Annotated in this window: 52 protein-coding genes (1 of these 52 running past the window's edge); 18 read left to right on the plus strand and 34 right to left on the minus strand. The window is 58.2% G+C overall.

Annotated features, from left to right (window positions below):
* Positions 1-205 precede the first annotated feature (205 nt).
* Positions 206-655, minus strand: coding sequence for a methyltransferase family protein (locus AC2FIB_RS04215; RefSeq protein ID WP_058274366.1), 450 nt, complete (start codon positions 653-655; stop codon positions 206-208).
* A 217-nt stretch (positions 656-872) separates the two neighbouring features.
* On the opposite strand from AC2FIB_RS04215, the gene kynU reads away from it, so the two are divergent.
* Positions 873-2,066 carry a kynureninase gene (gene kynU / locus AC2FIB_RS04220; RefSeq protein WP_496734206.1) on the plus strand — a complete coding sequence of 398 codons (1,194 nt, stop codon included), beginning with the start codon at positions 873-875 and terminating at the stop codon, positions 2,064-2,066.
* Here kynU and AC2FIB_RS04225 read toward each other — a convergent pair.
* Positions 2,059-2,637 (minus strand): TetR/AcrR family transcriptional regulator, encoded by a 579-nt coding sequence (locus AC2FIB_RS04225; protein WP_109313080.1) that lies wholly within the window; start codon positions 2,635-2,637, stop codon positions 2,059-2,061. The two genes, kynU and AC2FIB_RS04225, sit on opposite strands and share 8 nt — an antisense overlap.
* A gap of 99 nt (positions 2,638-2,736) precedes the next feature.
* Between AC2FIB_RS04225 and AC2FIB_RS04230 the strand changes: the two genes are divergently transcribed.
* Together AC2FIB_RS04230 and AC2FIB_RS04235 are read left to right on the plus strand one after the other, a co-directional pair.
* The gene (locus tag AC2FIB_RS04230; RefSeq protein WP_282168808.1) at positions 2,737-3,201 is read left to right on the plus strand and encodes a (2Fe-2S)-binding protein; all 465 of its coding nucleotides are present in this window, start codon (positions 2,737-2,739) and stop codon (positions 3,199-3,201) included.
* Between the two features lie 3 nt (positions 3,202-3,204).
* The gene (locus AC2FIB_RS04235) at positions 3,205-5,445 is read left to right on the plus strand and encodes a xanthine dehydrogenase family protein molybdopterin-binding subunit (RefSeq protein ID WP_496841776.1); all 2,241 of its coding nucleotides are present in this window, start codon (positions 3,205-3,207) and stop codon (positions 5,443-5,445) included.
* Between the two features lie 46 nt (positions 5,446-5,491).
* On the opposite strand, the gene AC2FIB_RS04240 is transcribed toward AC2FIB_RS04235, so the two are convergent.
* From AC2FIB_RS04240 to AC2FIB_RS04250, 3 genes are all read right to left on the minus strand, one after another.
* Positions 5,492-6,271 (minus strand): gamma-glutamyl-gamma-aminobutyrate hydrolase family protein, encoded by a 780-nt coding sequence (locus AC2FIB_RS04240; protein ID WP_496734203.1) that lies wholly within the window; start codon positions 6,269-6,271, stop codon positions 5,492-5,494.
* A gap of 225 nt (positions 6,272-6,496) precedes the next feature.
* Positions 6,497-6,922 carry a GlcG/HbpS family heme-binding protein gene (locus AC2FIB_RS04245; RefSeq protein WP_282119153.1) on the minus strand — a complete coding sequence of 142 codons (426 nt, stop codon included), beginning with the start codon at positions 6,920-6,922 and terminating at the stop codon, positions 6,497-6,499.
* A gap of 25 nt (positions 6,923-6,947) precedes the next feature.
* The gene (locus AC2FIB_RS04250; RefSeq protein WP_496734201.1) at positions 6,948-9,080 is read right to left on the minus strand and encodes a malate synthase G; all 2,133 of its coding nucleotides are present in this window, start codon (positions 9,078-9,080) and stop codon (positions 6,948-6,950) included.
* A gap of 206 nt (positions 9,081-9,286) precedes the next feature.
* Here AC2FIB_RS04250 and pepN point away from each other — a divergent pair, with 206 nt between their 5' ends.
* From pepN to AC2FIB_RS04275, 5 genes are all read left to right on the plus strand, one after another.
* The gene (gene pepN / locus AC2FIB_RS04255) at positions 9,287-11,839 is read left to right on the plus strand and encodes an aminopeptidase N (RefSeq protein WP_496841777.1); all 2,553 of its coding nucleotides are present in this window, start codon (positions 9,287-9,289) and stop codon (positions 11,837-11,839) included.
* Complete coding sequence (locus AC2FIB_RS04260; protein WP_496734197.1) at positions 11,836-12,264, plus strand: hypothetical protein; 429 nt, start codon at positions 11,836-11,838, stop codon at positions 12,262-12,264. Before pepN ends, AC2FIB_RS04260 begins: the two co-directional genes overlap by 4 nt.
* A 130-nt stretch (positions 12,265-12,394) precedes the next feature.
* Positions 12,395-13,657: a hypothetical protein gene (locus AC2FIB_RS04265; RefSeq protein WP_496734195.1), complete on the plus strand. Its 1,263-nt coding sequence runs from the start codon at positions 12,395-12,397 to the stop codon at positions 13,655-13,657.
* 70 nt (positions 13,658-13,727) lie between these two features.
* Positions 13,728-15,239: an Asp-tRNA(Asn)/Glu-tRNA(Gln) amidotransferase subunit GatB gene (gene gatB / locus AC2FIB_RS04270; RefSeq protein WP_496734193.1), complete on the plus strand. Its 1,512-nt coding sequence runs from the start codon at positions 13,728-13,730 to the stop codon at positions 15,237-15,239.
* A 172-nt stretch (positions 15,240-15,411) separates the two neighbouring features.
* The gene (locus tag AC2FIB_RS04275) at positions 15,412-15,822 is read left to right on the plus strand and encodes a DUF4177 domain-containing protein (RefSeq protein ID WP_496734191.1); all 411 of its coding nucleotides are present in this window, start codon (positions 15,412-15,414) and stop codon (positions 15,820-15,822) included.
* Positions 15,823-15,858: 36 nt separating this feature from the next.
* On the opposite strand, the gene AC2FIB_RS04280 is transcribed toward AC2FIB_RS04275, so the two are convergent.
* The gene (locus AC2FIB_RS04280) at positions 15,859-16,248 is read right to left on the minus strand and encodes a VOC family protein (protein WP_058274355.1); all 390 of its coding nucleotides are present in this window, start codon (positions 16,246-16,248) and stop codon (positions 15,859-15,861) included.
* A gap of 40 nt (positions 16,249-16,288) precedes the next feature.
* Here AC2FIB_RS04280 and AC2FIB_RS04285 point away from each other — a divergent pair, with 40 nt between their 5' ends.
* Positions 16,289-16,825, plus strand: coding sequence for a winged helix-turn-helix transcriptional regulator (locus AC2FIB_RS04285; protein ID WP_496734189.1), 537 nt, complete (start codon positions 16,289-16,291; stop codon positions 16,823-16,825).
* Between the two features lie 20 nt (positions 16,826-16,845).
* Here the strand turns inward: AC2FIB_RS04285 and AC2FIB_RS04290 are convergent, their stop codons facing one another.
* Positions 16,846-17,100 carry a BolA family protein gene (locus tag AC2FIB_RS04290; RefSeq protein WP_496734188.1) on the minus strand — a complete coding sequence of 85 codons (255 nt, stop codon included), beginning with the start codon at positions 17,098-17,100 and terminating at the stop codon, positions 16,846-16,848.
* Between the two features lie 108 nt (positions 17,101-17,208).
* On the opposite strand from AC2FIB_RS04290, the gene AC2FIB_RS04295 reads away from it, so the two are divergent.
* Positions 17,209-17,835 carry a J domain-containing protein gene (locus tag AC2FIB_RS04295; RefSeq protein WP_058274352.1) on the plus strand — a complete coding sequence of 209 codons (627 nt, stop codon included), beginning with the start codon at positions 17,209-17,211 and terminating at the stop codon, positions 17,833-17,835.
* A 5-nt stretch (positions 17,836-17,840) separates the two neighbouring features.
* Here AC2FIB_RS04295 and AC2FIB_RS04300 read toward each other — a convergent pair whose 3' ends face one another.
* The gene (locus AC2FIB_RS04300; RefSeq protein ID WP_496734186.1) at positions 17,841-18,575 is read right to left on the minus strand and encodes a Hint domain-containing protein; all 735 of its coding nucleotides are present in this window, start codon (positions 18,573-18,575) and stop codon (positions 17,841-17,843) included.
* A 493-nt stretch (positions 18,576-19,068) separates the two neighbouring features.
* Between AC2FIB_RS04300 and cobS the strand changes: the two genes are divergently transcribed.
* From cobS to AC2FIB_RS04325, 5 genes are all read left to right on the plus strand, one after another.
* Entirely contained in the window at positions 19,069-20,055 is a 987-nt protein-coding gene (gene cobS / locus AC2FIB_RS04305) for a cobaltochelatase subunit CobS (protein WP_058274350.1), read from the plus strand.
* Positions 20,056-20,235: 180 nt separating this feature from the next.
* Positions 20,236-22,113 (plus strand): cobaltochelatase subunit CobT, encoded by a 1,878-nt coding sequence (gene cobT / locus AC2FIB_RS04310; protein ID WP_496734184.1) that lies wholly within the window; start codon positions 20,236-20,238, stop codon positions 22,111-22,113.
* Positions 22,114-22,185: 72 nt separating this feature from the next.
* On the plus strand, positions 22,186-23,976 hold the full coding sequence (locus tag AC2FIB_RS04315) for an aminopeptidase P family protein (protein WP_496734183.1): 1,791 nt from the start codon (positions 22,186-22,188) through the stop codon (positions 23,974-23,976).
* Positions 23,977-24,041: 65 nt separating this feature from the next.
* Positions 24,042-24,383, plus strand: coding sequence for a DUF427 domain-containing protein (locus tag AC2FIB_RS04320; protein ID WP_496724420.1), 342 nt, complete (start codon positions 24,042-24,044; stop codon positions 24,381-24,383).
* 396 nt (positions 24,384-24,779) lie between these two features.
* On the plus strand, positions 24,780-26,147 hold the full coding sequence (locus AC2FIB_RS04325; RefSeq protein ID WP_496734182.1) for a DUF3179 domain-containing protein: 1,368 nt from the start codon (positions 24,780-24,782) through the stop codon (positions 26,145-26,147).
* Here the strand turns inward: AC2FIB_RS04325 and AC2FIB_RS04330 are convergent.
* The 16 genes from AC2FIB_RS04330 to AC2FIB_RS04405 form a co-directional block, all read right to left on the minus strand.
* The gene (locus AC2FIB_RS04330) at positions 26,144-27,829 is read right to left on the minus strand and encodes a chloride channel protein (RefSeq protein ID WP_496734181.1); all 1,686 of its coding nucleotides are present in this window, start codon (positions 27,827-27,829) and stop codon (positions 26,144-26,146) included. The two genes, AC2FIB_RS04325 and AC2FIB_RS04330, sit on opposite strands and share 4 nt — an antisense overlap.
* Positions 27,830-27,929: 100 nt before the next feature.
* Positions 27,930-29,579, minus strand: coding sequence for a DNA repair protein RecN (recN, locus tag AC2FIB_RS04335; RefSeq protein WP_496734179.1), 1,650 nt, complete (start codon positions 29,577-29,579; stop codon positions 27,930-27,932).
* Positions 29,580-29,614: 35 nt separating this feature from the next.
* Positions 29,615-30,457, minus strand: coding sequence for an outer membrane protein assembly factor BamD (locus tag AC2FIB_RS04340; RefSeq protein ID WP_109313100.1), 843 nt, complete (start codon positions 30,455-30,457; stop codon positions 29,615-29,617).
* A gap of 127 nt (positions 30,458-30,584) precedes the next feature.
* Positions 30,585-31,505 carry a UDP-3-O-acyl-N-acetylglucosamine deacetylase gene (gene lpxC / locus AC2FIB_RS04345; protein WP_496734178.1) on the minus strand — a complete coding sequence of 307 codons (921 nt, stop codon included), beginning with the start codon at positions 31,503-31,505 and terminating at the stop codon, positions 30,585-30,587.
* A gap of 213 nt (positions 31,506-31,718) precedes the next feature.
* Positions 31,719-33,338 (minus strand): cell division protein FtsZ, encoded by a 1,620-nt coding sequence (ftsZ, locus tag AC2FIB_RS04350; protein ID WP_496734177.1) that lies wholly within the window; start codon positions 33,336-33,338, stop codon positions 31,719-31,721.
* 349 nt (positions 33,339-33,687) lie between these two features.
* Positions 33,688-34,101: a hypothetical protein gene (locus AC2FIB_RS04355; protein ID WP_496734175.1), complete on the minus strand. Its 414-nt coding sequence runs from the start codon at positions 34,099-34,101 to the stop codon at positions 33,688-33,690.
* On the minus strand, positions 34,088-35,422 hold the full coding sequence (gene ftsA, locus AC2FIB_RS04360) for a cell division protein FtsA (protein WP_496734211.1): 1,335 nt from the start codon (positions 35,420-35,422) through the stop codon (positions 34,088-34,090). The genes AC2FIB_RS04355 and ftsA overlap by 14 nt, the downstream gene beginning before the upstream one ends.
* An 8-nt stretch (positions 35,423-35,430) precedes the next feature.
* Positions 35,431-36,426, minus strand: coding sequence for a cell division protein FtsQ/DivIB (locus AC2FIB_RS04365; RefSeq protein WP_496841778.1), 996 nt, complete (start codon positions 36,424-36,426; stop codon positions 35,431-35,433).
* On the minus strand, positions 36,414-37,337 hold the full coding sequence (locus AC2FIB_RS04370) for a D-alanine--D-alanine ligase (protein WP_496734171.1): 924 nt from the start codon (positions 37,335-37,337) through the stop codon (positions 36,414-36,416). The genes AC2FIB_RS04365 and AC2FIB_RS04370 overlap by 13 nt, the downstream gene beginning before the upstream one ends.
* A gap of 102 nt (positions 37,338-37,439) precedes the next feature.
* Positions 37,440-38,366 (minus strand): UDP-N-acetylmuramate dehydrogenase, encoded by a 927-nt coding sequence (gene murB, locus AC2FIB_RS04375; protein ID WP_496734170.1) that lies wholly within the window; start codon positions 38,364-38,366, stop codon positions 37,440-37,442.
* Between the two features lie 45 nt (positions 38,367-38,411).
* Positions 38,412-38,666: a DUF2484 family protein gene (locus tag AC2FIB_RS04380; RefSeq protein WP_496734168.1), complete on the minus strand. Its 255-nt coding sequence runs from the start codon at positions 38,664-38,666 to the stop codon at positions 38,412-38,414.
* Entirely contained in the window at positions 38,663-38,899 is a 237-nt protein-coding gene (locus tag AC2FIB_RS04385) for a DUF2484 family protein (RefSeq protein WP_496778168.1), read from the minus strand. The genes AC2FIB_RS04380 and AC2FIB_RS04385 overlap by 4 nt, the downstream gene beginning before the upstream one ends.
* A gap of 88 nt (positions 38,900-38,987) precedes the next feature.
* Positions 38,988-40,397: a UDP-N-acetylmuramate--L-alanine ligase gene (gene murC, locus AC2FIB_RS04390; RefSeq protein ID WP_496724396.1), complete on the minus strand. Its 1,410-nt coding sequence runs from the start codon at positions 40,395-40,397 to the stop codon at positions 38,988-38,990.
* Positions 40,394-41,491 (minus strand): UDP-N-acetylglucosamine--N-acetylmuramyl-(pentapeptide) pyrophosphoryl-undecaprenol N-acetylglucosamine transferase, encoded by a 1,098-nt coding sequence (locus AC2FIB_RS04395; RefSeq protein WP_496767964.1) that lies wholly within the window; start codon positions 41,489-41,491, stop codon positions 40,394-40,396. The genes murC and AC2FIB_RS04395 overlap by 4 nt, the downstream gene beginning before the upstream one ends.
* Complete coding sequence (gene ftsW, locus AC2FIB_RS04400) at positions 41,491-42,654, minus strand: putative lipid II flippase FtsW (protein ID WP_496734162.1); 1,164 nt, start codon at positions 42,652-42,654, stop codon at positions 41,491-41,493. The genes AC2FIB_RS04395 and ftsW overlap by 1 nt, the downstream gene beginning before the upstream one ends.
* A gap of 169 nt (positions 42,655-42,823) precedes the next feature.
* Positions 42,824-43,117, minus strand: coding sequence for an antibiotic biosynthesis monooxygenase family protein (locus tag AC2FIB_RS04405; RefSeq protein ID WP_496724392.1), 294 nt, complete (start codon positions 43,115-43,117; stop codon positions 42,824-42,826).
* Between the two features lie 218 nt (positions 43,118-43,335).
* Between AC2FIB_RS04405 and AC2FIB_RS04410 the strand changes: the two genes are divergently transcribed.
* Positions 43,336-44,517, plus strand: coding sequence for a BaiN/RdsA family NAD(P)/FAD-dependent oxidoreductase (locus tag AC2FIB_RS04410; RefSeq protein ID WP_496734160.1), 1,182 nt, complete (start codon positions 43,336-43,338; stop codon positions 44,515-44,517).
* On the opposite strand, the gene AC2FIB_RS04415 is transcribed toward AC2FIB_RS04410, so the two are convergent.
* The 9 genes from AC2FIB_RS04415 to mraZ form a co-directional block, all read right to left on the minus strand.
* A complete protein-coding gene (locus tag AC2FIB_RS04415; protein ID WP_233493524.1) occupies positions 44,514-44,888 on the minus strand; it encodes a glycine zipper family protein in 375 nt (124 codons plus the stop codon). The genes AC2FIB_RS04410 and AC2FIB_RS04415 overlap by 4 nt on opposite strands.
* A gap of 105 nt (positions 44,889-44,993) precedes the next feature.
* Positions 44,994-46,394 (minus strand): UDP-N-acetylmuramoyl-L-alanine--D-glutamate ligase, encoded by a 1,401-nt coding sequence (murD, locus tag AC2FIB_RS04420; RefSeq protein WP_496841779.1) that lies wholly within the window; start codon positions 46,392-46,394, stop codon positions 44,994-44,996.
* A 150-nt stretch (positions 46,395-46,544) separates the two neighbouring features.
* Positions 46,545-47,627: a phospho-N-acetylmuramoyl-pentapeptide-transferase gene (gene mraY / locus AC2FIB_RS04425; protein WP_058274330.1), complete on the minus strand. Its 1,083-nt coding sequence runs from the start codon at positions 47,625-47,627 to the stop codon at positions 46,545-46,547.
* 39 nt (positions 47,628-47,666) lie between these two features.
* Complete coding sequence (locus AC2FIB_RS04430; protein WP_496734157.1) at positions 47,667-49,058, minus strand: UDP-N-acetylmuramoyl-tripeptide--D-alanyl-D-alanine ligase; 1,392 nt, start codon at positions 49,056-49,058, stop codon at positions 47,667-47,669.
* Positions 49,055-50,536 (minus strand): UDP-N-acetylmuramoyl-L-alanyl-D-glutamate--2,6-diaminopimelate ligase, encoded by a 1,482-nt coding sequence (locus AC2FIB_RS04435; protein ID WP_496734155.1) that lies wholly within the window; start codon positions 50,534-50,536, stop codon positions 49,055-49,057. The genes AC2FIB_RS04430 and AC2FIB_RS04435 overlap by 4 nt, the downstream gene beginning before the upstream one ends.
* Before the next feature lie 21 nt (positions 50,537-50,557).
* The gene (locus tag AC2FIB_RS04440; RefSeq protein ID WP_496734153.1) at positions 50,558-52,345 is read right to left on the minus strand and encodes a peptidoglycan D,D-transpeptidase FtsI family protein; all 1,788 of its coding nucleotides are present in this window, start codon (positions 52,343-52,345) and stop codon (positions 50,558-50,560) included.
* The gene (gene ftsL, locus AC2FIB_RS04445; RefSeq protein ID WP_058274326.1) at positions 52,342-52,710 is read right to left on the minus strand and encodes a cell division protein FtsL; all 369 of its coding nucleotides are present in this window, start codon (positions 52,708-52,710) and stop codon (positions 52,342-52,344) included. The genes AC2FIB_RS04440 and ftsL overlap by 4 nt, the downstream gene beginning before the upstream one ends.
* A complete protein-coding gene (gene rsmH, locus AC2FIB_RS04450; protein WP_496734151.1) occupies positions 52,707-53,699 on the minus strand; it encodes a 16S rRNA (cytosine(1402)-N(4))-methyltransferase RsmH in 993 nt (330 codons plus the stop codon). Before rsmH ends, ftsL begins: the two co-directional genes overlap by 4 nt.
* A 4-nt stretch (positions 53,700-53,703) precedes the next feature.
* On the minus strand, positions 53,704-54,207 hold the full coding sequence (gene mraZ, locus AC2FIB_RS04455; RefSeq protein WP_082637227.1) for a division/cell wall cluster transcriptional repressor MraZ: 504 nt from the start codon (positions 54,205-54,207) through the stop codon (positions 53,704-53,706).
* Positions 54,208-55,114: 907 nt separating this feature from the next.
* Here mraZ and AC2FIB_RS04460 point away from each other — a divergent pair.
* Both AC2FIB_RS04460 and AC2FIB_RS04465 read left to right on the plus strand, forming a co-directional pair.
* A complete protein-coding gene (locus AC2FIB_RS04460) occupies positions 55,115-55,339 on the plus strand; it encodes a DUF1127 domain-containing protein (RefSeq protein ID WP_496734150.1) in 225 nt (74 codons plus the stop codon).
* Between the two features lie 374 nt (positions 55,340-55,713).
* Entirely contained in the window at positions 55,714-56,004 is a 291-nt protein-coding gene (locus AC2FIB_RS04465; protein ID WP_496734148.1) for a DUF1330 domain-containing protein, read from the plus strand.
* 3 nt (positions 56,005-56,007) lie between these two features.
* Here the strand turns inward: AC2FIB_RS04465 and AC2FIB_RS04470 are convergent, their stop codons facing one another.
* Positions 56,008-57,671, minus strand: partial view of an ATP-dependent helicase gene (locus AC2FIB_RS04470; protein ID WP_496734146.1) — the 3' portion only. The gene runs 733 nt beyond the window's last position; 1,664 of the gene's 2,397 nt are visible here — the last part of the coding sequence; its start codon lies beyond the right edge, outside the window — the gene reads right to left on this strand; the stop codon is at positions 56,008-56,010.

Consider the following 57,671-nt stretch of genomic DNA (forward strand, 5'->3'; position numbering starts at 1 on the left):
AAGCTGCAACGCTGACTCTGGCGTCATCGCAACACGGTTTTCACCGTCATAAGTCTCTCTCGGTGTGCCTATCTTCACTGGCAGTCCCCCTAATTTTCACTCTGACCGAGCGGGTGGTCGGTATTGTTTGTTAAGCAAAGGTGTATCCTGCGCAACATTATTTCGCAAGCGCAGCATTATTACGTTGTGTCATTACCACATCACCTCATATCCATCGGCGGGTTTGGCGTTCATATCGGGCAAAGTCGGCGCGAAAGGTTCTGCGCATTCTGTCCTCTTCTGGCACGATGAAACGACGTTCCAGAAGCCATACGAATATTGGAATCAGAACCAATGACGCTATGGCATCAAACCGCAGGATCAGGCCCGACAGGATGAGCACATCGCCCACGTATATGGGGTTTCGGCTACGTTTAAAGATCCCTGACTGCACCAGCGATGTAGGCGTTTCATGCGGGATAATCGTGGTGCGATGACGGCGAAATTCGGCTGCGGCCAGAACGATCATGATGACACCGCCACCGATCAGAACACCGCTGAGCAAATCAACAAACCCGTTGTCGAGCGACAGCCCCATCGGCATATGCCGCGCCTGCAGCCATGCAACCACAGCAAAGCCCAGCAGCCACACCGGTGGGATGTCGATTTTTTGCATGTCGGGCAGTCTTTCGTATTCGGGCAGGGCAAAGTGTCGCTTTTGCCCGATGACCTACCGCTTTTCGCTGGAAATAGCAAAATCACAGTTGGTCGCAGCCGCGCAATCGACGCGGGTCCTGACATGGATGCAGAGAGGGTCTTCGATGATGGACAGTTACTTTTGGATCAGATAGCCATTTTACATCAACAATTGCCCGCATAATGAAGAGAAAACGATGACCGACTTTGCCGCGACAAAAGCCATGTTCAACCTTCCCCAAGGCGTCGTTTATCTGGACGGAAACTCGCTTGGACCGCTGCCGCGCGCTGCCGGAGATCGGGTCAGTGACATGATGGTTCAGGAATGGGGGCAGATGCTGATCACCGGCTGGAACAAGGCAGGCTGGATGGCGATGCCGACCGGTTTGGGTGATCGCATCGGACGGCTGATTGGCGCAGAACCTGGTAGTATCGTCACCGGTGACACCCTGTCGATTAAGGTTTACCAGGCCGTTGCTTCAGCGCTGGAATTGTGCCCGGACCGCAAGGTCGTACTTTCGGACAACGGCAACTTTCCTTCCGACCTCTACATGGTGGATGGCCTGCTTCGCTCACTCGGGCCGGAATATGAACTGCGCGTCGTCGCACCGGAAGACGTAGCGGACAATGTGACCGAGGATGTAGCCGTTTTGATGCTGACCGAGGTGGATTACCGCTCGGGCCGGATCCACGACATGAGAGCTTTGACAGAACTTGCCCATGCAAACGGTACAGTGACAGTCTGGGACCTAGCCCATTCAGCTGGCGCGATTCCCGTCAACTTGGCGGCATGCAATGCAGATTTCGCGGTTGGTTGCACCTATAAATACCTGAACGGCGGGCCGGGTGCGCCCGCATTCATCTATGTCGCCCCGCGTCTGACGGAACAGGTGCGCCCCGCTTTGTCCGGGTGGTTGGGCCACGAGTCGCCTTTTGCCTTTGATCTGGACTATCGCGCCGGCAACGGGATCGAAAGAATGCGTGTCGGTACGCCTCCGATCCTTCAGATGGTCGCCCTATCCGCTGCGATGGACATATGGGACATGGCTGACATGCAGGACGTACGGACCAAATCCATTGAATTGACCGAGTTGTTCATCAAACGTGTCGAATCCGCCTGCCCCTATTTGCAACTGGCAAGCCCGCGTGATCCTGCCCAGCGCGGTAGTCAGGTGTCTTTCCGATTTGCCAACGGCTATGCCGCCATGCAGGCCCTGATTGCCCACGGTGTGATCGGAGACTTTCGCGCGCCTGACATCATGCGGTTTGGCTTCACGCCGCTGTACATTGATGAGCAGGATGTTGAAAATGCAGTCGGAATCTTGGCGGACATCATGCAGAACCGCCTGTGGGACGCACCAGAATTCAAGGTGCGTCAGCGCGTTACCTGACTTCTAGCCCCGCTCCTATCAGAGCGGCAAACTGGGCAACACGGGTTTCATATTCTTCCGCGCCAATAGCGCTGGCTTTCAGCCCTTTCAGAGTGGCCGTTATCGTTTTGGCCGTCTCGTCTGCCTCCACCTGCAACCTGACTCGCCCGGCCTGATCTTCGCGCTTCAGCCACTCGGCATATAGACGCGCAAGCTTAGCCTCGCCTTGCGATATGATTTCTGACGACATGGATTTGGTCGTATCCAACATTTCAAGCCCATGTGGGGACGCTAGGATGGTGGCCATCCCTTCGGTTTGAGCGTGAACCGCGCCCTTGAAAATGTCCGAAACTGAGCCCGGTTTGGTCAGCGCCGCAGCCACTGCAACGCTTTTCGCTGCATAGTAGAGTTCGGTTAGCTTAGTGACGATCGCCTCTTTATTTTTGAAATGCAGATACACTGCCGGACGGGACATCCCTGCGCCCTGCGCTATGTCATCCATCGAGGTCTTGCGGAATCCATACGTCGCAAAGGCCCGAAACGCCGAGTCCAGGATCGCCTGTTGCCTTGAATCTTCAGTTACATCTGCCATCCCCGAACTCGTGACACTTTTTGTTCATTTTGTCAATTGACATGCTGACACTTTTCACCAATTATGTCAGAAACCAGCCACAGCTACGAGAGGTGCGCCATGGCGACCGCCCTTAAGATCAACGGAACGCAACATCAGGTTGACCTGCCCGATGACGTCCCCCTGCTTTGGGTTCTACGGGATGAGGTCGGCTTGACTGGCACCAAATTCGGCTGCGGCGTAGCCGCTTGCGGGGCGTGTACCGTGCACATTGACGGCGAGGCTGTGCGTTCGTGCCAAGTGGCGCTGTCGGATGTCTGGGGCGATGTGACCACGATTGAAGGCATTGGCACCCCGGACGCGATGGCCGCGATTCAGCAGGCCTGGGTCGATCATCAGGTGGCGCAATGCGGCTACTGCCAGTCGGGCCAGATCATGCAGGCCGCAGCGCTGCTGGCCGAGAACCCTGCGCCTTCGGATACCGATATCGACGATGCCATGCAGGGCAATTTGTGCCGCTGCGGCACCTACCCCCGCATCCGCGCTGCAATCCACGACGCGGCATCCAAGCTGAAAGAGGCATAAACGATGGCATCCGTTGGAAAAATCCTCCGTCGTACGTTCCTGATCGGCTCGGCCGCGATTGTCGGCGGCGTGGCCTTTGGCGCCTATTACGTCAGCCGTCCGGCCGCCAATCCGCTCATACCTGCTAAGGGCGAAACCGCGCTCAGCCCCTTTGTTCTGATTGATCAGCAAGGCGTCACCCTGTTCGCCCCTCGCGCCGAGATGGGGCAAGGCGTCAGGACCACTTGGGCAGCCTTGATCGCCGAAGAACTGGATGTGGAACTAGACCAGATCCGCGTTCTGCACGGCCCCGCGGCAGCGGCCTATTACAACTCGGCCCTGGTTGGTGAGGGATTGCCGAACAAGGGTTATGACATCTCGGACTTCCAGCACAATCTGGGGGAAACGCTGGGTGTGTTAGGTCGAACGCTGGGCCTGCAAGTTACCGGTGGCTCGACCTCGATGAAGGACGGGTTCGAGCGCATGCGCGAGGCGGGTGCGACCGCGCGCGAAACGCTGAAACAGGCCGCTGCCGACCGTCTGGGCGTGGATCGTGCGCAACTGAAAACCGAGAATGGTGCTGTAATCGCGCCGGATGGGACGCGCATTCCGTATACTGAGCTTGCCGAGGCTGCCGGTCAGATTGAACCGCCGGAAGTCGAACTGCGCGACCCGTCCAACTGGCGCTTGCTGGGGCGGAGCTTGCCGCGTGTGGATGTGGTCGGCAAATCCACCGGAACGGCTGAGTTCGGGATCGATGTGCGCCCCGAGGGTCTGAAATTTGCCTCGGTCCGGATCAATCCCAAGCTGGGCGGCGAGATGAAGGGTTTTGATGCCAGCGCAGCCGAGCAGATGCCGGGCGTGGAAAAGGTGGTTGATCTGGGCAATGGCGTGGCTGTGATTGCCACCAACACATGGCTGGCCATTCAGGCGGTCGAGGCGATTGACGTAGATTGGGGCGACGCCCCCTACCCGCCGGAAACCGACGCCATTTTCACCGAAATCGCGAAATCCTTCGACGCGTCCCCCAATTCGACCATGCGCGATGACGGGGATGTTGACACTCTGCCCGACGGCGCCACCGAAATCACGGCCGAATATACGGTGCCCTATCTGGCCCATTCTACAATGGAGCCGATGAACGCCACCGCGCTGTTCACGGGATCGGCGCTGGAACTGTGGTGCGGCAATCAGGCCCCGACTCTTGTCCAGATACGCGCGGCCAACACGGCCAACCTGGACAAAGAGGCCGTCCAAATCCACACCACCTATCTGGGCGGAGGGTTTGGCCGCCGGGGTGAGCTGGACTTTGGCGAGATCGCCACAAAGGTCGCGATGGCCATGCCCGGCGTTCCTGTCCAGACCACCTGGAGCCGCGAAGAAGACATGCGCCACGACTACTATCGCCCCGGCGCAATGGCTCGGATGCGCGGTGCTGTCAAAGACGGCCAAGCCGTTCTGATTGACGGCAAGGTCGCAGCGCAATCCTGCACGCAACAAGCGGTTCAGCGCTATACTGGCCTGCCGGCTGGCGGCCCTGACAAAGTGCTGGTCGAAGGATTTTTTAACCAACCCTACGCGGTGCCCAACTATCGCATGAGCGGGCACATCGCCGATCTGGATATTCCCGTCGGCTTCTGGCGTTCAGTCGGGAACAGCCACAATGGATTCTTCCACGAGACATTCATGGACGAGATGGCCCATGCCGCAGGTCGTGACCCGCTGGAGTTCGGATTGGAATTGGCCAAGGCCGAGCACGCACCATCGGCAGGCTGCCTACTGGCCGTGAAAGAGATGTCCGGCTGGACCGGAGAAACCCCTGAAGGTGTCGGGCGCGGTGTGGCGATGACCTATAGCTTTGGCACGCCGGTCGCTCAGGTCATCGAAGTCATCGACGAAGATGGCACCATCCGTATAGCCAAGGCATGGATCGCCTGTGACGTCGGTCTGGCCCTGGACCCTGGCACAGTCGAGGCGCAGATGTTCGGTGGTATGATCTATGGCTTGTCAGCAGCCGTGATGGGTGAGATCACATTTTCGGACGGTGAGGTCGAACAGTACAACTTCCCCGACTACGACGCTCTGCGGATGCACAATGCTCCGGTGACACAGGTGAAAATTCTGGAAACGAACCACCACATGGGTGGCGTTGGCGAACCGGGGACACCCCCGTCCATGCCGGCCCTTGGCAATGCCCTTTTTGACCTGACGGGTGAGCGCGCCCGCACCCTGCCTTTGATCAATCAGTTCAATCTGCTGGTTTGATCGTGCTGCGCCGGTCCGATCCCTCTCTCTCGGATCGGCGCAGGACTTACGCGGATTGTTGGACCAATGCCCTATCCGAACCGGTTGCCCATGCATGTACAGCAGCACCGAACGCCTTGAATAAAGGGCGGGACACGGGATCATTTTCAGCATCCCATTCCGGGTGCCATTGCACTGACAACGTGAATCCGGGCGCGTCCTGAATGTATATCGCCTCGGGCGTTCCATCGGGGGCTTGACCATCAATCACAACCCGACGCCCAACCGATTTGATCCCCTGTCCGTGCAACGTGTTCGTCATCACTTCGGTCGCGCCCATCAGGCGGTGGAATACACCGCCCTCGTTTAGCGCAACGACATGACGCAGGGCAAATTTCTCTTCCAGAGTCCCATCGGGCGGCATGCGGTGGTTCATCCGACCCGGCAGTTCGCGGATTTCCGGGTACAGTGTCCCGCCCATCGCCACGTTGACTTCTTGGAACCCTCGGCAGATGCCAAAGAAGGGCTGGCCACGCTCCACACAGTCGCGCACCAGCGGCAATGTGATCGCGTCGCGCGCCCGGTCAAATTCACCATGGGCCTCAGTTGCGGGCTCGCCGTATTCTTCAGGGTGAACGTTCGGGCGCCCGCCGGTCAGCAGAAATCCGTCACAGACCTCTAGCAGCTCATCAACCGAGACATAGCGCGGATCGGCTGGGATCAGCAGCGGCAGACAGTCCGACACATTGGCAACCGCGTCCGAGTTCATCGTGCCACCGGCATGGGTCGGATATTGATCATTCATCAAATACGAGTTGCCGATGATACCGACGACGGGTCGAGACATGCTGCGTTCCTGCGTTTTCTGTTTGCTTTCCAAAAACTATCGACAGCAAGAACAGCGCGCAATAGCACAGGCCCTGCGTGTCAGCGCAAGCTCTTGTTCAACTGTGCACATGATGGAATATGAACGCGCTTTGTCTGGTACCTTGGCCATTGCCCGTTTTTATGGCTTTGCACGAACACCGCATTGGGTCAGAGAGCCCAAATGGCTCTCCGACAGTCATCAGGTTCAGATCTCGCCAATCAGGCCGGCAGTTTCGATCCCGGCCAATGCCGCTGCGGCATCATTGTCAGACGTATCGCCGGTCACGCCGACGGCACCGATCACCGCGCCCTTTTTGTCGCGCAGCAACACACCACCCGGAACCGGCACGACCTGCCCGCCATAGACGCCATTCACAGCTGCCATGAAATAGGCCTGCGCTTCGGCCCGCTGCATCTGCGCGGTACCAGCCATGCCCAGCATCACTGCGCCATAGGCCTTGCCATGCGCAATCGCGAACCGACCCGGGGCCGCGTCGTCTTCGCGTTCGAAAGCAATCACGTGACCGCCTGCATCAAGAACGACGACGGAAAGGGGTTTCAGCTCCATTTCGTGCCCCTTCTCAAGGGTCTTTCGGATGATGGTGCGGGCTTTGCGGAGGGAAACTCCCATGTCGTGTCCTATCGTTCCTGTTGGTTTAAAGGCTGGCTTTCAGTTCCAACCGGCGGGCATGCAGGACCGGCTCGGTATAGCCCGAGGGTTGCACACGCCCCTTGAAGACCAGATCACAGGCCGCTTGGAAAGCAATTCCGTCGAAACCGGGTGCCAACGGGCGATAGTCTGCGTCATTTTCGTTCTGGCGATCCACCACTGCGGCCATTTTTTGCATAGCAGCCATGACCTGCCCTTCCGAGACAACTTCATGGTGCAACCAGTTAGCCAGCGCCTGAGATGAAATCCGGCATGTCGCGCGATCCTCCATCAGGCCGACATCGTTGATATCCGGCACCTTCGAACAGCCAACACCCTGATCAACCCAACGCACCACGTATCCAAGAATGCCCTGCGCGTTGTTCTCGATCTCGCGGGTGATCTCGTTCTCACTGAGGTTTCGACCGCCCAGCAACGGAATGGTCAGCAAATCCCCCAGCGTCCCCCGCGCGCCACCGGCAGCCAGTTCATCCTGGCGGGCCAACACGTCAACCTTGTGATAATGCGTCGCGTGCAATGTCGCAGCTGTCGGCGACGGCACCCAGGCGCATGTCGCGCCGGATTTCGGGTGGCCGATCTTCTGCTCCAGCATATCACCCATCCGGTCGGGCATAGCCCACATGCCCTTACCAATCTGCGCCTTACCCTTCAGGCCGCAGGCCAAACCAATATCTACGTTGCGATCTTCGTAAGACGCAATCCACGGCGTGTTCTTGATGTCGCCCTTAGGCAGCATTGGCCCGGCTTCGATCGAGGTGTGAATCTCATCCCCGGTCCGATCAAGAAAACCGGTGTTGATGAAGGCCACCCGCGATTTCGCAGCGCGGATGCATTCCTTGAGGTTGACCGACGTGCGGCGTTCTTCATCCATGATGCCCAGCTTCACGGTATTGCGCGGCAGGCCAAGGATGTCTTCGACCATGTCAAAAATCTCGACCGAGAACGCGACTTCTGCCGGTCCGTGCATCTTGGGCTTGACCACATAGACCGAGCCTTGGACCGAATTTCCGCCGTCTCGCTTGAGATCGTGCATGGCGATTAGCGTGGTGCAGAGTGCATCCATCAAACCTTCGCCGATCTCATTGCCCTGTTCATCCAACACAGCAGGGTTTGTCATCAAATGCCCGACATTGCGGATCAGCATCAGCGAACGACCCTTCAAGCTGCCTGTCTCACCGGATGCCGTTGTAAAGCTCAGGTCCTTGGCAAGTTTGCGGGTGAAAGTCGTGTTGCCTTTGTTCACCTCTTCGGTCAGGTCACCCTTCATCAACCCAAGCCAGTTGCCATATGCCACCACCTTGTCAGCGGCATCGACGCAAGCGACCGAATCCTCGCAATCCATGATGGTCGACAAGGCCGATTCCAGACGCATATCGGCAATACGCGCCGGATCAGTGGCCCCGATAGCGCTGTGTCCGTCGATCCTGATCTTAATGTGCAGCCCGTTGTTGCAGAGCAGTACCGCATCCGGTTTGCCCGGATCTCCGTCGTAACCTACAAATTGTTTAGGATTGGCCAGAGTTGGCATCAGCGCGCCGTCCTGTACGCTCAGATCTGAGACATCAGCCCATGACCCGAAAGCCAGCGGCACTGCGTCATCCAAGAACCCTTTGGCCCATGCAATCACCCGCGCGCCCCGCGCTGCGTCGTAGCCGCCAGCCGCGGGCAGATCACCCATCGCATCCGTTCCGTAAAGCGCATCGTAAAGGCTGCCCCAACGTGCATTGGCTGCGTTCAGTGCAAATCGCGCATTGGTAATCGGAACAACTAGCTGCGGTCCGGGGATCGAGGCGATCTCGGGGTCGACATTGGCGGTTTCAATCTGGAAATCCGCACCTTCCTCAACCAGATAGCCGATCTCGTGCAGGAAGGCCTGATAGGCCTCGGCGTCGTGGTCCTGCCCTTGGCGCTCGAGATGCCATGCATCGACCTTGCCCTGAATGTCCTGCCGCTTGGCCAGAAAGGCGCGGTTCTTGGGGCCAAGCTCGGCGATCATGCGCGCAAGACCATCCCAGAAGGCATCTGCTGTGACACCGGTTCCCGGCAGGGCTTGGCCTTCGATGAACTCGGCCAGAACCGTATCCACCTGCAATCCGCTGCGCGCCTGTCTGCTGCTCATTTTGTTTCTCCCGGGAATGTGCACGACTGTATGCCGTCAGCATTTAGGACGAAAGTTTCCGATAGGCAACGTGCGCCGCAGCGTCGCGGTCAAAAAGACTTACCAAAATCAATTTTCGGGACATTCCGACGCGCGGATCGCACCGCTTGCAGCCAACCGCCACAGCCCATACGTTCGCGCAAACACAAAATCACGCGAGGCCCCTGATGCGCGACGCTGCCCCAACGACGATCTATCTGAAAGACTACACACCCTTTGGTTATCTGGTGGACAGCGTGCACCTGACGTTCGACCTCGCCGCCCACGCAACCCGCGTCACCTCTCGCATTGCATTTCGCCCGAACCCAGAGGCCAGCGACAAGACGTTCTTCCTGCACGGCGAAGACCTCAAGCTGATCCGCGCATCCATCGACGGCGCGGATATCACCCCCGAGATTACCGACAAGGGCATGACCGTTGTTACCCCCGACGCGCCGTTTATCTGGGAGGCCGAGGTTGAGATCGATCCCGGCAATAACACGGCGCTCGAAGGGCTATATATGTCGAACGGCATGTACTGCACTCAGTGCGAGGCCGAAGGTTTCCGCAAGATCACCTTCTACCCTGACCGCCCTGATGTGATGTCCACCTTCACTGTGCGCATCAATGGTGATCTGCCTGTTTTGCTGTCCAACGGCAACCCTTCGGGCAAAGGCGAAGGTTGGGCAGAATGGACCGACCCGTGGCCCAAACCCGCTTACCTGTTCGCGCTGGTCGCGGGCGAGTTGATCGCCCATCCCGGCCAGTTCACCACCATGTCGGGTCGCGATGTGGAGCTGAGCCTCTGGGTCCGTCCCGGCGATGAAGGTAAATGCGATTTCGGTATGGAAGCCCTGAGGACGTCCATGAAATGGGACGAAGACGTCTATGGTCGGGAATACGATCTGGACGTTTTCAACATCGTTGCCGTGGACGATTTCAACATGGGCGCGATGGAGAACAAGGGGTTGAATATCTTCAACTCATCCGCTGTTCTGGCCAGCCCCGAAACCTCGACCGATGCCAATTTTGAACGGATCGAAGCGATCATCGCGCATGAGTATTTCCACAATTGGACCGGCAACCGGATCACCTGCCGCGACTGGTTCCAACTGTGCCTGAAAGAAGGGCTGACCGTTTTCCGGGATGCGCAGTTTACCTCGGACATTCGCTCGGCCCCGGTAAAGCGGATTGAGGACGCCATCGACCTGCGCGCGCGGCAATTCCCCGAAGATAACGGGCCCTTGTCGCATCCAGTCCGGCCTGAGAGTTTTCAGGAAATCAACAACTTCTACACCGCGACCGTCTACGAAAAAGGTGCCGAGATCATCGGTATGCTGAAACGTCTGGTTGGTGATGAGGCCTACTCAAAGGCCTTGGATCTGTATTTCCTCCGCCATGACGGACAGGCCTGCACCATTGAAGACTGGATCAAGGTGTTTGAGGACACCACCGACCGCGATCTGAGCCAGTTCAAGCGCTGGTACAGCCAATCTGGCACGCCGCGCGTGACAGTGAGCGAAGATTGGAATGACGGCACATATACGCTGACATTGGCGCAGCACACCGAAGAAACACCTGGCCAGTCCGAAAAGCTGCCGCAAGTGATTCCCGTCGCTGTAGGTCTGCTTGGCCAAAACGGGGACGAGGTGCGCGCAACCGAGGTTCTGGAACTGACCGAAGCGCAACAAAGCTTCCAATTCACCGGGCTGGCGGCAAAACCTGTGGCCTCGATCCTGCGAGATTTCTCGGCCCCTGTGATCCTTGAGCACGATCACACCGACGCCGAACGCGCCTTCCTTCTGGCCCACGACACCGATCCTTTCAATCGGTGGCAGGCGGGACGGTCTTTGGCGCAGGACACGCTGTTGCGCATGATCCTGGAAGACGCAACGCCGGGTGCGGATTACCTGGACGGGGTGCTGGCCGTTCTGCGCGATGGCGATCTGGACCCGGCGTATCGCGCCCTGATGCTGGGTCTGCCTTCGCAATCCGAGCTGGCGGCCGCGTTGTCCGACCGGGGTGAAACACCTGACCCTATGGCGATCTGGACAGCGGTCGAGACGCTGCGGCAGGCAACAGCCCAGCACGTTCAGGACCTGCTACCGCGCTTGCACAGCGAAACCTTGATCGAGGCACCATACAGTCCCGATGCAGACCAAGCCGGCAAACGTTCGCTTGGCAATGCCGCACTGGCCCTGACGTCACGGCTTGATGGTGCGGCAATGGCAGCCGAGCAATACGCGGCGGCTGGCAACATGACACAGCAACTGAGCGCCCTGTCCTGCCTGCTGCGCGCAAGCAAGGGTGAGGCCGAGCTTTCTGCGTTCTACGAACAATGGCAGCACGACCGCCTGGTGATGGACAAATGGTTTGCCCTTCAGGTCGGAATGGCCTCGCCAGCGGCCACAGCAGACATCGCCCGCACCCTGTCCGAGCACGCCGATTTCAACTGGAAAAACCCCAATCGTTTCCGGGCGGTGATGGGTGCGCTGGCGATGAACCATGCCGGTTTCCACCGCGCAGATGGTGCGGGTTATGCGTTGCTGGCCGACTGGCTGATCAAACTGGACCCGGTCAACCCGCAGACCACGGCGCGGATGTGTTCGGCCTTCCAGACCTGGAAACGCTATGACGCAGACCGTCAGGACCTGATCCGTGCAAAGCTGACCCGCATCGCAGAAACGCCTGACCTGTCACGCGACACGACAGAAATGGTCTCGCGCATTCTCAACGCATGACGGAATTCACGTTTACACGTCAGAACCGGGCACCGCGCACTGTTGGTGTTCTGATCTGCGTCTATGCGGCCTTGTTGGCACTTGTGATCCTGTTCGACGCAGCGTGGTGGCTGGTGGTGCTGTTGGCGTTGCCTACGTTACCGGCCATTTGGGATATTGCTCAGAACACCAGCGCAGGGCTGGTTCTTGATCAAAACAAACTGCGCTGGTTTACCGGCACTCGTGAGGCCGAAATTGATCGTTCGGACGTTGATTATGTTCGCTTTGACACGCGTTGGGATTTCTCGGTGCGCGTTTCTCTGGTTCTGACATCCGGCAAGCGGATTCGGCTACCTGATGAGTCGTCTCCGCACCACAAGGAGTTCGAACAGGTCCTGCAACAGGCTGGTTTTCGAATTGAGCGTCATCACTTCGTCACATTTTGAAACAATAGGCTCATTTTTGAAGGATTAGAGGCAAATGCTAACCAGTCCCCTTCAAAGACCTTGAATTTGACACCGATTACGGCAAAGCTCTTACCCTCAAGTTTCTGGTTTGTTTGTTTCGAGTGCCGCCATGTTCTGGTTTTTTAGGGACCGTTCGTCCCGTTCCCGATCTTCTATTGCTCATCCCGCTGCATCCGGCGCGTATTTCGCTGACCCGGCTGTTTCGCCCGTGTTGCCAGACCAAGGGCAATTGAACATCCCATTGGCTGATGTTCAGGCCCAGGATGAGATTGGGCGCAGCTCGATAGAAAAAGGCCGCTTCCTGGCCAGACAGGATCGCTGGGCAGAATTGTCCGACCTGATGCACAAAGCAGACGAGGCACGGGAAACTGCACCCGACGGAATGCCTGTCGCGGAATTGCTGGCGTTTGGGGCGCGGGCCGATGTGGTTCTGGCGGCAGAACATGCGCTGTCCGATGCCAAAGCGCTATCAGAGTTTGACGTCCTGAGCGGCATTTCCGAATTGGAAGACGAGATGCGCGCGCATTCGGGTGACCCGATGATCGCCTTGGTTGTCGCTTTGGCCCACATTGATATGGCATGGGCATGGCGCGGTACGACGAACGAAGCAACCCTGCCGTCGCTGCACCAATCCCGCTGCGCCGCGCACTTCGATCGGGCAGCTGCAATCCTACCCAATTGTCGCGAGGCCGCAGCGGACAGCCCCATTGTCGCCTCGGCTGGCTGCGCAATTTTGGCGGGTCAGCGTAGAGCTAACACACGGGTGGCGGATGAGTACGAGCGGTTGATTAAGCTCGACCCGTTGAATCATCGGCACATGCGCGCGATGGGGACCCACCTGCTGCCGCGCTGGTTCGGAAGCTATGGCGAGCTTGAGGTCCAGGCACTGCGCATGGCGGCCCAAACCCAGGATATCTGGGGCGCCGGAGGATATACTTGGGTTCAGTTCGACGCGATCGCCCAGGACGAAGAGGCCTGCGCGCGTCTGGATGTCGATTTCTTCCTGGAAGGCATGCACGATATTCTGCGTCGGCGTCCGGACCAGCAAACCGTCAACATGCTGTCGGCTTACTGTGCCATCACGATCCAGAACGGCGTTGGCCAGTGCGACAAGGCTGATCTGGTGCGCAGCCAAATACACCAGGCGGCAAACTGGCTGATCCGCGATCACCTGACAGAACTGCACCCGTTGATTTGGGCCCATGCAGCAAATGGGTTCAACAACAGTGTTCGGATCAATTCACCCGAACGGTTCGCGGCCCGCGGGCAGCGCGATGCCCTGCGTGCAATTGGCGATCTGTTCCGTGATGAGCTGCGCAGCGGATTGGATGTGACGTTTACTCCGACGGGTTTGCGCCTGTCCGGGCACTGATTCCCCCTTGCCCCTAGGCCGAGCCGGGCCTAATACGCAGGCTTAGACTTCTGCGGAAATGAGGCGCGCCATGCTCGACCTGACATACGAAATGCCCAAACCCAAAACCATTGCCGGGGCCAAGCACGATTGGGAACTGGTCATCGGGATGGAGGTGCATGCGCAGGTCTCGTCCAATGCCAAGCTGTTCTCGGGCGCATCGACCCAATTCGGGGCCGAGCCGAACTCGAACGTGGCATTCGTGGACGCCGCGATGCCGGGAATGCTGCCGGTGATCAACGAATACTGCGTTGAACAGGCGGTACGAACCGGTCTGGGCCTGAAGGCGGATATCAACCTTGTATCGGCCTTTGACCGCAAGAACTATTTCTATCCCGACCTGCCACAGGGCTATCAGATTTCCCAGCTGTACCAGCCTATCGTGGGCGAAGGTGAAGTGCTGGTGGAAATGGGCGACGGCACTGCGCGCATGGTGCGAATTGAACGCATCCACATGGAACAGGACGCCGGCAAATCGATCCATGACATGGACCCGCATATGTCCTTTGTCGATCTGAACCGGACCGGTGTTTGCCTGATGGAGATCGTCAGCCGCCCCGATATTCGCGGCCCTGAAGAAGCAGCAGCCTACATCGCCAAGATGCGCCAGATTCTTCGTTATCTGGGTACCTGCGATGGCAACATGCAAAACGGCAACTTGCGGGCGGACGTCAATGTTTCGATCTGCCTGCCCGGTGCTTATGAAAAGTATCAGGAAACGCAGGACTTCTCGCATCTGGGTACGCGTTGCGAGATCAAGAACATGAACTCGATGCGCTTTATCCAGCAAGCGATCGAGGTCGAGGCCCGGCGTCAGATTGCCATCGTCGAAGGTGGCGGCACTGTCGATCAGGAAACCCGCCTGTATGATCCGGACAAAGGTGAGACACGCTCGATGCGGTCAAAGGAAGAAGCGCATGATTACCGCTATTTCCCCGACCCTGACCTGCTGCCCCTGGAAATTGAACAGGCGTGGGTTGATGACATCGCAGCCAGGCTTCCGGAACTACCGGATGCCAAAAAGGCGCGTTTTATTGGCACCTTCGGTCTGACGGATTACGATGCGTCGGTTCTGACGGCCGAAGTAGAGTCGGCTGCCTATTTCGAAGAGGTCGCCAAAGGCCGCAACGGTAAACTGGCAGCGAACTGGGTCATCAACGAACTGTTTGGCCGCCTGAAGAAAGAAGACCACGACATCACCGCCTCGCCGGTCTCGCCTGCGCAGCTGGGTGGGATCATCGACCTGATCGCCTCAGACGCCATTTCTGGCAAGATCGCTAAGGATTTGTTCGAGATTGTCTACACCGAAGGCGGCGACCCGGCGCAGATCGTTGAAGAACGCGGCATGAAACAAGTTACCGACACCGGTGCCATCGAAACTACGCTGGACGAAATCATCGCGGCCAACCCATCGCAGGTCGAAAAGGCCAAGGTGAACCCGAAACTGGCAGGCTGGTTTGTTGGTCAGGTCATGAAAGCAACCGGCGGCAAGGCGAACCCCAAAGCCGTCAATGAGTTGGTCAGCAAAAAGCTGAGCTCGTAAGCCTTTCAGTCCAAGAAACTGCTACGGCAGGGTCCGTGCGTCTGGCCCGGACCTTTCCGGTCCCGCGCGCGGAGCGCAACAGACAAAACAGAATTTGCCCAACGGGCAATGATGACTGTTCGAAACCCGACAACATGTTAGATTGCCAGGGATCGGCAACCAGGAAAATCTGATGCAGCGCTACGAATACAAAGTTGTCCCCGCCCCGCAAAAAGGCACCAAGGCCAAGGGCGTCAAAACTGCCGAAGGGCGGTTTGCAGTGTCGATCGAACAGATTCTGAACCAGATGGGGCAGGATGGCTGGGAATACCAACGGGCGGAACTTCTGCCAAGCGAGGAACGCTCAGGGCTGACCAGTTCCACCGTGAACTGGCGCAATGTCCTGGTGTTTCGGCGTGAGATTGCAGCTGAGTTTTCTGCGGAGCGCGAGTCGGTTGAAGACAGCGATGATGCACCCGTGGCTCAGCCGGTGCCCGGACCAGAAGAAGTGCAGGCGCCTGCACCGATTTCAGAAGAGGTCAAAGACCCGCCATTGACCCTGAAGCCCACGGATCTGTCCGAAAAGGACAAAGAGCAGACCTAAGCGGTCTGCTCCACGTTTTCACAGCCTGCAGCTGAATTACTCGGCAGCGCTTGCCGCTTGGCTAAGATCCTGCGCCAGCATCAGCGCATTGCCGTCCGGGTCGTAGAACGTTGCGGTGCTGACCATGCCCTCGATCGTTTCCGTCGCCCCATCAAACCTGACGCCCGAGGATTCGAGCGCCTGACGCGCCGTCGCAATATCGGACACCCCGAAAACCGGCACCGTATTGCCCGGCGCAGGCTCGGCCTGCTCACCCAGGCCCAAGGTCACACCGTCGGTTTTGGTTTTCATCTCACTCCAACCGGCCTCGTCAATATGGTGGATCAGTTCGAACCCCAGCTTGGCCTGATACCATTCGGCACTGACATGCCTGTCTTGCACGGACATGGCCAGCGTGATCGTGTTTTCCAGTGAAACAAGTGGCATTGAACTATCCTTTTGGCGAAAATTAAAGTAACTATACTTTATGGACATAACGATTCTTGTCAAGCTTACGTCCCGCGCCTGGTCCCTGAACATTCTGGCGTTAATGCATAAAGGCATGCCGGGACGACAGGCACCGCTACTGGCTGCGACAAGCGCCGGCAGAACGGCATTTGCCCAAAGCCTTGACCACCTGATTCAATTGGGTTTTCTGGAACGAAATCCCGGCCATGGTCATCCACTGCGCCCCGAATTTCGATTGACCCGAGCGGGTGTATCTGCGGCCGAAATCGCTAACCGGATTATGAATGTCGTGCCAGATGACGCTGATTTCGCGCTACTCAGACGAAGCTGGTCAGCACCTATTCTGGCGCTGACCGACAGGCCCCAACGATTCTCGACTCTCAAATCCGGGCTGATCACCATTTCCGACCGCGCACTTTCGACGTCGCTTCTGCGCCTGGAAGAGCAAGCGTGGATACGGCGAGACATTGATGCGACGCACCGGCTGCCTTTTCCCACCTATCGCGCGGTGAATCAGGGAATCGCGGTTAACAGGGCCATTTCTCTGGTCGCCTAGGCACCGACCAAAGGGCCTGTTCAGGTATCAATATCCAGCGCCAGCGCATGAATGCGGGGCACGATGTCACCCAGTGCCTTATGTACGGCCCGGTGGCGGGCGACGCGGGATTGACCCTGAAAAGCGCTGGCACGAATACGGACGTTGAAATGGCTTTCGCCGCCCTCTTGAAACCCTGAGTGTCCGCGGTGGCTTTCGCTGTCATCCACGACTTCCAGCTCACGCGGTTCAAAGGCTGCCATCAGGCAGGTTCGGATCTCGTCGGTAACAGTCATTTTTTTGCTCACGGGCGAAAATTTTACCGCCCCCCCTCTTCTACTTTCGGCTGCTTAGACTAAACTGCTGCCTCCGAGTCGAAAAGATGCGTTCTTAAGGATGAGCACATGGTGAAGTCAGACCCCTTCGGATTTGATATGTCCGTATCCACGTCGAAGAAAAAGAACCCGCGCGGGCGTCGCGGAATGTCGGGCGCGTCTGAAACCTCGACGCGTATCTGCGATCACGAAGGTTGCGAAGAACCGGGCAAGTTCCGTGCACCCAAGGCCCCGGATGTACTGGACGACTTTTTCTGGTTCTGCCAGCAGCACGTTCGCGAATACAACAACAAGTGGAACTTCTTTGACGGCACCACCGAGGCCGAGCTGAACGCCCAGCGGTCCAAGGACAAAGTGTGGGAGCGCGAGACCAAGCCGATGGGTGACCCCGAAGCGCGCGCATGGGCCCGTCTGGGAATTGAGGACCCGCATCAGGTACTTGGCGCAAACAGCACCCAAAACAAAGGACGCACGTCAGGTGGTGGCGGTCGTCGCCTGCCCCCCACGGAACGCCGCGCGATCGAAATTCTGGAAGCCAACGACAGCTGGACCAAGGCCGAGGTGCGCAAAGCGTACAAAAAGCTGATCAAGGTATTGCACCCCGACATGAACGGCGGCGACCGTTCTCAGGAAGAGCAGTTGCAAGAGGTTGTCTGGGCGTGGGATCAGATCAAGGACAGCCGGAATTTTAGGTAGTGGGTTCAGTGCGCGAACGTATCGCGTAACGCAGCAGCTTCGGGGCGTTTTAGGCAACGTACGCGCGTTTGCTTCAAGGCGGATGCCGCGTTTCGCAGTTCGGGAAATAGTACACGGAGTTCCTCGGCATCTTCCCGATCGAAGGACATCACCGCCATTTCACCTAAAAACAAACTTTCAGTTGGCAAACCATTCGACAACAGTATCGCGTGGCGACAGCAAGCAATGTGGTAGTATGTAACGGGATCATAAGTATTTACCTGGCGAATTGTTTGATCGTTGACGAGATGAACTGCCGCGGCGAAAACTTTTGGCTCTCCAAACAGCAATTCTGCTCGCCAACCCTCCACGACAATCCTGTGTTGTGGAGAAACGTACAAATCTCGGTCAGGCAGTCCTTTTCCGAATGCACCTTTCTGAATGCAAACCGGACGTAACTGGGGATTTCGCTTCAAAGCTTCTGCCTGCAGGGTCTTTTCTCCAATCCACTCGATGCGTAACAGTTCACCACTGGAAGCACGCACTTTGTCACCAACAGCGAGTTCCTCAACAGCGCGACAGCCACTTTCAGTTTCAATCAATGTCCCTTTCACGAAACACGGCACCGTCCCGGCGGGAAGGGCCACGGTCACGAAGAGGGAGTCGTTATTCCCGTTTCCCGGACCCGTTGACGCGAATATCTCGACTGTCAATTGCGTGTTTGGAGGGATGACAACTCCCGGTGTGAGTTCGACAGTCAATAGGCCCCCGTTCGGAGAAATCGAAACGGAGTACTCAGAGGGGTCCAGTCCACCTGTCCCAGATACGACCACGCTCCAGGAGGCTCCGGATTTGGTTGCGGTGTATTGCTCCATTACGGAGGAAGACCCGCTGGGGATCGAAATGGAGGATGGACCTAAGATTGTTAGCGACATTTGTACCTACACTCTTAAAAACAAAATCGGGAACCGCTTTTGCATAATAATATATGCATATTTAACTCATCACATCTTACTATTGCAATATTAATGCTTCACGGGACTGCGTGGCGGCGTTCTGGACCCAAAATTCGGGCTGTCAAAGATTTGAAAGATTAGCTCGAGACATTGGACGCAACATCGATAAGGCCAGTTTCAAAGAAACATCCGCCTAAGTTCCTACCAGCACGGCTTTCCCTTGCCCTTGCCCGCAATATGTTGCACCACACACGAGTTCAAACCCGGCAACGCGGGGCAAAGGATAAGGACAAGGCGAATGGCTGACGGATCGATCGACGTAAACGCAAAACCCACCGAAGAAATTTCGGTCCGTGACGTGTTCGGTATTGAAACCGACATGGCGATCAAGGGCTTTGCTGACCGCAGTGACCGCGTACCCGCGATCGACCCGACCTACAAGTTTGACCCCGAAACCACACTAGCCATTCTGGCAGGCTTTTCGCACAATCGGCGTGTGATGATCCAAGGCTATCACGGCACAGGCAAATCGACCCATATTGAACAGGTCGCGGCCCGGCTGAACTGGCCCGCCGTCCGTGTGAACCTCGACAGCCACATCAGCCGGATCGACTTGATCGGTAAGGACGCGATCAAGCTGCGTGATGGCAAACAGGTGACCGAGTTCCACGAAGGCATCCTGCCCTGGGCGCTGCGCAACCCCGTTGCCATCGTTTTCGACGAATACGACGCAGGTCGTGCGGACGTGATGTTCGTGATCCAGCGTGTTCTGGAACATGACGGTAAACTGACCTTGCTGGACCAGAACGAGATTATCACGCCGAACCCGAACTTCCGCCTGTTTGCCACCGCGAACACCGTCGGTCTGGGCGACACTACCGGCCTGTATCACGGAACGCAGCAGATCAACCAAGCACAGATGGACCGCTGGTCGCTGGTCTCGACGCTGAACTACCTAAGCCACGATGCCGAGACGATGATCGTTCTGTCCAAGGCGCCGCATTACAACACCGAAAAGGGCCGCAAGACCGTCAGCCAAATGGTCACCGTCGCCGACCTGACCCGGACCGCCTTCATGAACGGTGACCTGTCGACTGTCATGTCGCCCCGGACCGTGATCAACTGGGCGCAAAATGCCGAGATCTTCCGCGACGTCGGCTACGCCTTCCGCCTGTCCTTCCTGAACAAATGTGATGAGCTGGAACGCCAGACCGTGGCCGAGTTCTATCAGCGTTGCTTCGACGAGGAACTGCCGGAAAGCGCGGCGAGTGTGAGCTTGGGGTGATAATCTTCTTTGTCATAGCATCTATCTGGGTTGTTCTTGATTCAGCTCGGCTTTTTGACAAAGTAGATTGGAAAAAGACGGCGCCTTCAGAAATGACGGCGCCGCAGCATGTCCACCTGACACGGCTGCGCTGGGAATGCTTAGTGCTTTTCTCGGCAGCAATGATCTGGAGTACGTTCATTGTCTAAACCAAACGACAACCCCGCCGATCCGTTCAAGAAGGCCTTGGCCGAAGCCACCAAGGTGATGGCCGATGATCCCGAACTATCGGTAAGCTATACTGTCGACCCCTCGGGTCTGTCGGGCGAGTCGATGCGTTTGCCGCAGGTTTCTCGGCGGATGACCCGCGAAGAGGTTTTGCTGGCGCGCGGTACGGCGGATGCTTTGGCGTTGCAGCGCCGGTACCATGACGATGCGACACACAACCGCTATGCGCCTCCGGGCGATATGGCGCGCGATTTGTACGAAGCCATGGAGGTCGCCCGGTGTGAGGCGATGGGCGCGCGGGACATGCCCGGCACCGCCAGCAACATCGATGTAAAGATCGGGCACGAGGCACTGCGCCGCGGTTACGACCAGTGCAAGCAACCCGCAGATGCCCCCTTGTCGGTGGCCGCGGGTTATCTTATCCGCCACTTGGCAACCGGACGCGACCTGCCGCCTGCGGCCGAGAACATCATGAACCTCTGGCGTGGGTTCATCGAAGAGCAGGCTGGCGGCACGCTGGAAAACTTGCAGGACATCCTTTCGGATCAGGCCGAATTCGCCAAGTTTGCCCGTCAGATGATCAAGGATCTGGGGTACGGTGATCAGCTGGGCGAAGACCCGGATGAGCTGGACGAAGATCAGGAAGATCAGGCTGAAGACGACGCCGAAGAACAGCCCGATCCCGACAGCACCGGTCAGGATGATCAGGACGAACAGGACGCCGACGCGACCCCAGAGCAAACTCAGGAAGAGCAGCAGGATCAGTCCCAGGCTCAGGTCTCGATGGACGAGATGGCCGAGGATGAGATGGGCGAAGAGGCCGAGATGCCTGACGGTGAGGCCCCGATGGAGCCGCCGTCCCCGCCCCCTGCATCCGAGGCCGACCCGGACTACAAGGTTTACCTTGGCACCTTCGACGAAGAGATCGCAGCCGAGGATTTGGCCGAGCCTGCTGAATTAGAACGGCTGCGCGCCTATCTGGATCAGCAGCTTGAGCCGCTTAAGGGTGCCGTCAGCCGTCTGGCGAACAAACTGCAGCGCCGATTGCAGGCGCAACAGAACCGTTCTTGGGAATTTGACCGCGAGGAAGGCATTCTGGATGCCGGTCGCCTGGCGCGTGTTGTGGCCAACCCGACCACGCCGCTGAGCTTTAAGGTCGAGAAAGACACCGAGTTCCGCGATACAGTGGTGACGCTGCTGCTGGATAACTCGGGCTCGATGCGCGGTCGCCCGATCTCGATCGCGGCGATCTGTGCCGATGTTCTGGCCCGGACACTGGAACGTTGCAACGTGAAGGTCGAAATCCTTGGCTTTACTACGCGCGCTTGGAAAGGCGGCCAGGCACGTGAGGCATGGCTGAATGACGGTCGCCCGCAACAGCCGGGGCGTCTGAACGATCTGCGCCACATCATTTACAAAGGTGCGGATGCCCCGTGGCGTCGAGCGCGACCCAACTTGGGTTTGATGATGAAAGAAGGCCTGCTGAAAGAGAACATCGATGGCGAAGCATTGGAATGGGCGCACCGCCGGATGCTTGCGCGACGTGAGCAGCGCAAGATCCTGATGGTGATCTCGGACGGTGCGCCGGTTGATGACTCCACACTCAGCGTTAACCCCGCGAATTATCTGGAAAAACACCTGCGCGACGTGATCGGGATGGTCGAAAAACGCAAGATGGTCGAGCTTTTGGCCATTGGTATCGGCCACGATGTGACCCGATACTACGACCGCGCGGTAACAATCACGGATGTCGAACAGCTGGCAGGTGCGATGACTGAACAGCTGGCGGCATTGTTCGACAGCGATCCTCGGGCACGTGCACGCGTGATGGGGATGAAAAGGGCCAGCTGACGCTGGCCCTGCCTCCGGCAGGAGTATTTTCAAAAGATGAAGGGGCAGCCGCCCGTTTGCGAGAGGTGTCACATGTTTCAGTCCTTTGCAGTCACTGCACGTCCGGAACAGGGACCGCCCAGACTGGCCGCTTTGCGATCCCAGATGGCGCAGGATGGGTTGGACGGTTTTCTGATCCCACGCGCAGATGCGCATCAGGGCGAGTATGTGGCCCCACGCGATGAACGGCTGCCATGGCTGACGGGCTTTACCGGTTCGGCCGGCTTCTGTGCGGCATTGTCCGCTATTGCGGGTGTATTCATCGACGGCCGATACCGCACCCAGGTCAAGGCGCAAGTGGCGGAAGAATTCACGCCCGTACCTTGGCCCGAAACCAGCCTTAGCGCCTGGCTCAAGGAACAACTGCCGAGCGGCGGAAAGGTTGGTTTTGATCCCTGGCTGCATGCAGCTGGGCAGATTTCCAGCCTGAAGAAAGAGTTGAACGCGAGCGGCATCGAGCTGGTTCGGTGTGACAATCTGGTGGATCGGGTGTGGCCGGATCAGCCTGAGGCCCCGTCGAATCCGGTCAAGGCACACCCGATTGAGTTTGCCGGGGAAACCGCTACAAGCAAAATCGCGCGGCTGGCGGATGATTTAAAGCAGAACGGGTGTGAGGCGGCGATCATTTCCTTGCCGGATTCCATCATGTGGCTGCTTAACATTCGTGGATCAGATATCGGGTACAACCCGGTAGCGCATGGGTTTGCCATTCTACACGCCGATGGTCGGGTTGATCTGTTCATGGCGGCACAAAAACTGGCGGGGTTGGACGATCATCTTGGCGACCATGTTCAGGTTCACGACCCACAGGTGTTTCTGGAAGCCGTTGCGGGTTTGGTCGGCAAGGTTCAAGTCGACTTGGGGACTTTGCCGCAAGCAGTTGCTGACGTTCTCAGCGACAAGATGATGGATGCAGGGGATCCCTGTGCCTTGCCCAAAGCTCGCAAGAATCCGGCGGAAATCGCTGGAAGTGCCGAAGCGCATCTTCGCGACGCGGTGGCCGTTATTGAGACGTTATGCTGGCTGGACGCAAAGACCCCGGGCACAATGACGGAAACTCAGGTAGTCACGCAGCTTGAGGAAAACCGCCGCCGGGATAACGCGCTACAGGATATCTCGTTCGACACGATTGCGGGCACCGGGCCCAATGGCGCGATCATGCATTACCGGGTGACCGAAGAAACCGACAGCCGGCTGGAGAATGGTCACTTGTTGGTTTTGGATAGCGGAGGTCAGTATCTGGATGGCACAACCGACATCACCCGCACCATTGCAATCGGAGAAGTGGGCGTTGAGGAAAAAGCCTGCTTTACCCGCGTGCTGAAAGGGATGATCGATCTGTCCATGCTGCGCTGGCCCGCCGGGCTGGCCGGACGAGACATTGAATGCATCGCACGCGCCCCCTTGTGGGCAGCGGGGCAGGATTTCAATCACGGGGTCGGCCACGGGGTCGGCGCATACCTGAGCGTCCACGAAGGGCCGCAGCGCTTGTCGAAGGTCAGCCATGTTCCGCTTGAGCCGGGGATGATCCTGTCAAACGAGCCGGGATATTACCGCGAAGGCGCATTCGGCATTCGCATCGAGAACCTTGTTGTGGTTCAAGATGCCCCTTCCTTGCCCACGGCGGACACCGAGCGTGCGATGCTGAACTGGCGGACGCTCACATACGTTCCAATTGACCGGCGGCTGATTGTAGTCGATATGCTTACGACAGAAGAACGCGCGTGGCTTAACGCATACCACCGCGACGTTGCGGAAAAAGTTCGTCCAAGGCTGGGCGACAACGCTCAACTGTGGTTGGATGCCGCAAGTGCGCCGATCTGACACTGGACTGTCACATAAACCGGGCAGAGGAGTGATCCGTACTAAAGACGAGGGAAGAAGCAGAGATGACAGACATAACGATCCGCAAAGCAGCTGGTAAATGGAGCGTTCGTTCCGGGGGCGCCGTTCTCGGAGAGAGCATGAATGCGCTGGAGCTGCTGGAAGGTGATCTGGAGCCGGTGATCTATTTCCCTCGTGCCGATATCGGAATGGCATTTCTGGACCGTACAGAAAAGGTCACGCATTGCCCGCACAAAGGCGATGCAACGCATTTCTCAATCGTCAACAAATCATCGGTGACCGAAAACGCAGCGTGGAGCTATGAGAATCCGGTCGCCGCAATGGCCGAGATCAAGGGTTATGTCGCGTTTTACCGCGTCGATTCCGTTAAGGTCGAACAGATCTAAATCCCTCAGATGGCCTTTCTGACCCGCTCAGTCGAGGCTATGTCGTGACACGGACGCTCCTAGGCCTGTGCCATGGATGCCAGTGACCTTAGTTGGGCTGCTGCCGTTCGTACGCGACCAAGAAATCCCTGGCCGGGCCTCCCTGGCATGGCCAGAATTTCGAACCCATTGCAAAATTTATCGTTTTTGGCATCGTGACAAAAAATATCTGTGAAATTTTTTGGATACGACTAACCGGCAAATTTCACGATAACATGCAAGCATATAGTCTTTGCAGGTAGCTCAACAGCGCGCTCGCAACTGACAAGGCTTGATCACGATCCAATCACGGGGCTGTTGCATGCATTTGAGGCATCAAGCGTGCACAATGCCACCAAACACCGCCCAGAGGATGCCATGTCACTTACCCGTCGCAGTTTCGCAGGATCATTGGGGGCCGCGCTCTTGTTGCCTAGCGCGTTGTCCGCGCAACAAGACCCCGTGCTTGATGCTGTGCGTTCCACCCTGTTTGGAAGCAACGCAGAGTTTGAGCAAGGCATGGCCTTTCTCGTACAACGCGGCAACCCGGATGTGGTGCCTGCTTTGCTGACCGGTATGCGATACGCCAGACGTCGCAGCAGCGACATCGTGAAAGTCATGCAGACCCTGACTGGTGAGAATACCGGTCAAGACTGGTTTGAGTGGATGCTCTGGCAGGAAAAGAACCCGCAAATCGTGCCACACCCCTCGCTCATCCCGTTCAAGCGCGAGGTTCTTTTGGGAATTGATACGAATTTCGATGACTTCCTGAAACCAAAGTATTTGCAGCGCGACAAGATGAAGATCCGGCTTGAAGAGATCGCGTGGGGTGGTGTGAACAAGGACGGTATCCCATCGCTGGACAATCCGGCTCTGATCCCTGCCGCGCGTGCAGATTACCTTAAGGACGAAGACCTGGTCTTTGGCGTTTCGATCAACGGGGACGAACGAGCTTACCCGCTGCGGATCATGGGCTGGCATGAAATGTTCAACGAGGTGATTGGCGGAGTTCCGGTGGCCTTGGCCTACTGTACACTGTGCGGATCCGGAATTCTGTTTGAAACGCAAGTGCCGGGTCGCAGCAAACCGCTGATCTTCGGCTCATCTGGGTTTCTGTACAGATCCAACAAACTGATGTTCGACCGTCAGACGAATTCCCTATGGAACCAATACACCGGCAAGCCAGTCGTTGGCGCGCTTGTCGGCAGCGGTATCGAATTGAAACAACGCCCGGTAGTCATCACCACTTGGCAAAGCTGGAAAACATCGCATCCCAAGACGAAGGTCCTTTCAATGAACACCGGTCACCGGCGGAATTATGGATCGGGTGTCGTGTATCGGGAGTATTTCGCTTCGTCCGAATTGATGTTCCCGGCGCTGGTCGATCAGTCCAGTCACAGACAGAAAGATTATGTTTTCGCCATCCGGCAATTTGGTGCAGCGCGGGCATGGCCGCTGGATGCGTTCGGCAGGAGCCGGGTAATCAATGACGCCATCGCCAACCAGCCGCTGGTGCTTATCGGAAACGACGAGAATCGCGCAGTGCGGGCCTATGAACGCGCATCCCACAAGTTCGCTGCGTCGGGCAGCGATTTGGTGGATGAAACGGGTCAGAAGTGGACCATGACCGAAGAGGCGCTGGTTGGACCAGGAGGCGCGCAATTGCCTCGGGTCGCAGGCCATATTTCGTACTGGTTTGCTTGGGACAACTACCTGGGCGATACCGCAACCGTGTATAATCGCTAAGAGTGCTCTTCAGCCGCCGTGGCGGCCAAGGCACGATTATACGCCTTCAGTGCATCGACGTGGTAAAGCGCTCCGACCGGGTTTTCACTACCGTCCTCTTCGACAATCACCACCGGAATACAGGGGATGTCATCCCTGTCGAAATAGGGCATCGCGGCCTCTAGTGTGGCGCTGGCCTGAACACAAAGCCCCTGTTCGATCAATTCGACCGCCTGTTCTTTCGTGATCGAGCGCGGGTCGCCCAAGGGGCGCATGACTGCCCCGGTTCGCAGCATCGCCAGCAGATAGGCTTGCGGCCCGGCGGCCAGATGCACGTTACGACGTTCCAGCTGGGTCAAGAAGAAGGACCGATCCACAAGACGCGAGGCCAGCGCCGTCGACATCGACACCGAAACCATCACGGCCAGGCCGATCTGCCAGTCCCCGGTCAGTTCAAAGACAATCATCGTGGTCGAAATCGGTGCGCCCAGAACCGCGGCAGCAACGGCCCCCATTCCGGCAAAGGCATAAAGCGTATGGGTGCCCGACACATCCGGCAGCAGCCCGGTTGCGATCAGGCCAAAGGCCAGCCCGGTCAACGCCCCAATCATCAGCGATGGGGAAAACACCCCGCCGCCCATACGCCCGCCCATGGTGATCGCCACGGCAACCGTCTTGATTACGGCAAACAGGATGGCAAAACTCAGGGTCAGGTCACCTGCCAAAGCGCGGATCGTCGTTTCATACCCGACGCCGATGATATGCGGGAACCAGATCGCCAGCAGCCCCAGCATCGCACCTGAAACAGCTGGGCGCAGCCAGCCAGGCAAGGCAAGCCGGTTCTGGATATGGTTGCCGATATCTTCGGCAAAAAAGATCGACCGCATGAGCAGAAGCGAAACCAGGCCGCAGATCAGGCCAAGTAGCAGAAAGGCAGGCAGTTCCACGTAGAATTGCAGGGAACCGGGTGTATCCAGAACAAACTCGGTCACATCGCCATATTCCAGCCGGTTGATTACTGTCCCGGCAACCGAAGCAATCACGATTGGCGCAAATGCATGCACTGCAAAGTGACGCAGCACGACCTCAAGCGCGAACAGCGCACCTGCAATCGGTGAGTTAAAGCTGGCCGAGACGGCGGCGGCGACAGCGCATCCCAACAGGTCGCGCCCGGTGATGCCATCAGCATGGATGCGGTTGCTGACCCAGGTTGAGATCACACCAGCCATGTGCACGACCGGCCCCTCTCGGCCCGTGGACCCGCCTGTGCTGAGCGTGACGAGCGAGGCAAAGAAAGACGCGATACCCGCCTTGCTTTCCACGCGACCATCGGTCACCGCGGCCCCTTCGATGACGTCAGCGACGGATCGCACGCGTCCGTCGTCGGTGAACTTGTTCAGGATCACGCCCACGATTAGCCCGCCGATGATGGGAATGATCAGGATCAGAAACCAAGGCAGCTTTTCCGCATGGCTGTGCAGCAGCAAAATGTCATCCGTATCATAGACATAAGCCTGCAGCGACCGGATGGCCTTGCGAAACCCCAATGCCATGAAACCTGCCGCAATCCCGATCGCCAGCGCGATGAACCAGAACTGAATCTGGCTGGGCCCACGCCGTCGCATCACCCGCCAAGCGTCCTTGATCGCGGCAAAAGCCTGATTGAGCTGGTTGCGCAGAACAGTGCGGGTTGATTGGGTCATTGGCCCTCTGGGATCACGTCTTTCCCCTTAGTAAGCCACGGAGCGCCCTTATAAAAGTGGGATCGCGACGGATTGAACACGCGAAAGCGGCAGAATTGCCTCAGGCCTGCAAAAGGGCTCGGGCGGCAGCACGCGCCTCGTCCGTGATCGTATCACCTGCGACCATACGGGCAATTTCATCCACGCGGTCGGGTTCGGTCAGCGGAACAACGGTAGAAAGGGTCTGCCCGTCGGTGACGTGTTTTTGCACCCGCCAGTGATGCGCCGCGCGGGCCGCCACCTGCGGTGAGTGCGTCACAACCAGCACCTGCCCGCCCTGCGCCAGCGCCGCCAGACGCCGCCCGACCGCATCGGCAGTTGCACCACCAACGCCCCGGTCGATCTCATCAAAAATCATCGTGCGCGCGCTGTCATCCCCGGTCAGGCAGACCTTGAGCGCCAGAAGAAACCGACTGAGTTCGCCGCCCGAGGCGATTTTGTTCAGCGGACCAGAAGGTGCGCCGGGGTTGGTGGCAACTGTGAAAGCTACTGCGTCAATTCCATCGGGACCGGGATCCGCGGCTGTAATTTCGGTTTGGAACACAGCGCGCTCCATCTTCAACGGGGCGAGTTCGGTCATCACGGCGGCATCCAGCTGTCCGGCTGCCTTCTGTCGCGCCGCACTAAGCTTGGCTGCTGCGCCGTCATATGCGGTCTGAGCGGCGTCTACCGCTACCCGCTGATTGGCCAGATCCGCGTCGCCAGCGTCAAGCCGGTTCAAACGATCACGCAAAGTTTCGGCAAAGGTTCCCAGTTCATCAGGTACAACATCATGTTTACGAGCCAGTGCGCGGATGGCGAACAGGCGTTCTTCGGCCAGCTCCAATTCCGCCGGATTGAAATCCAATTTCTGCAGACAAGCATCGACACCGTCCTGCGCCTCACCCAATTCGATCAAGGCGCGCCCCAGGGCCGCGATTGGTGCCTCCAATTGGCCGCCGGCATTGTCCGAGACGCCTTCGAGCCAACGCACAGCGTCCGCCATTGCGCTCTCGGCCCCGTCCCCGCCAAGCAGAGAGAAAGCCCGAGCGACATCATCCCGGATACGCTCAGCCCCTTGCATCATGCGACGGCGGGCGTCGAGCTCGGCGTCCTCACCGGGTTGCGGGTCCAGCTGATCAAGCTCAGATACCGAATGCCTCAGGAACTCCTCTTCCGCGCGCATCGCCGCAAGGGTCGATTCCGTTTGGGCAAGAGCTTTGCGCGCACGTGACATCTCGGACCAGGCCGACCGCACCTTTGCCAATTGGGGTTCTGCGCCGGCGTAATCATCCAGCATTGCCCGGTGACCGCGCGGGTTCAACAAGCCGCGATCATCGTGTTGACCATGCAGTTCGATCAGGGTTTCGGACAATGCGCGCAGCACCTCGCCCGAACAACGGCGATCATTGACCCATGCAGTCTTGCGCCTCTCGGCCGTATTCACCCGCCGCAGGATCAGTTCCTCTCCACCGGGCAGGCCCGCCTCGGCGAGAATTGCATGTGCAGGATGGTCTTCGTTTAATTCGAATTCGGCCACGACTTCACCCTGGGCAGCGCCCTGACGGACCAGTTCAGCCCGACCACGCCAGCCCAGAACAAACCCCAGCGAATCCAGAAGAATCGACTTGCCCGCACCGGTTTCACCGGTCAACGCGTTCAGACCCGGCTGAAACGTCAGTTCCAGCCGGTCGATGATCAACATGTCACGGATATCGAGGGCGCGCAGCATCGGGTCTTAGCGTCCCACCCCATTGGCCATGGCGATTACAACCACTCACCTTTGACGGTCTGACGGTAGATCGTGCTGAGCCAGTTGTTGCCACGGCTCTTGAGATCCAACCCGCGAGACGTCAGCAGCGAATAGCCCGCATCGTACCATTCGGACGATTGATAGTTGTACCCAAGAATGGCCCCTGCCGACTGTGCCTCATCCACAAGACCCAGTGCCAGATAGGCTTCAATCAAGCGGTACAGAGCTTCGGCGGTGTGAGATGTGGTCTGGAAATCCTCAACCACAACACGGAACCGGTTGATGGCTGCGGTATAATGGTCCTGGCGCAGATAATAGCGTCCAATTTCCATCTCTTTGCCAGCCAGATGGTCAAAGGCCAGATCGAATTTCAGCACCGCAGAGGTCGCGTATTCGCTATCCGGGTAGACTTCGATCACGGTGCGCAGCGATTGCAACGCCTGAAAAGTCAGGCCCTGATCGCGCCCGACCTCGTCAATCTGGTCATAATAGCTGAGCGCCAGAAGATATTGGGCATAAGCCGCATCTTCGTCCGTCGGGTAAAAGTCGATGTACCGTTGTGCGGCGCCTCGGCTCTCTTCGTAGTTTTTGTCCGAGTGGTATGAGAACGCCTGCATGATCAGCGCGCGCTTGGCCCAATCGGAATACGGATACAGACGTTCAACTTCTGAAAAATACCACGCCGCATCGTCCGAACGATTCTGCGACAGCTCATATTCGCCGCGCGTGAAAATCTGTTCAGGAGTGAACCCTTCCAGGTTCTGATTGCGGTCTGCGCCTTTTCCAGCGCACGCCGTCAAAACTGCTGTCAGAAGAATCGCGCCTGCGAACCTGACTGCCGCTTTGCTGCCAACCATTCCGCCTATCCTTGTCGTATTACTTGACGGGGTTAAGCCCCGATTTAGGCCAAGGTCTAGCACATAAAATTCCGGTGCAAAACGTCTTATGCGCCCGTTCGCAGAATTGTCGGAAGAGTTGATCCAATCAGGCGACTTCGGGGATTTCATCCCGGACCAGCCCCTGCCCTGGAAGGCGGGCTGCCTGTTCAGGCGTGCACAGGATCGGACGGACCGCACCCGGTGTTTCGAACAGCTTGCGCAGCAGAGTATTGGTCATTGCATGGCCGGATTTGTCACCGGTAAAGTGACCGAAGATCGGACCGCCTGCCAAATACAGGTCACCAAGGGCATCCAGCATCTTGTGACGCACGGCCTCGTCCGAGCGGCGGAAACCGCCCGGGGTAAGGACTTCGTCACCCTGAACAACGACGGCATTTTCCAGAGTACCGCCCAATGCCAGCCCGTTTTCGCGCATCGCCTCAACATCAGTACGACGGCAGAACGTCCGGCAGTCACACAGCTCACGTGCGAACGAGCCGTTGCGCATATCCAGTGTCTTGGTCTGGCTGCCGATGGCACCGTCTTCGAAGTCGATATGGAAATCGATGATCAGACCATTTGCAGGCGCAATTGATGCGCTGGCACCTTCGCGCACAGCGGTCACCGGCTTAAGAACCTCATAGGCCAGAACTGGGCTGGCTTGGCGACGCACGCCCTTCGCCATAATGCCGCGAACGAAATCAATCGAAGACCCATCCATGATCGGAACTTCGGGACCATCAATCTCGATCAGCGCGTTATGTATTCCGCAACCAGCCAGCGCGGCCATGATGTGCTCGACCGTGGACACAGACACACTCGCGTCGTTGATCAGGCGGGTGCACAGCGGGGTGCGCTCGACCACGTCATAGATCGCAGGGACAAGGGCATTGCCCAGCTCAATGTCCGTCCGTTTAAACCAGATGCCGTGACCGGCAGCCGCCGGTTTCAGGACCATCGTCGCAGGCTTACCGCTATGCAGTCCGACGCCTGTAAACGTGACCGGAGATTTGAGCGTATGTTGCAAGGTGAACCTCGAAGAGTAGTGTCCGGCCTCGTTTGGCCGTGTTGGACACTCAGTTAAGGAAGGCGGCGTCAAGGCTCAACTCACTCTTTGCAACCGAATGAAACATGTATGTGACAGATCGGCAAATCCCTGCTTACACTTCCTTAAATATCTGTAAAACAAAAGGAAAGGGCCGCCATTTGGCGACCCTCTGCATTCATTTTGTTACCGCGATCAGTTGGCTTGGCGCCGCAAAAAGGCTGGAATTTCAATCCGGTCCTGTTCGGGGTCGACCTCATCCCTTGCAGGGGCCGTAGCGTCAGATTGGCGCATAACGGGCTGCTGACGTGGTGGTTGCGCCGGAGTATCTGCCGCGTGACCGGTCATCCGATCGATCAATCGGTTAAAGCCAAACCGGGGACGATCATGCGCTTCTTCCTGCGCTACAGGGGTCGGCTGCAGGGTTGCAGGGCGAGCCATCGAAGGGCTCCGCTCGGACGGCGGAACGTTCTGGACTGCGGCCTGCAAGCGCTGCAGTGCTTCGGGCGACGGAGTTCCCGCTGCCGGTTGAGACTGCGGCGCGACATAGTTTTCGGACGCAGGCTCAACCGGTTCGGGGGTCGGCTCGAATTCGGCAACACGCGGCTGATAGGCCGGCGGAGGCAGACCATCATCATCCTGCCGGGCACGCGACTGGAACTGCGGCTGTGCAGGCTCTTCCGGCGCTTCAAACAGCGAGGGTTCGCGGATCATATCTTGCTGCGGCGCTTGCTCAGCGACTTCCGCAGCAACCGGGACCTCTTCCTGCACCGACTCTTCTGCCGAAACGGTGCGGGTCAGCGGTGCCGACATTGAACGGCGCGCGACGGGGACATCTTCCTGCTTTTCACTGGCATCGATACCGGTCGCGACAACCGATACGCGCATGCCGCCTTCCATCACGGTATCCAGTGTCGAACCAACGATGATGTTCGCCTCGGGATCCACTTCTTCGCGGATGCGGTTGGCGGCTTCGTCCAGTTCGAACAGGGTCAGGTCGTGCGAGCCGGTGATGTTGATCAGAACGCCCTTGGCACCCTTGAGGCTGATTTCGTCCAGCAGCGGGTTGGCGATCGCCTTCTCGGCGGCCTGAACCGCGCGATCTTCGCCGGTGGCCTCGCCTGTTCCCATCATCGCTTTGCCCATCTCGTCCATCACGGCGCGAACATCTGCAAAGTCGAGGTTGATCAGGCCCGGACGGACCATCAGATCGGTCACGCCTTTGACGCCCTGATAGAGCACATCGTCGGCCATCGAGAACGCCTCGGTGAACGTGGTCTTTTCGTTGGCCAGGCGGAACAGGTTCTGGTTCGGGATGATAATCAGAGTGTCGACGACCTTTTGCAGCATCTCAACGCCGTCTTCGGCCTGACGCATCCGCTTGGCGCCTTCAAACTGGAAGGGCTTGGTCACAACACCAACAGTCAGAACGCCCAATTCCCGCGCGGCCTGCGCGATGATCGGAGCGGCGCCTGTGCCAGTACCGCCACCCATGCCGGCGGTGATAAAGCACATATGCGCGCCGGCCAGGTGATCAACGATCTGTTCAATGCTTTCTTCGGCTGCTGCCGCACCCACGGTCGGACGGGCCCCTGCCCCCAGACCTTCGGTGACTTTCACGCCCAGTTGAACCCGTGCCGAGGACTGGCTTTGTTGCAGTGCCTGCGCATCGGTGTTGGCGACCACAAAATCGACGCCGTCCAGCTGTTTCTCAATCATGTTGTTGACAGCGTTGCCGCCTGCACCACCAACGCCAAATACTGTGATCCGAGGCTTCAGTTCGTCGTGCCCGGGCATCGAAAGATTCAATGTCATGCTCTGTCCGCCTGTTTTTTTGTTCCCGCCAAAGCGGTGTTTTTCTTACCTATCCACTAACAATCCTACTGTTTGAAACGGCAAACGTCACGCCAAAAATCACGCAATTCCACAAAATATGGAGGAATTAAGGCGCTGACCGGCAGTATTTCGCAAATACCGCCAGATGTTGCGTAAAGAACTCAATGTAGCACAAAACAGGCGATTTACGCGCGGCACTCAACCGACGCATCACCAAAGGGACTCATAAACTGTCAAACTGCGGAAAACTGCTCAGGTCCTGCCGCGGGCCTCTGTCGGGCCTTGTGGATATCTTGCGGGATAAACGAGTCAGCTGCAACCCATTTCTTTAGCTGATCGGGGTACTTGGACAATTCAAACCGTCCTCGGTGATGCTGCGCACCTCTTGGATTTCGCTGTCTGCAAAAGTGGCCAGTCGCACCATCAACTTGCCCTTATATTCGAAAGGCCACCAGCAGACCGGGATACCATCCGGGTCATCATCATAAAGAAAGCAGATTTGACCATCAGGCGTGGTGATCTGACCATAAACGCACCCGCGCCCCACCATGCGCCAGACCGACAGCACGGGGCTGAGAAACTCTTCAGTTCCTACTAGCTCGCCCGTTGAAAAGTCGTGGAACGTGACAGTCTTGCCCTTTACTGCATCCAAAAACGCCTCAGGTGTGATCCGGGTTTGCGCCTGAGTGGTCAGCGGTACCAAGGCCAGCAGCGCTGCGACCCCCAGCTTACCAATTGTCACGGAACCAACGCACGGCCCGCTTGAACGGGCGCGCAGCATAGGTGTCGACCGGGATTTCAAAATCCCACCATTCGTCCTGCGGATGCGCCGCAAACAGGCTAAGCCCCACTGCAGATGAGAACCCCGGCCCGGTCGCCGATTGAGGCAGGCCATGCACACGCAGCGGCCGGCCAAGACGGACACGCTGCCCAAGGATGCGGGTAGCCAGTCCGTCCAGCCCCATGATTTGGCTGCCGCCGCCGGTCAGGACGATCTGCTGGCTCGGCATATGCTCAAACCCGGCGGCATCCAGACGAACACGCACCTCTTCAAGGATCTCTTCAACACGGGGACGCATGATCCCGATCAGTTCAGCTCGGCTGACCGTGCGGCGATCATGTTCCCAATCGCCAGTATCCCCGCCGATGTCGATCAGGTCCCGATCATCCGCGCCAGTTGCGTGAACGCCGCCGTTAAAGGTTTTGATCCGCTCGGCGACCGATGCGGGAATGCCCAACCCCATCGAAATGTCCGAGGTCACATGATCACCACCCATGCGCACGCAGTCGGCGTAAATCATGTGCTTTTTCATGAAGATCGACACGCTGGTCGTACCGCCACCCATGTCGATACAGGCCGCGCCCAGTTCCTGCTCATCCTCGACCAAGGCGGAAACACCAGACACATAGGCCGAGTTTGCAATTCCGGCCAATTCCAAATCACAGCGTTTGATACAGCGCACAATGTTCTGGATCGCGGTCGCGTCGACCGTCAGCATGTGCATGTCGACGGCAAGGCTCTGCCCCATTTGGCCGCGCGGATCGATCAGACCTGAGCGGTTGTCCAAAGCGAAATTGACCGGTTGGGCATGCAATACCTCGCGCCCTGCCCCGTAATCCGGCACATCACAGGCGTTCAGGACACGGCCAACCTCTGCCTCGGTCACGACCTGACCCTCAAGATCGACCTGCGCGTCCAACCCGTAAGAGCGCGGGTTCGCACCCGAGAAGCTGGCTATCACATGATCGACCCGGATATCGGCCATCTTTTGCGCCGCCTGCAGGGCGGTTCGGATCGCCCGTTCGGTTTCCTGCATGGCGGTGACTTCGCCAAATTGAACGCCCCGCGACCGTGTGGTCGCAGCACCAATCACCCGGAACCCGGTCTGCCCGGCCATCGACCCGATGGTGTTGTCCTCGCTCAGGCGGCCGGTCCCGTCAAAGCGCAATACAAGACAGGCAATCTTGGAGCTGCCAATATCGAGAATGGCGACAACACCGCGCTGCATGGCTTGTCTGCGCATCTGCCGCATGGCGCGCTGGGACTGATAAAGATCGGTCATCATGGTCGTTACTGCTCGCTACCCACTGTCACTTTTGTATTCCACCAGTCTTCGCTGGCAGCTTTGGTCATTCTTATTGTCGGACGTTGCCCAAGGCGCATGTCGACCACCGCGACGTCGCGTTCCAAAAGGTCCTGCACCTCATTCACGGCCAGAACGCGTTCCAACGCGCGTACGGGGCGTTCGGTTGGCAACATGATGCGCTGGCCGCGGTCCATAACCAGGTCCCAGCGACGTTCACCAATCCGGACCAATCCGCGCACACGACCGCCGAGGCTGCGGGCGGTTGTCAGCAATTCAAGCGCCTCACCTACGTGACCGTCTGCACCTTTGCCCGCGATCAGAGGTAAATTAGAGTGATCCTTGCGCGACGCGATGCGTTCCACATGCGCGCCGGTCTCATCCAGCAATTCGATCCCACGGCGCGTACGCCAGACGATGACGGGCTGACGCTCGACAACATCCACCTGCAGAATGCCGCCCGGGCGCACCCGTACCGTGGCGGATTTGACCGGATTCAGCCCGGTAATCGTGTCGCGGATTTGCTCAACATCCAGATCCCATGAGCTGACAGGGAAATCCAGCGGTACGACCTCACGAATATCCTCGGACAGGTTGGTCCCTGCCCCGTCAATTGCCATCAGATTGACCATGAACTCTGGCCGTTGCTGGATCGAAGTCTTGATGTCGATGACATAGGCCACTACCGCATCGCGACGCTCTTGCGAACCGAAATAGATGCCAACTGCGGCGCAAACGGCAAACACCGGCAGGCCAATCTTTAGGCTGCGCCGAACGCCCCGCGTCAGCATCCAGCGCTGCAGGCGGTAGCTGAGACGAGACGGGGCCGGGTCGGGGCGATCGCCCTTGCCACCAAACATACCACGCAGCCGCAATTTGGGTTCGGCTCCGGTATGTGCGCCGGATTCGAAATCAGCATCGGGACCGGTCAGTTGTTTGGGCCGGTGAACCACAGGCGCTCGGGTGGCTCTTAGCGGTCGCATGATGCGTCCTCCACCATCCAGGCGCATAGCTGCCCGAAACTCATCCCCAGATGTGCGGCCTGTTCAGGCACCAGGGACGTCGGCGTCATGCCGGGCTGAGTGTTGGTCTCGAGAAGGAAAAGCCCATCGGCACCCATACTGTCATCCCAGCGGAAATCCGTACGGCTTACGCCCTTGCATCCCAGCGCAGAATGAGCGCGCAATGCGTAGTCCATGCACAGGGCAAAAATCTCGGTCGGTACGTCAGCGGGCAAAACATGCCACGATCCGCCGGGCTTGTACTTGGCGTCATAATCGTACCAACCGCCATCGGTCATGATCTCGGTAACCGTTACGGCCTTGTCGTTCATCACCGTTACAGTCAACTCGCGTCCGGCAATGTATTTCTCGACCATAACCTGATCGGGCATTTCATGCGACAGCTGCGGAGGGCCATTAGACCCTTCATGCACGATGTAGATCCCAACGCTGGAGCCTTCGTTGTTGGGCTTGGCCACGTAAGGAGGCTCCATCACATGAACCTTAACTACCTCAATCTTTGGTACGATCACGCTGGCAACAACGGGTAGGCCTTCGGCCTCAAACACTTCTTTGCTGCGCTGCTTGTCCATCGCCAGCGCCGAGGCCAGAACACCAGAGTGCGTGTACGGAATGCGCATCCATTCCAGCAGACCCTGAACGCAGCCATCCTCACCCCAGCGGCCATGCAGGGCGTTGAACACAACGTCTGGTTTGATTTCCAAAAGGCGCGCATAGAGGTCAGGACCTGCGTCCAGCTCAACTACTTCAAAGCCTTCTCCCACAAGGGCGGCCGCGCATTCGCGCCCAGAGCTGAGAGACACCTCGCGTTCCTTCGAGGGTCCACCCATCAATACCGCCACTTTGGGGTTTGTCCTGCTCGACATACCCAACGTGCGCCTCAATGTCCCCGGACCTTATGTGGTGGTCCGTACTGCGTTTATCTCCTTGATCCGTCGCCTTAATTTGCCTGTTATGGTCTGACGGTCAGGGCTTTATTCTGTCAACGGATCACCGACCCGCATGATTTCCCACTCTAGCGTGATGCCGCTTGTTTCGTAAACCTTTTTTCGCACCTCTTCGCCCAGACCTTCGAGGTCCGCGGCAGAGGCATCGCCGGTATTGATCAGGAAATTCGAGTGCTTCTCGCTCATCTGTGCGCCGCCGCGCGTCGCGCCGCGCATGCCCGCATCGTCAATGACCTTCCACGCCTTGAGGTCGTGCACATCATCCGCCCGCCCGGTCGAAGAAAACCCTGCCGGGTTGCGGAAGGTTGACCCGGCGCTGCGGTCTTTGGTCGGCTGGGTTTCGTCGCGTTTTTGCAACTGCGCGGACATCCGGGCGTGCAGCTCTTCCGGATCGCAGGATGGACCTTCGAAAGTGGCCGATATTAGTACCGCGCCTTCGGGCAGATCGGACTGGCGATAACGAAAATTCAGGTCTTCCGGAGTCAGTTCCACAAGCTCTCCCTGCCGGGTGACAATGGTCGCCTTGCGCAGCACGTCTGCCGTGTAGCTGCCATAACACCCTGCGTTCATCCGCACCGCGCCGCCAATTGAGCCCGGGATGGTACGCAAAAAAGTCAGGTCCACACCCTCATCCGCTGCCTTGCGCGCCACATGCGCATCCAACGCGGCTGCTCCGGCGGTAACAGTGTTTCCCTCAACCGAGATAGCATTGAACCCGCGCCCCAATCGGATCACAACCGCGCGCAAACCGCCATCACGCACAATCAGATTTGACCCGACCCCCATCGGGAAAACCGAAATATCTGCGAGCAAATCGCGCATAAATGTCTGCAGATCTGCGATATCGGCCGGCTGGAAAAGAAAGTCTGCAGGACCTCCTACCCGAAGCCAGGTCAGATCGTTCAAGTTGCGGCTCTCAGTGAGTTTACCGCGCGGTGTCGGAAGCGCTGTCATGTCGGCTAGATCGCGGATTCTGACGCATAACGCAAGACGCATCCATTACGGAGCAGACCCGAGTATCCTGCGTACCCAACGCCCTAGATAGATCACAGGCCAACGCAGTACCGACATACCCGCCGCCAGAACGATCAGCCCGATCCACGGGCCGTTCTGCAAAGTGACGTAACCCAGTATTGGAATCCCCACAGCGATCAGGACATAAGCGCGGGTCCAATGGTTGTCCTTGCTGGGGATCATCGCCAGCAAATTTGCGGCGATCCCCCAAAGCGCGGCAAGGGCGATCGACCAGTTCATTCCTCGACCTCCTGCCCTGTCCAGCGACGCCAATAAAAACGAATGGGATTGCGGAACATGGATGCAAAGGCAGCAAAGGCCAGCACCGAGAAAAACCAGCCGAAGTCATGGCCCAGCCAGACGATCAGCGCGGGAGCGGAAACGAACAGCACAATGCCCGGCGGAAATTGCAGGCGCATTGGCAGCATGGCCACGATCGTTGAGGCCAAAACCCACAAGCCAGCAAAAAGCACCGAATATACCAACTGCCCCTCCGAGGACGATCATTGCTGCAACTGCAAAATCACACTTTAAAGTTGCAGTGCTAGAGAGTCCATTCCATCAAACGGCTTGTTTTTGTCGCAGCCTTTCAGGCAACCCATTGGCCCAGGCGCTAATTGTACCGGCGCCAAGGCAAACAACCATGTCACCGGGACGGGCCTGTTCGCGAACAAGGCGCTCCAGATCGTTTTCGTTCAGCAATGCACGCGCGTGGCGGTGACCGTGACGGATCAGGCCTTGCACCAGATCATCTCGGCTGGCTCCTTCGATCGGGTCCTCTCCGGCAGAGAAAACATCAGCGATGGCTACAACGTCCGCGTCATTGAAGCAGGTGCAGAAATCGTCAAACAGATTGGACAGGCGCGAGTACCGGTGCGGTTGGTGCACGGCGATCACGCGCCCATCGGTGGCCTGGCGCGCAGCTTTAAGAACGGCTGCAATCTCTACCGGATGGTGGCCGTAATCGTCGATAATGGTGACGCCATCGACCTCGCCGACCTTAGTGAAGCGGCGGTTGACGCCGCCAAAATTAGCCAGCGCATCACGGATTTCCGAGGCCTTCATACCCAGATGGCGGGCGACGGCCACTGCAGACAGCGCGTTTGAGACATTGTGGTCGCCGGGCATCGGCAATGTGCAGCCCTCGATCATCTTATCTTCGTACTGAAGGTGGATGTCGAAATGCGCCACGCCGCCCCTGTAGGTCAGGTTCAACGCACGAACATCAGCCTGCGCATTGAACCCATAGGTCCGGACCCGGCGGTCGGTGATACGTCCAACCAACGTCTGCACCTCTGCATGGTCCGTGCAGCACACAGCCAGACCGTAGAATGGCAGGTTCGAGACGAACTCGTAGAACCCGTCGCGCAGTTGGTCGAAGTCACCCCAATGCTCCATATGCTCGGGGTCGATATTCGTAACAATGGCAATGGTCGCGGGCAGTCGGTTGAACGAACCGTCGGATTCGTCGGCCTCGACCACCATCCATTCACCCTGCCCCATCCGTGCGTTCGAACCGTAGGCATGGATGATGCCGCCATTGATGACGGTCGGATCGAAATCGCCGGCCACCATCAGCTCGGCCATCATGGTGGTCGTGGTGGTCTTGCCGTGGGTTCCGGCAATGGCGATGTTGGATTTCAGGCGCATCAGCTCGGCCAGCATGTCGGCGCGACGAACAACCGGCAGGCCTTGCGCCCGGGCGCCGTCCAGCTCGGGGTTGCCAGGCTTGATCGCGGTCGACACCACAACAACGGCCGCGTTTTCAAGGTTTTCGGCACGCTGGCCGACAAATATCTCAGCCCCAAGGCTCGCCAGACGATCAGTGATCTTGGACGCCTTCAGGTCGGACCCCTGCACGCGGTAACCGAGGTTCAGCAAAACCTCGGCAATGCCCGACATCCCAATTCCGCCGATCCCCACAAAGTGAATCGACCCTACGTCTTGCGGCAGTTTGGTTGCAGGATTCATGTGGTCTCCTTCTGCGCCAGTTGTTCGACAAGGGCCGTCAGACGTTCAGTTGCGTCGGGGGCACCGGTCGAGAGGGCGGCATGGGCCATCTTTTGGGCGGCTTCGGGGTTGGTAAGAACGGCGGTGATTTGCTCTGTCAGCGAGGGAACGTCAAGTGCGTTTTCCGGGATCATAATCGCGCCGCCTGCCTGAACCAATCCTCGCGCGTTCGCAGTTTGATGGTCGCCTGCGGCTGCGGCGAACGGGATCAGGATCGATGGACGTCCGATGACCGAGATATCCGCCACGCTGGATGCGCCGGACCGGCTGATGACAAGTTGTGCATCCGACATGCGACGCGGAACGTCGTCAAAGAAAGGTTTGACCTCGGCCCGGATACCATGTTCGGCATAGAACGCCGTAACACGTTCCCCATCCTCGTCGCGGGCCTGATGTGCAACACGGATATGGCTGCGCAAGTCGTCAGGCAAGGCAGCAATCGCGCCAGGGACAATATCGCTGAGAATGCGCGCACCCTGACTGCCGCCCATAACCAGAATAGACATAGGATAGTCGCCCGGTGGGATGTAACCTGCGGCCTCGCGCTCAAGCACGGCGGCGCGGACCGGGTTTCCGGTGTGGATTCCATTGGCCCCTTCGGGCAGATCGGTTGGCCAGACACCACAGGCGACGTTGGCAACACGCGTGGCAAACAATTGGTTCACGCGCCCCAGAACCCCATTCTGTTCGTGGATCATGCGCGGAACTTTCAGCATCGTCGCGGCCCCCAAAGCCGGGATCGACGGGTATCCGCCAAAGCCCACGACAACGTCCGGTTTGTCCCGCATCATCTGGAACGCCATGCTGCTGACGCCGCCCGCAATCCTGGGGCCGACCAATGCCTTAGCGGCCAGTCCGCCGCGCGCGAAGGTGGCAGAGGCAACCTCGACAATCTCGACCGTTTGCGGAAAGGCGCCTGTGTAGCGCGCGCCACGCTCATCCGTGGACAGGCGCACGCGCCAGCCTTTATTCAGCATCGCTTCGGCCAACGCCTGCGCCGGGAACATATGGCCCCCGGTGCCGCCAGCCGCAATCAACAGATAAGGTTTCCCCATCATCCTCTTCCGCGCAGAATATCACCAAGTTCGCCCTGTGGTCGGCTTCTGGTGAAGGCCAGCAGCATTCCTACAGCGATGCCGCCCGCAATCAGCGACGACCCACCATAGCTGACAAAGGGCAGCGTCATACCTTTGGCTGGCAGCAGGCGCACAGCCACACCCATGTTAATCATGGCCTGAACGCCGAACATGCAGGCCAGACCAGTCCCGGCCAATCGGATGAACATGTCACGTTCCCGCATCAACCGCAGAAGTGACCGCACCACGATCAGTGAATACAGCGCGATGATGATCAGTACCAGGATCAGACCGTATTCCTCGGCCGCGACAGCGATGATGAAATCCGTGTGGGCATCGGGCAAAGACCACTTCACCTGTCCCTCACCCACGCCGACACCGAAAAGACCGCCTTCACGGATGGCGTTCGTGGCATAGCCAAGCTGGGTGGTAGGGTCGACCTCCTGGTTCAGGAAGCCATCAATACGGCGGGCAAAGTGTTCCGAATTCGAATAGGCGAACATACCCCCCAGGACTACGACGCCCGCCATGCCAACCAGCAGCAGCATCGGCGCACCGGCCACAAAGTACATCACACCCCATCCAAACAGGATCAGGCAGGCCTGACCGAAGTCAGGTTGCAAAACCAGCATCGCCACAATTGCAATGCACAACGCAAATGACCACAACCGACCCGGAGGGCCGTTGATCTGTTGCGACGCAGCCAGCAGCCACGCGGCCGCGACGACAAATCCGGGTTTCAGAAATTCCGACGGCTGCAAAGATGCAAAGCCCAGCGAGTACCAGCGCACCGCCCCTTTTCCGAAATCCGTTCCGAAGACGGGCAGAAAGGCCAGCGCCACAAACGAGGCAAGGAACCCAAGTACTGCCAAACGGCGCACCAAAGTCGGCGACATCATCGACGTCAGCAGCATCGCAATCAGCGCCAGCCCACCGAACAGCGCCTGCCGTTCAACATAGTGGAACGGATCAAACCCGTTGCGCCCTGCCAGCGGTGGTGATGAGGCCAGCCCCAGCAACAATCCGATGACAAACAGGATCAGAACGCAGGACATCGTCCAGCGATCAATCGTCCGCCACCATTTCGGAAGAATCGGTTCTCCGCGCTGGTCCTGGACCGCGCCATACACCATCTCAGTCATGAGATACCGCCACTATCTGCCTCGTTAACGTCCCGTTTTTCAGGATCTGAATGAGAGTCTACAGGCATTTTTGCGTTTGGGCTAGCGGAATGACACGACAACAGGGGAAATTGACACCTCCAAGCCGGAGATCCGACCCGGGCTTTCCTTTCCAGGATGTACGGATCACCTAGGTGACAAGATCGTAGTGCTTTATCGTTCTGGACTCGACCAACTCGGCCTCTGCCGGATCGATATGTGGACTTTGGTAATCGTCACCAACAAAAGCTACTAATGCGTCCAGGCTGCTCCAAATCATGACAAAACTGAACTCACGCGGTGTATCCGAACGCGGAGCACCCGGCAGGACCTGAACGACGCCTTCGGTGCTTTGCATCAATGGGATCGCAGTCTCGTGGAAGAACTTTGAAAATTCCGCCTCTTTGCCCGGACGAACTGTGACTTGGAAAATGCGCATGATCATTGAACCGCCCTCCTGTGCTGTACATCAAGATGAGTTTTCGTTTCGCGAGCATTCTAACACATGATATCGCGACCAATTTCGTAAGGGCACCAGCTGTCAATTTCTTCCCCTTTCCCAGAACCGTTAGAAGGACAAGGGTTCACCACCAGTCAGGCCTAGACGGCGCGTGTTTTCGTCTTCCTCTTGCCTTCCCTATTAATTCAAGCCATCCCGCGCGCATGACCTACGACACGATCATCCTTGGCGCCGGCGCAGCCGGTATGATGTGCGCGGCACATTGCGGCGGGCGCGTTCTGGTGATCGACCACGCGAAGGCTCCGGGTGAGAAAATCCGCATCTCGGGCGGTGGGCGCTGCAACTTCACCAATATGTACGCAGGACCGGGAAACTTCCTGTCGCAGAATCCGCATTTCTGCAAATCCGCGTTGGCGCGGTACACGCAGTGGGATTTCGTTGATCTGGTCGGCCGACATGACATCGCATGGCATGAAAAAACGCTGGGGCAACTGTTCTGCGATGGATCATCAAAACAAATCATCCAGATGCTGCTGGACGAAATGGGGCGTGCTGGTGCCGAGCTGTGGGTTCGAACCGAAGTGAAAGATCTGCGCAAGACCGACAGCGGTTTTATTCTGGACGTAGAACGAGAAGGCCAGCGGCACGGTCTGAGCTGCACCAATCTGGTCCTCGCCACTGGCGGCAAGTCGATCCCCAAGATGGGCGCGACTGGGATGGCCTATGACATCGCGCGGCAATTCGGGCTGGGGATAACAGAAACGCGGGCGGCACTCGTTCCGTTCACGTTCTCGGACGGTCGGTTCAAAGACCTGTCTGGCGTATCCTTGCCTGCGCGGCTGTCGAATGACCGGACCAGCTTTGACGAGGCCCTGTTGTTCACCCATCGCGGGCTTAGCGGACCATCGGTTCTGCAATTGTCTTCCTATTGGCGCGAAGGCGAGGCGATCCGCGTAAACCTGATCCCGGATCTGCCGCTGTTTGATTTGCTGCGGGATCAGCGGCAAAGCAGCGGACGCAAGGCGCTGACCACGGAACTCGCGCGCCACCTGCCCGGGCGTCTGGTCGAGTACCTGAGCCATCATATCCCCATGCCAGGCAATCTAGCCGATCAGTCGGACGCCGCGCTGTCCGAACTGGTCGCAGCACTGTCCGACTGGCAGCTTACCCCCTCGGGCACCGAAGGGTATCGTACAGCCGAGGTGACGCTGGGTGGGATCGACACTGATAGCCTGTCGTCAAAAACGATGGAGGCCAGGGATGTCCCCGGCCTCTATACGATTGGCGAAGCAGTGGATGTCACCGGCTGGCTAGGCGGTTACAACTTCCAATGGGCGTGGTCCTCGGGCCACGCCGCAGGAATTGCAATCGCCGGGCAGAGTTAGCCGACGACGTTGTAGCCACGTCCGCGCATGCAGTTGCGCACGATTACTTCTTTGTTCTGGTTTTTGTTGATCACGTCAGCGCCGGCGCCAACAAGCGCACCGGCAACTGCCGCACGGCCCAGATTGTCGCTGCTGTCCTGAACAATCCCGGTTACAGCCGCCGCACCTGCCGCGCCTATCGCTGCATTTCCTGCGGTAGAGCCATCAACGCTGGCTTGTGATGCCGCCAGTTGTTGGCACTGCTGAAGGTCTACGTTGTAGTTCGGGCCGATCGGGCCGTCGACGATTGGTTGATAATTGGCACCTGTGTTGGTGCAGGCACCGGCAACGAGAATGGCAGGCAGGATCAGAGAAAACTTACGAAATGGCATAGTCATAACCTCGTGTTGAATTTGCAGGCAAGCAAAACCAATAATGATGGCGCGTCAAGCTGATAGCATCGCAGCTTGGCCCAACCGGCGGTCTATTGCAAATGGCTATTCCGGAAGCCGTTGCCTGACTTCCGCTACAAAGTCCTCTCCGCGCTGCTCGAAATTGTCATATTGATCGAAACTGGCCGCGGCTGGCGCAAGCAGGACTGTCTCGCCGGGTTGGGCATCCTTCATGGCTTGCTCAACAGCCTCGGACATGGTGGTGCAAACCAGCGCATCGGCCTTAAGTTGCATGGCGAAATTCGCGGCCTCGCGACCAATGACATATGCCTTGACCACCTGGTCAGCGGCTGCGTTCAGAGCGGCGACACCGCCTTCCTTCTCAAGCCCCCCACAGACCCAGCGGACCTTCCTGAAGGCGCTCAACGCCTTGAGAGCGCTGTCCACATTGGTGGCTTTTGAGTCATTCACATAAGTAATACCGCCTACCTCGGCGATGATCTGACTGCGATGCGGCAGGCCCGGATAGCTGTGCAGCGCGTCTTCGATCACGCGCGGTGCCAGTCCCAGCACGCGACAAGCGGCATAAGCCGAACAGGCGTTTTGGTGGTTATGCGCGCCGGGAAGGCCCGTGATTCCGCGCAGGTCAATCGAACCCGCTTGCCGTCCCTTGCGGTATTCCGACAGGAACCCTTTGCGGGCAAACACCTGCCATCCGGGTCCCGTCAGTTTGCGCGCAACAGACACGCGGATGACCCTATCATCAGCGCGGCCCTCTGCCAGTTGACCGGCCAAAAACGCGCCCTCTTTCTCGTCAATGCCAATCACGGCGCGGTCCGGGCCACCTTCAGCGAACAACCGACGCTTGGCGGCAAAATAGCCCCCCATCCCGCCGTGGCGGTCAAGATGGTCGGGCGACAGGTTGGTGAAAACGGCCACGTCCGGGGTCAGGGCACGGGCCAGTTCTGTTTGATAGCTGGACAGCTCCAGCACAACGACCGAACCGTCACCACCCGGATCAATATCCAGCACACCACGCCCGATATTACCCGCCAGCTGTACCTCGCGCCCGGCTTCGGTCAGGATATGGTGGATCAAAGCCGCGGTGGTCGATTTCCCGTTCGACCCGGTCACCGCGATCACACGCGGCGGAGAGTCATAATTGTTCCACTCAGGCCCTGCAAAGGATCGAAAAAACAGCCCGATGTCGTTATCGACCGGGACACCGGCCTCAAGCGCCGCAGCCACAATTGGATTGGGGTCAGGATAGAGATGAGGAATACCGGGCGAAACGATCAGCGTGGCGATATCGTCAAACGCTCCATGACGGCGCAGATCGGCACAGACGAACCCTTCAGCCTCGGCCACTTCCCGGGCGGCAGGGTTGTCATCCCAACACACAGGCTCAGCTTTACCTGCCTGCAGGGCACGCGCCGTGGCCAGCCCCGACCGGCCAAGCCCCAGAACCGCAACCTTCTGCCCTGAAAACCCTTTGACCGGGATCATACTGCCCACCTTCGTATAGCTTTGAATTGGCCGCCACACTGCACCGAAGAAATCACCGATGGCAAGGGTGGCAAAAGGCTCGCGCGTCAGCGCGAGCCGGGCCCAACAGGTGACAGGTGGACCGCAGGTCCGCCGAACCTGACGGGAGCGTTACCGGACTTTCAGCGTTGCCAGACCGATCATTGCCAGGATTAGCGAGATGATCCAGAACCGGATCACGATCGTCGGTTCTGCCCAGCCCTTTTTCTCATAGTGGTGATGGATCGGCGCCATCAGGAATACCCGGCGTCCAGTACGTTTGAAATACAGCACCTGGATGATCACGCTCAGCGCTTCGACCACGAACAAACCACCTACGATCGCCAGTACCAGCTCGTGTTTGGTGGCTACCGCGATGGCACCCAATGCACCTCCCAGCGCCAGCGATCCGGTGTCGCCCATGAACACCGCAGCTGGTGGCGCGTTGTACCAAAGGAAGCCAAGACCAGCACCGAACAGGGCCGAAGTAAAGACGAAAATCTCACCTGTTCCGGGCACGTAATGGACATCCAGATATTCGGTAAAGTCGACCCGCCCAACGGCATAGGCAATCACTCCCAGCGTCGAAGCCGCGATCATCGCCGGCATGATGGCCAGACCATCCAGACCATCGGTCAGGTTCACAGCGTTGGCCGCTCCTACGATCACGACGATCGAGAAGGGTATGTAGAACATGCCCAGATTGATAAGTGTATCCTTGAAAATGGGCAGCGCCAGCTGGTTCTGCAGGGCCTCGGGATGGTGCAGCGTGGCCCAGGCCGAGGCCAGAACTGCGATGATAACCCCCAGTGCCATACGCATTTTACCCGAAACGCCCTTGGTGTTCTGTTTCGACACCTTCGCATAGTCATCAGCAAACCCGATCGCCGCATAGGCCAGCGTTACAAACAGAACCATCCAGACATAGGGATTGTCCCACCGTGCCCAGATCAATGTCGATGTCATCAGCGCGCCCACGATCAGCAGCCCGCCCATCGTCGGTGTGCCCGCCTTCGAAAAATGCCCTTCGGGCCCATCATCCCGGATCGGCTGGCCCTTGCCCTGCTTTTTGCGCAGCACGTTGATCAGCGGTTTGCCAAAGAGAAAACCGAAAATCAGCGCGGTCAAAAAGGCGCCGCCTGCGCGGAACGTGATATAGCGGAAGAGGTTGAAAAAATCTCCTCCGTCCGACAGGGCGGTCAACCAATAGAGCATTTCAAAACCTTTCTCACACTGAGGTGGCGGGCGCGATCATCAAGCAAGCGCGCCCCCTTGCCCCATTTTACGCAAACCGTCAACAATCTGCGCCAATGCCATGCTCAGCGATCCCTTGGCCAACACAGTGTCACCGGCCTGAACAAGCTCGGGCAGTTGAACCGCCATCTCGGTGCTGGTCTCGAACCAAAGCCCGCGTTTATCCGCCGGAAGTGCATCGTGCAGCGCCTTCATCAGCGGGCCGACGCAATGCACTTTGTCCACGCGCTGCATAGCCGAAACATCCGCCATCGCCGCATGCATAGCAGTTTCCTTCGGCCCCAACTCCTTCATATCCCCAAGAAAAGCGATACGACGATGCCCTTGCGCCGCGGCCAAAACATCCAGTGCGGCCTCCATCGACGTCGGGTTAGCGTTATAGCTGTCATCCAGCAGTTCGATCCGGCCACCGTCGGTCAACGCGATCTGTTCGCGCACCCCGCGCCCCTTGACCGGCGACCATCCGCCGAGACCTGCAATCGCCTGATCCAGATCGACGCCCAATTCGACACAGGCAGCCAATGCCCCCAGGGCGTTCATGGCGAAATGCGTGCCCGCTGATTGTACGTCAAACGCAAACGTCCGTCCTGCGACTGTTGCCTTTGCATGAACCGAGTCAGCCTTTTGGGTTACATCGGTCAATGTGTAGTCGGTGCCATTGCGGCCGAAATCTACCGTTTTCGCGCCCAAATCCCGCGCACAGTCGCGCAGGATGTCCGCATGCTCGATATCTGCGTTCAGGATGGCCCCGCCGCCCTCCGTCAGGCCGTCAAAAATCGCGGCCTTTTCATGCGCAATACCGGCCACCGAGTCAAACGCTTCTAGGTGCACTGCCGCCACTGTCGTGACCAGCGCCACATGCGGGCGGGCTTGCTGCGCCAGCGGAGAGATCTCTCCGGGATGGCTCATACCAACCTCGATCACAGCGAATTCTGTGTCACGCGGCATCCGCGCCAAGGTAAGCGGCACGCCCCAGTGATTGTTGTAGCTGGCAACGCTGGCATGAGTTTTTCCCTGCGTTTCCAAAATGGTGGCCAGCATTTCCTTCGTCGATGTCTTGCCGACGCTTCCGGTCACCCCGAGCACCCGCGCGTCGCAGCGGTCACGACCCGCGCACCCCAGCGCCTCAAGCCCCAACTGCACGTTTTTGACGATCAACAAGGGCGCATCTTCGGGTACGCCCTCGGGAATACGCGACACCAAGGCTGCCCCAGCGCCTTTTTCCAAAGCCTGTGCCACAAATTCATGCCCGTCCCGCGCGGCTGTGAGTGCGACGAAAAGATCGCCAGGTTGGATGGTGCGCGTGTCGATTGACACACCATTGACCGCCCAATCCGAAGTGACGCGTCCACCGGTTGCCTCGGCGGCCTCGGCTGCAGTCCACAATGTCATGCCACCCTCCCGTCCAGTGCGGCCACACTGATGCTGGCCTGTTCGACATCATCAAAAGGCAAAACCTGATCACCAACGATCTGGCCGGTTTCATGCCCCTTGCCCGCAATCAAAAGCGCGTCGCCGGGTTGCAGCGCGTCTATCCCGCGCAAGATGGCCTCGGCCCGATCGCCGACCTCGGTGGCCTTTGGTGCCCCATCCATCACGGCCGCGCGTATGGTGGCCGGATCTTCGCTGCGCGGGTTGTCGTCGGTGACGAAAACCACATCTGCGTGGTTGGCGGCGGCTTGCCCCATCAGCGGGCGCTTGGTCGCGTCGCGATCACCGCCCGCGCCGACAATGGCGATCAGACGGCCCATCACATGCGGGCGCAGTGCCTTGAGTGCGGTCGCCACTGCGTCAGGTGTATGAGCGTAATCCACAAACACCGCTGCCCCATTCTCTCGCGTCGCGGCCAGCTGCATGCGTCCACGAACCGTCGTGAGATGCGGCAGGGTTTCGAACACGTGTTCAGGCTCTTCCCCTGCAGCAATAACCAGACCGCAGGCCAACAAGATATTTTCGGCCTGAAAACCGCCGATCAGATTCAAACGGGTTTGGAAGATCTTGCCCTGCCAAGAAAACCGCAGGTCCTGACCTGTTGCGTCAAACCGCTGATTCATCAGGCACAGGTCTGCTTCCCCAAGCCCAACGGTCAAAACCTTCTGCCCCCGGTCTTTGGCAATTCGGAGGACCTGAGCGCCCTTGGGATCGCTCATGTTGACGACAACAGTGCCGTCTTGCGGCAGGACCCGATCAAACAGACCTGCCTTAGCGTTGAAATACGCCTCAAACGTTTCGTGGTAGTCCAGATGGTCCTGAGTGAAGTTCGAAAACCCCGCCGCAGCCAACTGTACCCCGTCCAAGCGGCGTTGTTCCAACCCGTGCGAGGATGCCTCCATCGCAGCATGAGTCACTCCGTTCTCCGCAGCCTCGGACAGGCAACGATGCAAAGTGATTGGTTCGGGCGTTGTATGGGCTAGTGGTGCGGTCCACGCCCCCTCGACCCCTGTGGTCCCGAGGTTCACCGCGGCGTGACCAAGTTCGGTCCAGATCTGGCGCACAAATGTCGCGACCGAGGTTTTGCCATTGGTGCCAGTAACCGCAACGATGGTCTGCGGTTGCGCTCCGAACCACAGCGCGGCGCACCCGGCCAGCGCCTGACGCGGGTCCTCGAGCACGATCAGCGCCGCATCTGATGCGGCCAGTTCCTCGGCAGCGATCTCTGCCCCTTCAGCATCCGTCAGGATGGCTGCGGCGCCCATACGCAAAGCGTATTGAATGAACTCACCGCCATGAACACGTGTACCGGGAAGTGCCGCAAAGAGGAAACCGTCTTTGACTTCGCGACTGTCGACCGCCAGCCCTGTGATATCAGGATTGGCGCCGCCTCGGGCGGTCAGGGCCAGTTGGCTGAGTTTCTTTGTCCTTGCGCCCATGACCCACCTCGTTTGGACAGCCTAATTTGAGGTCAGCGTTATAGCAGCGCCGGCCTCAGGCTCAACCCGAGGACGCAGGCCCAGCAAAGGTGCGATGCGCCCGATCAATTCTGCGGCCACAGGAACCGCTGTCCAACCTGCCGTACGGCGCTTTTCGCCATAGGCAAGGATGGATGGTTCGTCCAACGTTACAATCAGGACATATTTTGGGTCATAGGCGGGAAAGAACGTCGCGAAGGTCGCAATCACCTTGTCGTCGTAATAACCGCCGCGCGGCTTGGGTTTATCCGCGGTGCCGGTCTTACCGGCCACATCATAGCCTGCCACATCGCCAAAACTGGCGGTGCCATCTGTCACCACCCGGCGCAACATCTTCTGCGCCTGGTTTGCCGCGTTGTCAGACATCACCCGAGGACCGTATTGCGGCCCATTTTTGCGCAGAATCGTCGGGCTTACATAGTGCCCGCCATTGGCAATCGCCGCGTACCCCGCCGCTAGGTGCATGGGGCTGGTCGACAGACCATGACCGTATGAGATGGTCACCGTGCTCAGTTCGCCCCATTTTTTGGGCTTCAACGGCTCACCGCCCTTGGCCTCGACGATTTCGAACGGGGTGGGATCGAACATACCAAGCGATTCCAGGAAATCCTGCTGCCGTTGCGCGCCGATCTGCAACGCCAGCCGCCCGGTGCCCCGGTTCGAGCTGTGGACGATCACATCCGCGACGCTGATTTTGCCGTAATTCTTGCCGTTGAACTCACCAATCGGGAAACGGCCGATCCTCATCGGACCTGAGGTATCGATGATCGTATTCGAGTTCACCAAACCCAGCTGAACCGCCTGCGCGGCGGTGAATATCTTAAACACAGATCCCAGTTCATAAACGCCCTGAACATAGCGATTGAATAGTGGGCTGTCTGAGGGATCGAACCCCGAGGTCGGCGGGCGCGGGCGATCATTGGGATCGAAGGACGGCAATGAGGCCGCCGATATCACCTCGCCCGTATGCGCGTTCATCAGAACCGCCGACGCCCCCTTGGCGTTCATAATCTTCATGCCGCCAAACAGCACCTGCTCAACCGCGGCCTGAACGGTCAGGTCCAGCGAGAGCTGCAGCGGCTTAGTCCCATTCGCGGGATCACGCAAGTAGTCGTCGAATTGCTTTTCAACACCGGCCACACCGATCACTTCGGCAGCACTGACGCCTTCGCGCCCAAAGCTTGACCCGCCTAGGATATGCGCCGCCAGACGGCCATTCGGGTACAACCGCATCTCACGCGGGCCGAACAGAATGCCTGGGTCACCGATATCGTGCACGGCTTGTTTCTGTTCGGGCGAGATACGCTTTTTGATCCACAGGAATTTGCGATTCCCGGTGAAATCCTTGACCAGGCGTTCTTTTTCCAGATCAGGGAAGATCGCGACAAGCTGATCAGCGGCAGCAATCGGGTCGATCATCAACGGCGGCTGCGCATATACCGAATAAGTGTCCAGATTGGTCGCAAGAATGCGCCCTTCCCGGTCGACGATATTGGCCCGCTGCATCGCAATGGCTGCACCAGGGGCCGAGGCCACGGGTTCTTGCGCTTCGGAGGTGGCCAACATGCCCATCCTGACGCCCACGACCGAAAAGGCGCAGAAAAAGAACAGACCCAGCACCAGCAAGCGGCCCTCAGCGCGGGTGCGGCTGCGGTCTTTCATGTCTTCGTGACGCTTGCGGATGTTTTCGCGCTCGATGGCTTTGGGATTCTCGCCCCGCGAGCGCGCATCAAGGATTCGGGCCAGAGGGCGCAGCGGCGTTCGGGTCATGGGATTTGCACCTCACCCAACGCTTGAATGTTTGTGATGGCCTGCAGCTCGATCGGGTCGACGATCGGCAGGTCAGGATCTTCCGCATAGGCAATCTGATCGGCGCGACCGAATTGCTCGGCCCGCAGGGGCAAAAGGCCCAACCGTTCAAAGTTTAGATCTGCAAGCTCACGCAACCTATCGGGGCGGTTCAGATAAGCCCATTCGGCGTTCAAAACCGCCAATTTCACCTGCGCCATACCAATTTCGCGCTGCAGCTTCTGCGTTTCCTTCACCACCTGCTGCGTGCGATAGTTTTCCTGATACGCCCACAGCGCCAGTCCAAACACGGACAGAGCAGTCAACACATACAAAACACTCTTCATTTTGCTCTTCCCCCTAGTTGCGGCATGCCAACAGCGCGGGCGTCAATTTCCCCCGACGGCGCATCCGTTCGAATTGCAACACGCAGCTTTGCCGAGCGCGAACGCGGATTTTCCTGCAGCTCCTGATCATCCGGTCCCACGGCCTTACGAGTCTTAAGCGTGAACTGCGGCAACTCCTGCTCAATCTCGGGCGCATACCGATTGGCCCGGCCCGTCTTGCCCGCACGGGACTGAAAGAACCGTTTGACCATCCGGTCTTCGATGGAATGAAACGTTACGACTGCCAGTTGCCCGCCCGGCTTCAACGCACGTTCCGCAGCCATAAGACCCTGATACAGCTCTTCATATTCAGCATTCACTGCGATCCGCAGGCCCTGAAAACTGCGCGTTGCAGGGTGGGACTGCCCCGGCTTGGGACGCGGCAAACAGGATTCGATGATCTGAACCAGGCGCAGAGTTGTTGTTATCGGCTCTTCCGCACGCGCTTTGGCGATGGCCTTGGCAATGCGGCGGCTGGCACGCTCTTCGCCATAATGATACAGGATATCAGCTAGTTGTTCCTCGGTCGCAGTATTGACCAAATCTGCCGCGCTTTCGCCCTCTTGACTCATACGCATGTCGAGCGGGCCGTCCTTCATGAAAGAAAATCCGCGTTCCGCCAGGTCGAGCTGCATCGACGACACACCCAGATCCAGAACGACACCATCCAGATCCTGTGCGTATTCGTCCATGCGCGAGAATACACCCGGCTGCATCACAAGCCGGTCGCCATAATCTCCGACCCAATCCGCCGCCATTTCAAACGCCAACGGATCACGGTCCACGCCGATGACCTTATCTGCCCCGGCGTCCAGCAGGCCCTTTGTATATCCGCCTGCGCCAAACGTTCCATCCAGCCAGACGCCCGACACGGGCGCAACAGCAGCCAGCAATGGACGCAGCAGAACGGGAATATGAGGTTTTTCGGAAGGGGTGTTAGCGCCGGCCATGCCGTTACGCATCCCCGGTGCCGTCAAGGAACTCCAAAGGATCAAAGTCCTCGGGCTGTTCGTCCAACCACTCTTCGGCCGCAGCCAATTCTTCGGAATCGTAAGTTTCCGGCTTCCAAATCTGGAACGTGTCACCCGCGGCGATAAAGAATGCCTCACCTTCAAGATTGATCTTATTGCGCAGCTTAGCCGGCAGCACCAGACGGCCGGTTTCATCCACTGTGGTCGGGAAGGATTGACCGTGGAACATGCGCTGCAACATCTTCCGCTGCATCGACCCGCGCGGCAGCGCGTCGATCTTGGCATCGACCTCTTCGATCGCCTGCATAGTATAGCATTCCAGGAATTTGCGACGGTGGTCGCCGTAGACAATTACAAGCTCAGGAGTGTCGCCGGGCTGCCAGTTCGGGTCAGAGGATTCAAGCACACGGCGAAACGAGGCCGGGATCGACACCCTGCCCTTCGTATCCACCTTGTGGTGGCTTTCACCTCTAAACCTGCGCGCCAAGACGACTGTCCCTTCCGCTTGCGCCCCACTTAAAATTCACTCCCCCAGATGAAAAACGGCGGGTTGATCTGCTGCCACTGATCAACCCGCCGCATTGACCCGCTGTGCGGGATGTCCAGCTGCGCGCGCCACCTGGGGGGATGTCTGCTCGCCCGCGCGCCGGATCTCTTGATTGATGAAAGCGAGATGCCTGTATGAAACCTGTTTTTATTGGTTCGGGGTCGTTTGGCGCCCCATGTGCCTCGTCCTCATCGGATGAACTAGGGATGGCATGGGAATTCATGGAAATCAACAGAAAATTTGCCGACCTTATGTTCAGAATCACAGTTTAGCCAACGCAATTGGGAAAGAAAACCACCCCACAGACACCAATTGTAGATAGCTTGCGTTAGTATAGTACTAAATAGGCCAGTTTTGGAGCCGCCCCGGATATTCCCATAATTTCCCAGAAAATTCTTCACGGGGTGATGATTTATGATGAACGCAGCAAAAATGGGCCACTTGATTAGCGAATCACTCCAATATTAGACCTCAACCACATGTGGATTCTGCGCCGCTCCAGCTGACGCCCATGAATTCCCACGAACCGAAATCATCATGTCAGCCGCCGCGCGTCTGGCCCATCCAATACACAAAGCGCACAAGAATTGACAAACTCCGCTCAAAAGACGCGCAAACACGAAAATCCAGGAAATCTTGTTGAAACCTTCCCTTGGGGAAACATCAGCTGAAGGCCTTATTTTACTGGTCCTGCCCAACCCTCATCGACAACCATTTGATATCTATGCATTTGCTGCATAGCAGCATTGACGTTGTCGGGTATTGTGCAATTGCAGCATTCGCTTATTTTCAGTCTCAAGCAAGCGCCGGACAACACCGGCAACACCGAATACATCGAGTAAAGCAAATGGCTGCAGCAACACATAACACCGCGCTCAAAGGCGCACCGGCAACTAGCCTGGCTTTGCTGTTCAAGGCGGCAAAGACCCGATTCATCCAATATCGCGTCTATCGCCAGACAGTTCACGAACTGTCTGACCTGTCGAACCGCGAACTGGCTGATCTGGGGCTTCACCGCTCAATGATCCGCCGCCTGGCCCAGCAAGCGGCCGAAGAACACGTCGCACGTTAAGCGACACAGAAACATCGAGATCAGGTCCTTCCTCCTCCCTTTTGGACCTGTATTTCAGCGGCGGCATCTCTCCTCCTCCCTGATGTCGCCGCCCTTAATACCGGCCTTGAACGCCGGAACGTGACACACCGGGTACTCCTCCTCCCTTTCCCGGTGTTGAAAGCGCGCGGCGACGTCTCTCCTCCTCCCTGACGTCGCCGCGTCTTCCTCATACCGGGATCAAACCCGGGTTCGGATACATCGGGGCTCTCCTCCTCCCTGCCCTGATGTTGAAAAGAACGGCGGTTCCCTCTCCTCCTCCCTGGGAACCGCCGTTTTTGTTTTTCGCACCGAGATGTAAACTGAAGCCCTGACCAGAATTTCAGGAGCTTCCGATGGCCGCATATTTCATCGCCCAGATTTCCATTCACGACCCTGACGGGTACCAGAAATACCTTGAAGGTTTCATGCCGATCTTTGACCGGCACGGAGGTCGCCTGCTGACGATATCCTCCAAGCCCGTGGAACTAGTCGAGGGCGTATGGCCCGAAGACGGAATTGTGTTAATGGAGTTCCCATCTCTTGCCGCGGCCAAGGCGTGGAAAGACGACCCAGACTATATCAAGCTGGCGGAAATCCGGCACAAAACCGCGACGGCGAACATGGTACTGGTTGAAGGGCTATAGCGTTTAGAACGGGACATCATCCTTGGCGGACAGAAAGCGGGAAACCACTTTTTTCAATCCAGCTTTTTCGAAATCGACCTCAACCTTGTCGCCTTCGATGCCGATCACCGCGCCATAGCCGAATTTCTGATGAAACACGCGCTCACCAAGGGTGAAACTGGCGACCGCAGTCGCGTCAATCACCGTATTGCGGCTTTCGCGGGGTTGGGACGTTCCATACTGCCCTTGCCGAGCCTGCAACCGCCGCCAACCGGGGGAGTTATAGACATTGGCCTCGGCCGCACGGGTTTCGATACCGGCAGTCGGCTGACCACCCCCATACAGCCCCGGCGGTGTCAGAACTTCGACATGATCTTCGGGCAACTCGTCAATGAACCGCGACGGCATCGCGTTTTGCCATTGACCAAACACCCGACGATTGGCCGCAAAGGAAATCGTACAGATCTCTTCCGCGCGTGTGATGCCGACATAGGCCAGTCGCCGCTCCTCTTCGAGGCCCTTGATCCCGGATTCGTCCATCGACCTTTGTGACGGGAACAGCCCGTCTTCCCACCCCGGCAAAAACACGGCCGGAAACTCAAGCCCCTTTGCCGCGTGCAGCGTCATGATGGAAACCTTGGCCCCGTCACCCTCTTGCTCATTGTCCATGACCAGGCTGACATGCTCAAGAAACCCTTGCAGATTCTCAAAGTTGTCCAGCTGGTTGACCAATTCCTTGAGGTTTTCCAACCGACCCGGAGCTTCGGGTGTTTTTTCGTTCTGCCAGTGTGCCGTGTAGCCGGATTCGTCCAATATGATCTGTGCCAGTTCGATATGTGAGACCTCGGGCTCACCAAACCGCATCGGAGCGGAGCCGTCATCAATCACAGAATCATCATCGACTTCGATCCGGGGCCCGCGCGTCATCGCGTTCCAACGCGCCAACCCGTCGATCAACTCGCGTAGTGCTTTGCCGCCTTTGCCTTTGATCAGCCCATTATCGACAGCGATCCGGGCGCCATCGACCAGCGACACGCCATTTTCCCGCGCCGTCATCTGAATCGTCTGCTGCGCCTTGTCACCCAGCCCGCGTTTCGGAGTATTCACGATCCGCTCGAATGCCAGATCGTCACCGGGGCTGACCACCAGCCGGAAATAGGCCATCGCGTCACGGATCTCCATCCGCTCATAGAATCGCGGGCCGCCTATGACCTTGTAGGGCAGGCCGATGGTCAGAAAACGGTCCTCAAACGCGCGCATCTGATGGCTGGCCCGCACCAGAATCGCAATTTCATCCAGATTGAAGGGCCGCACCCCGCGCGTTCCCCCCTGCATCGCGTCGATCTCTTCACCGATCCAGCGGGCCTCTTCCTCGCCATCCCAATGACCGATCAGGCGGACCTTTTCTCCGTCCTGCGCATCGGTCCACAACTCCTTACCCAGCCGACTCTCATTGCCACGGATAACATTGGACGCAGCCGCCAGAATATGTGGGGTTGAACGATAATTTTGTTCCAGCCGGACAACATAAGCCCCGGGAAAATCTTTCTCGAACCGCAGGATGTTGCCCACTTCGGCCCCGCGCCAGCCATAAATTGACTGATCGTCGTCCCCTACGCAACAAATGTTCTTGTGCGCCCCGGCCAGCAGCCGCAGCCACAGGTATTGCGCGACGTTGGTATCCTGGT

It is taken from the genome of Ruegeria sp. YTSA072 (genome assembly GCF_059610285.1).

Excerpts from the sequence above, each read along its gene's own strand:
- AC2FIB_RS04230 (WP_282168808.1), top strand. The coding sequence starts at position 2,737 with ATGGCGACCGCCCTTAAGATCAACGGAACGCAACATCAGGTTGACCTG.
- AC2FIB_RS04465 (WP_496734148.1), top strand. The coding sequence starts at position 55,714 with ATGGCCGCATATTTCATCGCCCAGATTTCCATTCACGACCCTGACGGG.
- ftsZ (WP_496734177.1), bottom strand. The coding sequence starts at position 33,338 with ATGACATTGAATCTTTCGATGCCCGGGCACGACGAACTGAAGCCTCGG.
- mraY (WP_058274330.1), bottom strand. The coding sequence starts at position 47,627 with ATGCTCTATTGGTTGACCGCCCTGTCGGACGGAGGAGATTTTTTCAAC.
- AC2FIB_RS04330 (WP_496734181.1), bottom strand. The coding sequence starts at position 27,829 with ATGACCCAATCAACCCGCACTGTTCTGCGCAACCAGCTCAATCAGGCT.
- murB (WP_496734170.1), bottom strand. The coding sequence starts at position 38,366 with ATGACAGCGCTTCCGACACCGCGCGGTAAACTCACTGAGAGCCGCAAC.
- AC2FIB_RS04295 (WP_058274352.1), top strand. The coding sequence starts at position 17,209 with ATGGTGAAGTCAGACCCCTTCGGATTTGATATGTCCGTATCCACGTCG.
- AC2FIB_RS04405 (WP_496724392.1), bottom strand. The coding sequence starts at position 43,117 with ATGATCATGCGCATTTTCCAAGTCACAGTTCGTCCGGGCAAAGAGGCG.
- AC2FIB_RS04275 (WP_496734191.1), top strand. The coding sequence starts at position 15,412 with ATGCAGCGCTACGAATACAAAGTTGTCCCCGCCCCGCAAAAAGGCACC.
- murD (WP_496841779.1), bottom strand. The coding sequence starts at position 46,394 with ATGATCCCGGTCAAAGGGTTTTCAGGGCAGAAGGTTGCGGTTCTGGGG.
- AC2FIB_RS04280 (WP_058274355.1), bottom strand. The coding sequence starts at position 16,248 with ATGCCACTTGTTTCACTGGAAAACACGATCACGCTGGCCATGTCCGTG.
- murC (WP_496724396.1), bottom strand. The coding sequence starts at position 40,397 with ATGAATCCTGCAACCAAACTGCCGCAAGACGTAGGGTCGATTCACTTT.
- ftsL (WP_058274326.1), bottom strand. The coding sequence starts at position 52,710 with ATGAAGAGTGTTTTGTATGTGTTGACTGCTCTGTCCGTGTTTGGACTG.
- kynU (WP_496734206.1), top strand. The coding sequence starts at position 873 with ATGACCGACTTTGCCGCGACAAAAGCCATGTTCAACCTTCCCCAAGGC.
- AC2FIB_RS04285 (WP_496734189.1), top strand. The coding sequence starts at position 16,289 with ATGGACATAACGATTCTTGTCAAGCTTACGTCCCGCGCCTGGTCCCTG.
- rsmH (WP_496734151.1), bottom strand. The coding sequence starts at position 53,699 with ATGGCCGGCGCTAACACCCCTTCCGAAAAACCTCATATTCCCGTTCTG.
- AC2FIB_RS04410 (WP_496734160.1), top strand. The coding sequence starts at position 43,336 with ATGACCTACGACACGATCATCCTTGGCGCCGGCGCAGCCGGTATGATG.
- AC2FIB_RS04320 (WP_496724420.1), top strand. The coding sequence starts at position 24,042 with ATGACAGACATAACGATCCGCAAAGCAGCTGGTAAATGGAGCGTTCGT.
- AC2FIB_RS04380 (WP_496734168.1), bottom strand. The coding sequence starts at position 38,666 with ATGAACTGGTCGATCGCCCTTGCCGCGCTTTGGGGGATCGCCGCAAAT.
- AC2FIB_RS04435 (WP_496734155.1), bottom strand. The coding sequence starts at position 50,536 with ATGGGCGCAAGGACAAAGAAACTCAGCCAACTGGCCCTGACCGCCCGA.
- AC2FIB_RS04315 (WP_496734183.1), top strand. The coding sequence starts at position 22,186 with ATGTTTCAGTCCTTTGCAGTCACTGCACGTCCGGAACAGGGACCGCCC.
- AC2FIB_RS04415 (WP_233493524.1), bottom strand. The coding sequence starts at position 44,888 with ATGCCATTTCGTAAGTTTTCTCTGATCCTGCCTGCCATTCTCGTTGCC.
- AC2FIB_RS04395 (WP_496767964.1), bottom strand. The coding sequence starts at position 41,491 with ATGGGGAAACCTTATCTGTTGATTGCGGCTGGCGGCACCGGGGGCCAT.
- pepN (WP_496841777.1), top strand. The coding sequence starts at position 9,287 with ATGCGCGACGCTGCCCCAACGACGATCTATCTGAAAGACTACACACCC.
- recN (WP_496734179.1), bottom strand. The coding sequence starts at position 29,579 with ATGCTGCGCGCCCTCGATATCCGTGACATGTTGATCATCGACCGGCTG.
- AC2FIB_RS04215 (WP_058274366.1), bottom strand. The coding sequence starts at position 655 with ATGCAAAAAATCGACATCCCACCGGTGTGGCTGCTGGGCTTTGCTGTG.
- ftsA (WP_496734211.1), bottom strand. The coding sequence starts at position 35,422 with ATGACCGATCTTTATCAGTCCCAGCGCGCCATGCGGCAGATGCGCAGA.
- AC2FIB_RS04250 (WP_496734201.1), bottom strand. The coding sequence starts at position 9,080 with ATGAGCAGCAGACAGGCGCGCAGCGGATTGCAGGTGGATACGGTTCTG.
- AC2FIB_RS04225 (WP_109313080.1), bottom strand. The coding sequence starts at position 2,637 with ATGGCAGATGTAACTGAAGATTCAAGGCAACAGGCGATCCTGGACTCG.
- AC2FIB_RS04430 (WP_496734157.1), bottom strand. The coding sequence starts at position 49,058 with ATGACATTGTGGACTGCAGCCGAGGCCGCCGAGGCAACCGGTGGACGC.
- AC2FIB_RS04340 (WP_109313100.1), bottom strand. The coding sequence starts at position 30,457 with ATGGTTGGCAGCAAAGCGGCAGTCAGGTTCGCAGGCGCGATTCTTCTG.
- AC2FIB_RS04440 (WP_496734153.1), bottom strand. The coding sequence starts at position 52,345 with ATGACCCGAACGCCGCTGCGCCCTCTGGCCCGAATCCTTGATGCGCGC.
- AC2FIB_RS04240 (WP_496734203.1), bottom strand. The coding sequence starts at position 6,271 with ATGTCTCGACCCGTCGTCGGTATCATCGGCAACTCGTATTTGATGAAT.
- AC2FIB_RS04365 (WP_496841778.1), bottom strand. The coding sequence starts at position 36,426 with ATGCGACCGCTAAGAGCCACCCGAGCGCCTGTGGTTCACCGGCCCAAA.
- gatB (WP_496734193.1), top strand. The coding sequence starts at position 13,728 with ATGCTCGACCTGACATACGAAATGCCCAAACCCAAAACCATTGCCGGG.
- AC2FIB_RS04265 (WP_496734195.1), top strand. The coding sequence starts at position 12,395 with ATGTTCTGGTTTTTTAGGGACCGTTCGTCCCGTTCCCGATCTTCTATT.
- AC2FIB_RS04460 (WP_496734150.1), top strand. The coding sequence starts at position 55,115 with ATGGCTGCAGCAACACATAACACCGCGCTCAAAGGCGCACCGGCAACT.
- AC2FIB_RS04290 (WP_496734188.1), bottom strand. The coding sequence starts at position 17,100 with ATGACTGTTACCGACGAGATCCGAACCTGCCTGATGGCAGCCTTTGAA.
- AC2FIB_RS04235 (WP_496841776.1), top strand. The coding sequence starts at position 3,205 with ATGGCATCCGTTGGAAAAATCCTCCGTCGTACGTTCCTGATCGGCTCG.
- AC2FIB_RS04260 (WP_496734197.1), top strand. The coding sequence starts at position 11,836 with ATGACGGAATTCACGTTTACACGTCAGAACCGGGCACCGCGCACTGTT.
- ftsW (WP_496734162.1), bottom strand. The coding sequence starts at position 42,654 with ATGACTGAGATGGTGTATGGCGCGGTCCAGGACCAGCGCGGAGAACCG.
- AC2FIB_RS04325 (WP_496734182.1), top strand. The coding sequence starts at position 24,780 with ATGTCACTTACCCGTCGCAGTTTCGCAGGATCATTGGGGGCCGCGCTC.
- AC2FIB_RS04245 (WP_282119153.1), bottom strand. The coding sequence starts at position 6,922 with ATGGGAGTTTCCCTCCGCAAAGCCCGCACCATCATCCGAAAGACCCTT.
- cobS (WP_058274350.1), top strand. The coding sequence starts at position 19,069 with ATGGCTGACGGATCGATCGACGTAAACGCAAAACCCACCGAAGAAATT.